The sequence below is a fragment of the Solimonas aquatica genome, from assembly GCF_900111015.1.
Classification (GTDB): Bacteria; Pseudomonadota; Gammaproteobacteria; order Nevskiales; family Nevskiaceae; genus Solimonas; species Solimonas aquatica.
The window spans coordinates 168,601-216,664 of record NZ_FOFS01000010.1 but is presented as its reverse complement, the minus strand read 5'-3'; the positions used below and the strand labels follow the sequence as shown (position 1 = coordinate 216,664).

The 48,064-nt window shown below is 66.0% G+C and carries 48 protein-coding genes and 1 tRNA gene (1 of these 49 cut by a window edge); 31 read left to right on the top strand and 18 right to left on the bottom strand.

Annotated features, from left to right (window positions below; translation table 11 throughout):
- The 3 genes from BMY12_RS20025 to BMY12_RS20515 form a co-directional block, all read right to left on the bottom strand.
- A partial coding sequence (locus tag BMY12_RS20025; RefSeq protein ID WP_143068958.1) for a transposase occupies positions 1-256 on the bottom strand: 256 nt, incomplete at its 3' end.
- Between the two features lie 190 nt (positions 257-446).
- Positions 447-755: a DUF8220 family protein gene (locus tag BMY12_RS13805; protein WP_093287317.1), complete on the bottom strand. Its 309-nt coding sequence runs from the start codon at positions 753-755 to the stop codon at positions 447-449.
- Positions 756-768: 13 nt separating this feature from the next.
- On the bottom strand, positions 769-1,053 hold the full coding sequence (locus tag BMY12_RS20515) for a hypothetical protein (protein WP_218140199.1): 285 nt from the start codon (positions 1,051-1,053) through the stop codon (positions 769-771).
- A gap of 596 nt (positions 1,054-1,649) precedes the next feature.
- Here BMY12_RS20515 and zwf point away from each other — a divergent pair.
- Positions 1,650-3,113 carry a glucose-6-phosphate dehydrogenase gene (gene zwf, locus BMY12_RS13795; protein ID WP_093287314.1) on the top strand — a complete coding sequence of 488 codons (1,464 nt, stop codon included), beginning with the start codon at positions 1,650-1,652 and terminating at the stop codon, positions 3,111-3,113.
- A 143-nt stretch (positions 3,114-3,256) separates the two neighbouring features.
- Here zwf and BMY12_RS13790 read toward each other — a convergent pair whose 3' ends face one another.
- Entirely contained in the window at positions 3,257-4,591 is a 1,335-nt protein-coding gene (locus BMY12_RS13790) for an MFS transporter (protein ID WP_093287311.1), read from the bottom strand.
- A gap of 161 nt (positions 4,592-4,752) precedes the next feature.
- On the opposite strand from BMY12_RS13790, the gene cyoA reads away from it, so the two are divergent.
- From cyoA to BMY12_RS13755, 7 genes are all read left to right on the top strand, one after another.
- Entirely contained in the window at positions 4,753-5,916 is a 1,164-nt protein-coding gene (gene cyoA / locus BMY12_RS13785; protein ID WP_093287309.1) for a ubiquinol oxidase subunit II, read from the top strand.
- A gap of 4 nt (positions 5,917-5,920) precedes the next feature.
- Positions 5,921-7,921: a cytochrome o ubiquinol oxidase subunit I gene (gene cyoB, locus BMY12_RS13780; protein WP_093287307.1), complete on the top strand. Its 2,001-nt coding sequence runs from the start codon at positions 5,921-5,923 to the stop codon at positions 7,919-7,921.
- A gap of 9 nt (positions 7,922-7,930) precedes the next feature.
- On the top strand, positions 7,931-8,554 hold the full coding sequence (cyoC, locus tag BMY12_RS13775; protein ID WP_093287304.1) for a cytochrome o ubiquinol oxidase subunit III: 624 nt from the start codon (positions 7,931-7,933) through the stop codon (positions 8,552-8,554).
- Positions 8,551-8,964: a cytochrome o ubiquinol oxidase subunit IV gene (gene cyoD, locus BMY12_RS13770; RefSeq protein WP_093287302.1), complete on the top strand. Its 414-nt coding sequence runs from the start codon at positions 8,551-8,553 to the stop codon at positions 8,962-8,964. Before cyoC ends, cyoD begins: the two co-directional genes overlap by 4 nt.
- Positions 8,961-9,665, top strand: coding sequence for an SURF1 family protein (locus BMY12_RS13765; protein ID WP_218140198.1), 705 nt, complete (start codon positions 8,961-8,963; stop codon positions 9,663-9,665). Before cyoD ends, BMY12_RS13765 begins: the two co-directional genes overlap by 4 nt.
- A 227-nt stretch (positions 9,666-9,892) precedes the next feature.
- Positions 9,893-11,236, top strand: coding sequence for an ATP-binding protein (locus BMY12_RS13760; protein ID WP_245732510.1), 1,344 nt, complete (start codon positions 9,893-9,895; stop codon positions 11,234-11,236).
- The gene (locus tag BMY12_RS13755; RefSeq protein WP_093287299.1) at positions 11,226-11,768 is read left to right on the top strand and encodes a response regulator transcription factor; all 543 of its coding nucleotides are present in this window, start codon (positions 11,226-11,228) and stop codon (positions 11,766-11,768) included. Before BMY12_RS13760 ends, BMY12_RS13755 begins: the two co-directional genes overlap by 11 nt.
- Before the next feature lie 31 nt (positions 11,769-11,799).
- On the opposite strand, the gene mgtE is transcribed toward BMY12_RS13755, so the two are convergent.
- The 10 genes from mgtE to BMY12_RS13705 all read right to left on the bottom strand — a co-directional run bounded on the left by mgtE (position 11,800) and on the right by BMY12_RS13705 (position 20,191).
- Positions 11,800-13,149, bottom strand: a complete 1,350-nt coding sequence (gene mgtE, locus BMY12_RS13750; RefSeq protein WP_093287297.1) for a magnesium transporter — start codon at positions 13,147-13,149, stop codon at positions 11,800-11,802.
- Positions 13,150-13,236: 87 nt separating this feature from the next.
- Positions 13,237-14,970, bottom strand: coding sequence for a phosphoenolpyruvate--protein phosphotransferase (gene ptsP / locus BMY12_RS13745; protein WP_093287294.1), 1,734 nt, complete (start codon positions 14,968-14,970; stop codon positions 13,237-13,239).
- A gap of 91 nt (positions 14,971-15,061) precedes the next feature.
- Entirely contained in the window at positions 15,062-15,328 is a 267-nt protein-coding gene (locus BMY12_RS13740) for an HPr family phosphocarrier protein (RefSeq protein WP_093287292.1), read from the bottom strand.
- Positions 15,329-15,347: 19 nt separating this feature from the next.
- Complete coding sequence (locus tag BMY12_RS13735) at positions 15,348-15,743, bottom strand: PTS sugar transporter subunit IIA (RefSeq protein ID WP_093287289.1); 396 nt, start codon at positions 15,741-15,743, stop codon at positions 15,348-15,350.
- Positions 15,740-16,612: an RNase adapter RapZ gene (gene rapZ, locus BMY12_RS13730; protein ID WP_093287288.1), complete on the bottom strand. Its 873-nt coding sequence runs from the start codon at positions 16,610-16,612 to the stop codon at positions 15,740-15,742. Before rapZ ends, BMY12_RS13735 begins: the two co-directional genes overlap by 4 nt.
- A 45-nt stretch (positions 16,613-16,657) precedes the next feature.
- Positions 16,658-17,221, bottom strand: coding sequence for a hypothetical protein (locus tag BMY12_RS13725; protein ID WP_093287285.1), 564 nt, complete (start codon positions 17,219-17,221; stop codon positions 16,658-16,660).
- 35 nt (positions 17,222-17,256) lie between these two features.
- Positions 17,257-17,715 (bottom strand): PTS sugar transporter subunit IIA, encoded by a 459-nt coding sequence (locus BMY12_RS13720; protein ID WP_093287283.1) that lies wholly within the window; start codon positions 17,713-17,715, stop codon positions 17,257-17,259.
- A 71-nt stretch (positions 17,716-17,786) separates the two neighbouring features.
- The gene (gene hpf, locus BMY12_RS13715; RefSeq protein WP_093287281.1) at positions 17,787-18,107 is read right to left on the bottom strand and encodes a ribosome hibernation-promoting factor, HPF/YfiA family; all 321 of its coding nucleotides are present in this window, start codon (positions 18,105-18,107) and stop codon (positions 17,787-17,789) included.
- Between the two features lie 71 nt (positions 18,108-18,178).
- A complete protein-coding gene (locus BMY12_RS13710; RefSeq protein ID WP_093287278.1) occupies positions 18,179-19,660 on the bottom strand; it encodes an RNA polymerase factor sigma-54 in 1,482 nt (493 codons plus the stop codon).
- Positions 19,661-19,705: 45 nt separating this feature from the next.
- Positions 19,706-20,191, bottom strand: coding sequence for a DUF4399 domain-containing protein (locus BMY12_RS13705; protein ID WP_093287275.1), 486 nt, complete (start codon positions 20,189-20,191; stop codon positions 19,706-19,708).
- A 273-nt stretch (positions 20,192-20,464) separates the two neighbouring features.
- Between BMY12_RS13705 and BMY12_RS13700 the strand changes: the two genes are divergently transcribed.
- From BMY12_RS13700 to BMY12_RS13655, 10 genes are all read left to right on the top strand, one after another.
- Positions 20,465-21,796 carry a DEAD/DEAH box helicase gene (locus tag BMY12_RS13700; protein ID WP_093287271.1) on the top strand — a complete coding sequence of 444 codons (1,332 nt, stop codon included), beginning with the start codon at positions 20,465-20,467 and terminating at the stop codon, positions 21,794-21,796.
- Positions 21,797-22,152: 356 nt separating this feature from the next.
- A complete protein-coding gene (gene mutL / locus BMY12_RS13695; protein ID WP_093287268.1) occupies positions 22,153-23,949 on the top strand; it encodes a DNA mismatch repair endonuclease MutL in 1,797 nt (598 codons plus the stop codon).
- A 250-nt stretch (positions 23,950-24,199) separates the two neighbouring features.
- Positions 24,200-25,129 (top strand): tRNA (adenosine(37)-N6)-dimethylallyltransferase MiaA, encoded by a 930-nt coding sequence (gene miaA, locus BMY12_RS13690; protein ID WP_093287266.1) that lies wholly within the window; start codon positions 24,200-24,202, stop codon positions 25,127-25,129.
- Between the two features lie 77 nt (positions 25,130-25,206).
- Entirely contained in the window at positions 25,207-25,464 is a 258-nt protein-coding gene (gene hfq / locus BMY12_RS13685; RefSeq protein ID WP_093287263.1) for an RNA chaperone Hfq, read from the top strand.
- 59 nt (positions 25,465-25,523) lie between these two features.
- Positions 25,524-26,834 carry a ribosome rescue GTPase HflX gene (hflX, locus tag BMY12_RS13680; protein WP_093287262.1) on the top strand — a complete coding sequence of 437 codons (1,311 nt, stop codon included), beginning with the start codon at positions 25,524-25,526 and terminating at the stop codon, positions 26,832-26,834.
- 204 nt (positions 26,835-27,038) lie between these two features.
- Complete coding sequence (hflK, locus tag BMY12_RS13675; protein ID WP_093287259.1) at positions 27,039-28,166, top strand: FtsH protease activity modulator HflK; 1,128 nt, start codon at positions 27,039-27,041, stop codon at positions 28,164-28,166.
- Positions 28,163-29,029 carry a protease modulator HflC gene (hflC, locus tag BMY12_RS13670; protein ID WP_093287256.1) on the top strand — a complete coding sequence of 289 codons (867 nt, stop codon included), beginning with the start codon at positions 28,163-28,165 and terminating at the stop codon, positions 29,027-29,029. Before hflK ends, hflC begins: the two co-directional genes overlap by 4 nt.
- The gene (locus BMY12_RS13665) at positions 29,026-29,217 is read left to right on the top strand and encodes a DUF2065 domain-containing protein (protein WP_245732508.1); all 192 of its coding nucleotides are present in this window, start codon (positions 29,026-29,028) and stop codon (positions 29,215-29,217) included. The genes hflC and BMY12_RS13665 overlap by 4 nt, the downstream gene beginning before the upstream one ends.
- Before the next feature lie 7 nt (positions 29,218-29,224).
- Positions 29,225-30,202: an ATP phosphoribosyltransferase regulatory subunit gene (locus tag BMY12_RS13660; RefSeq protein ID WP_093287254.1), complete on the top strand. Its 978-nt coding sequence runs from the start codon at positions 29,225-29,227 to the stop codon at positions 30,200-30,202.
- A gap of 29 nt (positions 30,203-30,231) precedes the next feature.
- On the top strand, positions 30,232-31,524 hold the full coding sequence (locus tag BMY12_RS13655) for an adenylosuccinate synthase (RefSeq protein WP_093287251.1): 1,293 nt from the start codon (positions 30,232-30,234) through the stop codon (positions 31,522-31,524).
- Between the two features lie 2 nt (positions 31,525-31,526).
- On the opposite strand, the gene BMY12_RS13650 is transcribed toward BMY12_RS13655, so the two are convergent.
- Positions 31,527-31,742, bottom strand: a complete 216-nt coding sequence (locus BMY12_RS13650) for a hypothetical protein (protein ID WP_093287248.1) — start codon at positions 31,740-31,742, stop codon at positions 31,527-31,529.
- 258 nt (positions 31,743-32,000) lie between these two features.
- Between BMY12_RS13650 and BMY12_RS13645 the strand changes: the two genes are divergently transcribed.
- Positions 32,001-32,654, top strand: coding sequence for a lysophospholipid acyltransferase family protein (locus BMY12_RS13645; RefSeq protein WP_177188997.1), 654 nt, complete (start codon positions 32,001-32,003; stop codon positions 32,652-32,654).
- Positions 32,655-32,748: 94 nt separating this feature from the next.
- On the opposite strand, the gene BMY12_RS13640 is transcribed toward BMY12_RS13645, so the two are convergent.
- A tRNA-Leu gene (locus tag BMY12_RS13640) sits at positions 32,749-32,833 on the bottom strand.
- 76 nt (positions 32,834-32,909) lie between these two features.
- Between BMY12_RS13640 and rnr the strand changes: the two genes are divergently transcribed.
- From rnr to radA, 9 genes are all read left to right on the top strand, one after another.
- The gene (gene rnr / locus BMY12_RS13635) at positions 32,910-35,267 is read left to right on the top strand and encodes a ribonuclease R (protein WP_177188996.1); all 2,358 of its coding nucleotides are present in this window, start codon (positions 32,910-32,912) and stop codon (positions 35,265-35,267) included.
- Entirely contained in the window at positions 35,264-35,959 is a 696-nt protein-coding gene (locus tag BMY12_RS13630) for a YiaD family glycine zipper/OmpA-like lipoprotein (RefSeq protein ID WP_093287243.1), read from the top strand. Before rnr ends, BMY12_RS13630 begins: the two co-directional genes overlap by 4 nt.
- A gap of 197 nt (positions 35,960-36,156) precedes the next feature.
- On the top strand, positions 36,157-36,912 hold the full coding sequence (rlmB, locus tag BMY12_RS13625) for a 23S rRNA (guanosine(2251)-2'-O)-methyltransferase RlmB (protein WP_218140196.1): 756 nt from the start codon (positions 36,157-36,159) through the stop codon (positions 36,910-36,912).
- Between the two features lie 139 nt (positions 36,913-37,051).
- Positions 37,052-37,456: a 30S ribosomal protein S6 gene (gene rpsF, locus BMY12_RS13620; RefSeq protein WP_093287238.1), complete on the top strand. Its 405-nt coding sequence runs from the start codon at positions 37,052-37,054 to the stop codon at positions 37,454-37,456.
- Positions 37,457-37,459: 3 nt separating this feature from the next.
- On the top strand, positions 37,460-37,690 hold the full coding sequence (gene rpsR / locus BMY12_RS13615) for a 30S ribosomal protein S18 (RefSeq protein ID WP_093287235.1): 231 nt from the start codon (positions 37,460-37,462) through the stop codon (positions 37,688-37,690).
- Between the two features lie 12 nt (positions 37,691-37,702).
- Complete coding sequence (rplI, locus tag BMY12_RS13610; RefSeq protein WP_093287233.1) at positions 37,703-38,161, top strand: 50S ribosomal protein L9; 459 nt, start codon at positions 37,703-37,705, stop codon at positions 38,159-38,161.
- Positions 38,162-38,285: 124 nt separating this feature from the next.
- Positions 38,286-39,662, top strand: coding sequence for a replicative DNA helicase (gene dnaB, locus BMY12_RS13605; protein ID WP_218140195.1), 1,377 nt, complete (start codon positions 38,286-38,288; stop codon positions 39,660-39,662).
- A complete protein-coding gene (gene alr, locus BMY12_RS13600; RefSeq protein ID WP_093287230.1) occupies positions 39,659-40,756 on the top strand; it encodes an alanine racemase in 1,098 nt (365 codons plus the stop codon). Before dnaB ends, alr begins: the two co-directional genes overlap by 4 nt.
- Before the next feature lie 5 nt (positions 40,757-40,761).
- On the top strand, positions 40,762-42,129 hold the full coding sequence (gene radA, locus BMY12_RS13595; RefSeq protein ID WP_093287227.1) for a DNA repair protein RadA: 1,368 nt from the start codon (positions 40,762-40,764) through the stop codon (positions 42,127-42,129).
- Here radA and BMY12_RS13590 read toward each other — a convergent pair whose 3' ends face one another.
- Positions 42,130-42,789, bottom strand: a complete 660-nt coding sequence (locus BMY12_RS13590) for an energy-coupling factor ABC transporter permease (RefSeq protein WP_093287225.1) — start codon at positions 42,787-42,789, stop codon at positions 42,130-42,132. It lies immediately after the preceding gene.
- A gap of 220 nt (positions 42,790-43,009) precedes the next feature.
- On the opposite strand from BMY12_RS13590, the gene BMY12_RS13585 reads away from it, so the two are divergent.
- Genes BMY12_RS13585 through BMY12_RS13575 form a run of 3 tightly spaced genes read left to right on the top strand, consistent with a single transcriptional unit; the run spans position 43,010 to position 48,059 of the window.
- On the top strand, positions 43,010-46,198 hold the full coding sequence (locus tag BMY12_RS13585) for an efflux RND transporter permease subunit (protein WP_093287222.1): 3,189 nt from the start codon (positions 43,010-43,012) through the stop codon (positions 46,196-46,198).
- A gap of 14 nt (positions 46,199-46,212) precedes the next feature.
- Positions 46,213-47,379 carry an efflux RND transporter periplasmic adaptor subunit gene (locus tag BMY12_RS13580; RefSeq protein ID WP_218140194.1) on the top strand — a complete coding sequence of 389 codons (1,167 nt, stop codon included), beginning with the start codon at positions 46,213-46,215 and terminating at the stop codon, positions 47,377-47,379.
- The gene (locus BMY12_RS13575) at positions 47,376-48,059 is read left to right on the top strand and encodes a GntR family transcriptional regulator (protein ID WP_093287215.1); all 684 of its coding nucleotides are present in this window, start codon (positions 47,376-47,378) and stop codon (positions 48,057-48,059) included. The genes BMY12_RS13580 and BMY12_RS13575 overlap by 4 nt, the downstream gene beginning before the upstream one ends.
- A gap of 4 nt (positions 48,060-48,063) precedes the next feature.
- On the opposite strand, the gene BMY12_RS13570 is transcribed toward BMY12_RS13575, so the two are convergent.
- Position 48,064 carries a 1-nt sliver of a ZIP family metal transporter gene (locus BMY12_RS13570; RefSeq protein ID WP_177188995.1) on the bottom strand. The gene runs 1,106 nt beyond the window's last position, so just 1 of its 1,107 coding nucleotides falls inside the window; its start codon lies off the right edge, out of view; only part of the stop codon is in view: it crosses the right edge, with 1 base visible at position 48,064.

The window sequence follows — 48,064 nt, the reverse complement described above, 5'->3', positions numbered from 1 at the left end:
TGAGCTGCTCATACGCCTTCTTCACACGGCGCAGCTCTTTGAGCTCGGCCGCAACGCCTTTGTCCACCGACACGCCCTTGGTCATGATCAATCCCTCTCGCGCTCGTTTGCGCCAAAGTGACAGCATGTACGGATGGATGCAAAGCGACTCGGCCACATCCTGTATCGCTACACCCGGCAGCTGGCTCAGGCGAACTGCCGTGGCTTTGAATTCATCGCTATATCGATACGTCGTTCTTGGACCAGGCTTGGGCATCTGAGGACTCCTGAATGGTTAGTTCAGGGTATCCACTAAGCCGAAGGAATCGTCCGCTCCGACCGCTTGATCGTGTTATTGGGGTTATAGGTTTCAGCGCTCGGCATTTTTCATTGACGCCCAACGCCAGGTTAACGCGCGGGCCGGCTTTATGGCCCGTCGCGTTGAACCGCTAGTTAGCGCCGCTCTCTCAACGAAGCCGGCCGCCATCAGGGTTGGTTGCTTCTTCATCTTTCCTTGTGGGGTAGTAAATCTTCTTCTCGTCCAATTCGTAGAAGAGCAGCCCGTGAATGCCTTGAGCTTCTCGCTTCGGTATGCGCCGCGTCCATATTAAGTTGAACGTAGCGTCCAATTGATTTGCGTCTCCACGCTCATAGACCTCATCGATGAACGCAACATCCTGGCCAGCCGGAAAAATGAGATTGAACTCTTCGTCCGTGGCAGAGAAGATGTCATACACGGCGTTCCGGGCACCGTCGAAGACTTGGATGTTTTTCATGAGCGCTAACGCCTTAATTAACCCGCGGGCTCGCCGAAGGCGAGGCCGTCGGGTTGAATGCCTTGTTGGGCCGCTGCGCCATATTTAAGAGCATAAATCTTGAATCTGCTGCGCAAGTTTCACGGCACCAAATGCCCCACGCACTACTGCCATAGTCGAAGAAGTAAAGCTTCAGCGACTTTCCGGACACCGATGTTGCGTCGAGCCTATAGCCGACAGGGATTGCCTCGTCTTTATCCAGCCCGGTGTGGAAGGCACCGTAGGCGCTTTCAAACTCTGCGCCGCTGACTTTGACCATGGCGATGCTTTTAAAGTACGACTTGTTTCCGACTTCCTCGGGCCTGTCTCGGACCATCTGAGAAGGCACAAATACCGGTGAGTATGAGCCTGGGTTAGACCAGACCCAGCCCTCCTTATTGGTGAGAATATGGCCATACGGCGTACACGCGATTTGCCCCCACGAGTTTAAGGGAGGTGGTAGCTCAACGACCGCCTCCGGTGGTGTACCTGCACAATCACCGACAGGGGCGGCCACACTGACTTGACTCACAGTCGCCGCGGCTAGTAACACGAACATTGAGATTGTGGTTTTCATTCTTTTAGGCCCAACTAGATTTAGATGGCCCTCAGCCTAGCCCCGCCTTCCGCCTAATTCAATTCAGCCTTGCACAGCTTCCCGCCGAAACAATGACTTGGTTCGCGGTCCGGCTTTTAGGGCGGACTAAAAAAGTCCGGATGGGTTTGCGTTGCCCATCGCTGCCCCCGCTGACCAGCCCCAATTCTCCGCCTCCCACCGCCTCCCACCGCCTCCCACCGCCTCCCGCACCCCTCGCCACTGGCCCCCGTCTTGCATCCCTGAAATCATCTGCCCCAAAGCAATTCAGGAGCGCGTTCATGGCCAAGGTTCCGCCCGGTGTCGGTCCGCGTCACCCGCAGGTGGTGGTCTTGTTCGGGGCGACGGGTGATCTGGCCAAGCGCAAGCTGCTGCCGGGCTTGTGCCATCTGGCCACCAGCGGCTTCATTCCGGACTGCCGCATCATCGGCGTGTCATTGGATGCGCTGGATGCCGATGGCTTCCGCCAGATCACGCGCCAGGCCCTGGATGCCTTCGGCAGTCGCAAGCTTTCCGACGCGGCCTGGAATGCCTTTGCAGCAACCCTCGACTATGTGCCGCTGTCCGCCGGGCCGGCGGCACTGAAGGCGGCGGTGACGAAAGCCGAGCAGTCTTTCGGCGCGGAAAGCCGGCGCCTGCATTATCTGAGCGTGCCGCCCAGCGCGGCGCTCTCCGCCGTGCGGCTGCTGGCGGATGCGGACCTGGTGCAGGACGCGCGCATCATCATGGAGAAGCCTTTCGGCACCGATCTGGCGTCGGCGCGCTCGCTCAATGCCAAGCTGCACGAGGTGTTCGATGAAAGCCGCATCTTTCGCATCGATCACTTCCTGGGCAAGGAGGCGGCGCAGAACATTCTGGCCTTCCGCTTCGCCAACGGTCTGTTCGAGCCGATCTGGAACCGCAATTTCATCGATCACGTGCAGATCGATGTGCCGGAGATGCTGAGCCTGGGGCAGCGCGCGGGCTTCTACGAGCAGACCGGCGCCTACCGCGACATGGTGGTGACGCATCTGTTCCAGATTCTCGCGTTCATGGCCATGGAGCCGCCCACGGCCCTGGAGCCGGGGCCGATCAGCGAGGAAAAGAACAAGGTGTTCCGCAGCATGCTGCCGCTGCATCCGGCGGACGTGGTGCGCGGTCAGTACGTGGGTTATCGCGAAGAACAGGGCGTGGCGCCGGAGTCGGAGACCGAAACCTTCATTGCCCTGAAGTGCTTCATCGACAACTGGCGCTGGGCGGGCGTGCCGTTCTTCCTGCGCACCGGCAAGCGCATGGCCGAGGGCCAGCGCATCATTTCCATCGCCTTTCGCGAGCCGCCCAAGAGCATGTTTCCGCCGGGTTCGGGCGTGGGCGCGCAGGGCCCGGACCATCTCACCTTCGATCTGGCCGATGCCTCGAAGATGTCGCTCTCCTTCTACGGCAAGCGGCCGGGCCCGGGCTTTCGCCTGGACAAGCTCAGCCTGCAGTTCGCGATGCACGACACCGGCCTGATGGGCGAGGTGCTGGAAGCCTACGAGCGTCTGATTCTCGACGCGATGCGCGGCGACCGCACGCTGTTCACCACTGCCGAGGGCATCGAGCGGCTGTGGGAGGTGTCGATGCCGCTGCTGGATTCACCGCCGCCGGTGCGCTTGTATCAACCGGAGTCCTGGGGGCCGAAGTCCATCCACCAGCTGATTGCGCCGCATGCCTGGCGTCTGCCCTTCGAGCGGGCGTGGCGGGATCCGAACAAGTTGGGGAGTTGAGCGGAGCCCCCCTCTCCCCTGACCCCTCTCCCGCGAGGGGAGAGGGGAAGAGAGCCGTTCGAGCTTGAAGCCTTCAATTCCCCATCCAGTCTAAAGCCCCTCTCCCCTCGCGGGAGAGGGCTTGGGGAGAGGGGGCTGTCACATCAATCCGGCGCGTTCGGGCCCGATTCGTCGTCGCGCATTTCCAGGCTGCGGTTGATGCCCAGCGCGGCCAGGGTGCCGATGGCGCCGGACGACAGGTACAGGCCCACATAGCCCATGCCCAGTTCGGCGGCCAGCAGCAGCGCGACCAGGGGCGCGAAGCCGGCGCCGAACAGCCAGCCCATGTCGGACACCAGAATCGCGCCGGTGTAGCGGTAGCGCGCTTCGAACGCGGAGTTCACCGCGCCGGCGGCCTGGGCGTGCGAGAAGCCCAGCAGCACGAAGCCCAGCAGGATGAACACATAACCGCCCAGCACATTGCCATTGAGCATCAGCGGCACGTTGCCGCTGAAGATGGCGATGAGAATGCCGCCGATGGCCAGGGTGGGGCGACGGCCGATGCGGTCGGCGATCTTGCCCGAGGCCATCATGCTCAGCACCGCCAGGCCCGCGCCGATCAGCTGCACGATCAGGATGCCGCTCAGCTCCTGGCGCGCGAACAGCGTGGCCCAGGACAGCGGGAAGATGGTGACCAGATGGAACAGCGCGTAGCTGGCCAGCGGCGCGAGGCTGCCAATCAGCACATTGGAGCCCTGTTCGCGCATCAGCTCGCGCAGCGGGCTGGGCTGCAGCTGACGGGTGCTGAGCAGCTCGGAGAACTCCGGCGTCATCACCAGACGCAGGCGCGAGAACAGCGCCACCACGTTGATGGCGAAGGCCACGTAGAAGGGATAGCGCCAGCCCCAGTCGAGGAAGTCGATCTCGCCCAGGCTCATGGTCAGCAGGGTGAACAGGCCGGCGGCCAGGGCAAAGCCCAGCGGCGCGCCCAGCTGCGGAATCATCGCGTACCAGCCACGCTTGGCGCGCGGCGCATTGAGCGCCAGCAGCGAGGGCAGGCCGTCCCAGCTGCCGGCCTGACCCAGACCCTGGCCGATGCGCAGCAGGGCCAGCAGCACGATGGCGGTCTCGCCCAGCTCGCCATAGCCCGGCAAAAAGGCGATGCCGGCAGTGCTGGTGCCCAGCAGGAACAGCGCCACGGTCAGCTTGGTGCCGCGGCCGTACCAGACGTGGATGTACTTGAACAGCAGCGAGCCGATGGGGCGCGCCACGAAGGCCAGCGAGAACAGCGCAAAGGAATACAGCGTGGCCTGCAGCGGCGCGGCGAAGGGGAAGAACAGCTTCGGGAACACCAGCACCGAGGCCAGGCCGAACACGAAGAAGTCGAAGAACTCCGAGACGCGGCCGATGATCACGCCGATGGCGATCTCGCCGGGCGCCACGCCGTGGTGGCGGGCCGGGGCGGCGGGGGGGGCGGTGGGGGAGCTGACGGTGGACATGTGCGACGCGGTCTCCGGCACAGGCAATAGCGGTTTTGGCAAGCGTACACCCTCGCACAAGCGCGCCGCCGCGGCGATAGGACAAAACGTCCAATCGCCGCCGGACGGCGAGCTGCTTACAGTCGCGGCCATTCTCAAAGCTGCCAGTGCTACGACCTTCCATGCCCGCCCGTTTTCTGCGCTTTCTGCCGCTGCTGCCCCTGCTGGGGCTGCTCAGCGGTTGCGACGCCATCGTGCTCAAACCCTTCGGCGAAATCGCCCAGCGTCAGGCCAATCTGGTGGTGGTCTCCACCATCCTGATGTTGCTGATCGTGCTGCCGGTGATGGCGCTCACGGTGATTTTTGCCTGGCGCTACCGCGCCTCGAACACCGAGGCCGAATACGATCCGGAGTGGAACCACTCCACCAGCCTGGAGCTGGTGATCTGGTCGGCGCCGCTGCTCATCATCATCGCCCTGGGCGCGATCACCTGGGTCACCACGCACACCCTGGACCCGTACCGGCCGCTGCAGCAGACCGTTGCCGCCGACGCCAGCAAGCCGCAGCCGGCGCCGCTGAAGGTGCAGGTGGTGGCCATGGACTGGAAGTGGCTGTTCATCTACCCGGACTACGGCATCGCCACGGTCAACCAGCTGGCGGCGCCGGTGGACCGGCCCATCGAGTTTTCCATCACCGCCACCTCGGTGATGAACTCGCTGTACATCCCGGCGCTGGCCGGCCAGATCTACGCCATGCCGGCGATGCTGACCAAGCTGCATGCGGTGATCAACACCGCCGGTGATTACGAAGGCTTCTCCGCCAATTACAGCGGCGCCGGCTTCTCCGACATGCGCTTCCGCTTCCTGGGCATGTCGGAACTGGATTTCGACAACTGGGTGAAGCGCGCGCGCAACAGCGGTGACGAACTCAGCCGCGAGGCCTATCGCGCCCTGGAGAAGCCCAGCCGTCGCGATCCGGTGCGTTACTACGCCAAGGTGGCGCCGCAGCTGTTCGACAAGGTGCTCAATCTCTGCGTCGATCCCAACAAGATGTGCATGCGCGACATGATGGCCATCGACGCGCGCGGCGGCCTGGGCCTGGCCGGCATCCACAACGTGGCGCGTCTGCGCTACGACGAGGAGCGCCGTCGCGATTACGTGATGTCGCTGTGCGCGAGCGAGCGTGGCCAGGCTGCTCTTGCCCCGCTCGCGGGCGAGGGCGCAGGGGAGAAGGCCGCGCGAAGCGCCGTGGAAGCCAGCCCAACCCGCGCGCAGCCGCAAGGCGAGACGCTCAGCTTCCTGACGGACACCAACACCCTGGCCGCTGCCGCCACGGTGACGAGATAAGACCATGCAAGAACGTTCCGACCTCATGAACCTGCTGTTCGGCCGCCTGAGCCTTGCGGCCATTCCCTACCACGAGCCGATTCTGCTCTGGACCTTCATCGGCACCGCGCTGGCCGGCCTGGGGGTGTTCGCCTGGGTGACCAAGCTGGGCAAGTGGGGCTATATCTGGCGTGAGTGGGTGTGCAGCATCGACCACAAGCGCATCGGCGTGATGTACATCATCCTGGGTCTGGTGATGATGCTGCGCGGCTTCGCCGACGCCATCATGATGCGCCTGCAGCAGGCCATGGCCTTCGGCGACAACCTCGGCTATCTGCCGCCGCATCACTACGACCAGATCTTCACCGCCCACGGCGTGATCATGATCTTCTTCGTGGCCATGCCGCTGGTGACGGGCCTGATGAACTACGTGGTGCCGCTGCAGATCGGCGCGCGCGACGTGGCCTTCCCCTTCCTCAACAACTTCAGCTACTGGATGACCGTGGCCGGCGCGATGCTGGTCATGCTCTCGCTGTTCGTCGGCGAGTTCGCCAAGACCGGCTGGCTGGCCTATCCGCCGCTCTCGGGCCTGGATTACAGCCCCGACGTGGGTGTGGACTACTACATCTGGGCGCTGCAGATCGCCGGTGTCGGAACCCTGCTCTCGGGCGTGAACCTGATCGTGACCATCGTCAAGATGCGCGCGCCGGGCATGACGCTGATGAAGATGCCGGTGTTCACCTGGACCGCGCTGTGCACCAACGTGCTGATCGTCGCCGCCTTCCCGGTGCTGACCGCGGTGCTGGTGCTGCTCTCGCTGGACCGCTACGTCGACACCAATTTCTTCACGAACGATCTCGGCGGCAACCCGATGATGTACGTGAACCTGATCTGGATCTGGGGCCACCCCGAGGTCTACATCCTGATCCTGCCGGTGTTCGGCGTGTTCTCCGAAGTGGTGGCCACCTTCAGCGGCAAGCGCCTGTTCGGCTACACCTCGATGGTCTACGCCACGGTGGTGATCACCATCCTGTCCTATCTGGTGTGGCTGCATCACTTCTTCACCATGGGCTCGGGCGCCAGCGTCAACAGCTTCTTCGGCATCACCACCATGATCATCTCGATCCCCACGGGCGCGAAGATGTTCAACTGGCTGTTCACCATGTATCGCGGCCGCATCCGTTTCGAGCTGCCCATGCTCTGGACCATCGGCTTCATGCTCACCTTCGTGATCGGTGGCATGACCGGCGTGCTGCTGGCGGTGCCGCCGGCCGACTTCGTGCTGCACAACTCGCTGTTCCTGATCGCGCACTTCCACAATGTGATCATCGGCGGCGTGGTGTTCGGCGTGTTCGCCGCCATCTCCTACTGGTTCCCCAAGGTCGCCGGCTTCAGGCTCAACGAGTTCTGGGGCAAGTGCTCGTTCTGGTTCTGGCTGGTGGGCTTCCTGCTCGCCTTCATGCCGCTTTACGTGCTGGGCCTGATGGGCGTGACGCGCCGCGTCAGCCACTTCGATGATCCCTCGCTGCAGATCTGGTTCGTGATTGCCGCCATCGGCGCCTTCCTGATCCTGCTCGGCATCCTCAGCTTCCTGATCCAGCTGGTGGTGAGCATCCGCGACCGCGAGTCGCTGCGTGATGTCTCGGGCGATCCCTGGAACGCGCGCACCCTGGAATGGTCCACGTCCTCGCCGCCGCCGGAATACAACTTCGCGTTCACGCCGGTGGTGCATGACCAGGACGCCTGGTGGGATATGAAGCAGCGCGGCTATGTGCGTCCGCAGAAGGGCTTCATCGACATCCACATGCCCAGCGGCACGGCGGCCGGTTTCACCCTGGCGTCGATCAGCGCGGTGTGCGGCTTCGCCCTGATCTGGCACATCTGGTGGCTGGGCGCGGCGGCGTTCTTCAGCCTGGTGCTGTCCGCGATCATCCACACCTTCAACTACAAGCGCGACTTCTACATCAAGTCCGAGCAGGTGCGCCGCGTGGAAGACGCGCGCACGCAGCAGCTCGCATCCGTCTGAGGCCCGACCATGAGCCATAGCACTGTCACCGCCCCGGGCGCCGCGCCGGAGTTTTATCTGAAGCACGAGCATCATGTCGAAAACGGCACGATGCTCGGCTTCTGGCTGTACCTGATGAGCGACTGCCTGGTGTTCGCCATGCTGTTCGCCATGTACGGCGTGCTGGGCGGCAGCTACGCCGCCGGCCCCTCGCCGAAGGATCTGTTCGAGCTGGACGTGGTGGCGGTCAACACCGCCATGCTGCTGTTCTCGTCCATCACCTACGGCTTTGCCATGCTGGAAATGGCGCGCGGCCGCAAGCAGGCAACCCTGATCTGGCTGGCCATCACCGGTCTGTTCGGCGCGGCCTTCGTCGGTCTGGAGCTCAAGGAGTTCGCGCACCTGATTCATGAGGGCGCCGGCCCGCAGCGCAGCGCCTTCCTGTCGTCCTTCTTCACCCTGGTCGGCACGCACGGTCTGCACGTGAGCTTCGGCATCATCTGGCTGATCACGCTGATGGTGCAGGTGGGCAAGCACGGCCTCACCGCCGCCAACTGCCGGCGCCTGAGCTGCCTGTCGCTGTTCTGGCACTTTCTGGACGTGGTCTGGATCGGCGTCTTCACCTACGTTTATCTGATGGGAATGCTGCGATGAGCGCCACGCACCATGAAGCCGGCCACGAGCCGCATGTCCACGGTCACGATCACGGCCACGAGCACGGCGAGGGCGGCGCGGCGCACGGCAGCCTGCGCAGCTATCTGATCGGTTTCGTGCTGTCGGTGATTCTCACCGCCATTCCGTTCTGGCTGGTGATGGGCGATGTGCTGGCCAATCACAAGGCCACCACGGCGATCATCCTGGCCCTGGGTGCGGTGCAGATCGTGGTGCACATGATCTACTTCCTGCACATGAACACCCATTCCGAGGGCGGCTGGAATATGCTGGCGCTGATCTTCACCAGCGTGCTGGTGGTGATCGCCCTGTCCGGATCGCTCTGGGTGATGTATCACATGAATACCAACATGATGCCGAGCAGCGCGCACGAGATGCGCGAGATGCCGTGACCTCGCCCGGGCGCCGGCGCGTGCTGGCGCTGGGTCTGCTGCTGCTCTGCGCCGCATTTCTGGCGCTGGGCAGCTGGCAGCTGCAAAGGCGGGCGTGGAAGCTGGACCTGATCGCACGCGTCGAGGCGCGCGTGCACGCCATGCCGACGCCGGTGCATGCGCAGGCGGATTGGGCGCGGCTCGATGCCCGGGCGGAGGAATACCGCCGCCTGCAGCTGTCCGGTGAGCTGCTGGCGCAGACCGTGTTCACCCAGGCCGTCACCGAGCGCGGCCCGGGTTTCTGGGTGCTCAGCCCGCTGCGCCTGTCCGATGGCAGCGTGGTGCTGATCAATCGCGGTTATGTCGATGCCGCGCACCGCGAGTTCCTGGCCGGGCAGGGGTTTTCGCAATACGTGGTCACCGGCCTGCTGCGCCGCAGTGAGCCGGGCGGCGGGTTTTTGCGCGACAACGATCCGGCCGCCGGCCGCTGGCATTCGCGCGACGTCGCCGCCATCAGCTCCGCCCTGAAGCTGGACGCCGCGCACACCGCGCCGTTCTTCGTCGATGCCGAGGCCATGCCCACGCAGGACTGGCCGGTGGGCGGACTCACCGTGATCCGCTTCCACAACAGTCATCTGGTCTACGCGCTCACCTGGTTTGGCCTGGCCGGCCTGTCCCTGCTGGGGCTGTGGCTGCTCTACCGCGAGCCTGAGCGGCGCTGAAGTGGCGCGGCGCCCGGCGTTGATTGAAGGAATCACGCCGAGGCGCAAAAGGGCGCTATGGCGCCGCTCCTTGCCATTCACCCGCGAGCGGGAATCACAGATGCCGCCACTGCTGAGCTTTGTGCGCCTCCGCGTCCTTTGCGTCTTGGCGTGATTGCTTCCCCCGCAGCACCCCCAAGCCCGCCACCACGCTGCAAGCCGCCGACGCTGCCGCTAGCATGGCGGCCATGGCAATCGCATCCTCCCTACGTGGCGCGGCGCGGCGCAGCGCCCTGATCCGGCTGGCGCTGGACAGCGTCGGCCGGCAGAACATGATCCAGATGGTGCAGCTGCGCTGGATCGCGGTGATCGGGCAGATCCTGACCATCGTCTACGTGGTGCAGATGTACGAGGTGCGGCTGCCTCTGGTGCAGATGGCCAATGTCATCTCCATCCTGATCTGCCTGAACCTGTTCAGCCTGTTTTTCCCGCAGCGCAATGCCACGGTCTACCGCTGGCAGATTTTCTTCGGCCTCTGCGGCGACGTGGCGGTGCTGACCGCGCTGCTGTACTGCAGCGGCGGCGCCACCAATCCCTTCGTGTTCCTGTACCTGCTGCAGGTGACGCTGGCGGCGATGCTGCTGGACGGCTGGCTGACCTGGATGATCGTCGGCCTGACCACGGTCTGCTTCACGGCGCTGACCAAGTATTACCAGCCCCTGCAGCTGCCGGAGCACAGCCGCTACACGCTGTTCGAGCTGCACATCCTGGGCATGCTGGTCTGCTTTGCGCTCAACGCCGGCCTGCTGGTGATTTTCGTCAACCGCATCACCTCGATCCTGCGCGGCCGCGAGGAGCGCCTGGCCGAGCTGCGCCAGCGCGAGGTGGAAGAGGATCTGATCGTGCGCATGGGCCTTCTGGCCTCGGGTGCCGCGCACGAGCTGGGCACGCCGCTGGCGACACTCTCGGTGATTCTCGGCGACTGGCGGCGCATGCCGGAGTTTCGCGACCGGCCCGAGCTGCTGGAAGAGATCGGCGACATGGAGGAGCAGGTGCGGCGCTGCAAGACCATCGTCACCGGCATTCTGCTCTCCGCCGGCGAGGCGCGCGGTGAGTCGCTGGGCATCACCACGCCGCAGCGCTTCATGGATGAACTGGTGGCGGAGTGGCGCGCCAAGCGGCATGTGCCGACCCTGGACTACGACTTCGATCAGGACGCGGAGCTGCCTGCCGACCTGAGCATCGTCTCCGACTCGGCGCTCAAGCAGGTGATCTGCAATGTGCTGGACAATGCCCTGGAGGCTTCGCCGCAGTGGCTGGCCTTCGAGGTGCGCTGCACGGCACAGACCCTGAGCATGCAGGTGCGCGATTTCGGGCGGGGCTTCGCGCCGGAGATTCTGGCGCAGCTGGGCAAGCCCTATCAGTCCACCAAGGGCAAGCCCGGCGGCGGTCTAGGTCTGTTCCTGGTGGTCAATGTGATCCGCAAGCTGGGCGGCAGCGTCACGGCGGAGAACCTCATCGGCGGCGGCGCGCTGGTGAGCATGAGCCTGCCGCTGGCCTCGCTGGCGATTGGAGGGTCGCATGAGTCCTGACACCCCGAGGCAGCTGCTGATCGTGGAGGACGATGCGGCGTTTGCGCGCACCCTCAAGCGCTCCTTCGAGCGTCGCGATTACCAGGTGCTGATGGCCGACAAGCTGGAGGATGTGCAGGCCCTGCTGCGCGAACATCAGCCGAGGTACGCGGTGGTGGATCTGAAGCTGGGCAGCGAGTCGGGTCTGGCGGTGGTGCAGGCGCTCGCGCAGCACGATCCGCAGATGCTGATCGTGGTGCTCACCGGCTTTGCCAGCATCGCCACCGCTGTGGAGGCGATCAAGCTGGGCGCCTGCAACTATCTGGTCAAGCCGTCCAACACCGACGATATCGAAGCCGCATTCACGCGCGAGCCGGGCGATGTGGAGACGCCGGTGGCAGCGCGGCCGACCTCGATCAAGACCCTGGAATGGGAGCGCATCCACGAGACGCTGGCGGAAACCGGCTTCAACATCTCGGAAACCGCGCGGCGCCTGGGCATGCACCGGCGCACGCTGGCGCGAAAACTCGGCAAGCGCTGGGTGCCGGAGTAGCGCGCGGCTGAACAGGCGCGCTGGCGCCGCGTCAAAGCAGTATCAGCGTGCCCAGCGCCAGCAGGCTGAAGAAGCCGCAGACATCCGTGAAGGTGGTGAGAATCACGCTGCCGGCCAGCGCCGGATCGATGCCCATGCGCTTGAGCGTGAGCGGCACGAAGATGCCGGCCAGCGCCGCGATGGTCTGATTGATGACGATGGCCAGGCCCACCACCAGCGCCAGCGGCCAGCTCTTGAACCACAGCAGCGCCACCGCGCCCACCACCAGCGCCCAGAGCAGGCCGTTGATCGCGGCCACCAGCAGTTCCTTGCGCAGCAGAAAGCGCGTGTTGCCGGAGCCGATCTGGCCCAGGGCCAGGCCACGGATCATCAGGGTCAGGGTCTGCGAGCCGCCGATGCCGCCCATGCTCGCGACGATGGGCATCAGCACCGCCAGTGCCACCACCTGGCTGATGGTGCCCTGGAACAGATCCACCACCGAAGAGGCCAGAAACGCGGTGAGCAGATTGATGCCCAGCCAGATCGCGCGGCGGCGCGTGGCGCCGCGCACCGGCGCGAAGATGTCCTCGTCCTCGGTCAGACCCGCCAGCGACATCAGCTTGCGTTCCGCATCCTTGCGGATCACATCCAGCACATCGTCCACGGTGATGCGGCCCAGCAGCAGGCCCTGCTCGTCGATGACGGCGGCGGACAGCAGGTCCGCGTCTTCGAAGTGCTGCGCCACGCGCTCGGCCGCCAGGGTCGCGGGCAGGGCGGTGCGTTCCTCATCCATCACGGCGCTGACCAGGGTCTCGGCGTCGCGGGTCAGCACCCGCTCCAGGGTCAGCACCCCGCGATAGTGGCCCTGGCGATCGACCACGAACAAGGCATCGGTGTGCGGCGGCAGCTCGCCGCGCAGGCGCAGATAACGCTGCACCACATCGAGCGTGACGTCGCCGCGCACCGTGACCGCGTCGGTGTTCATCAGGCCGCCGGCGCTGTCGGCCTCGTAGGCCAGCACCCGCTCCAGGCGCGCGCGGTCCTGGGTGTCCAGGGCCTTGACCACCTGCTGCGTCACCGACTCCGGCAGATGCTCGATGAGATCGGCCAGATCATCGATGTCCAGATCGCCGGCGGCGGCCACCAGCTCCTTCACATCCATCTCGCGCATCAGGCCGGCGCGCACTTCCTCGCCCAGGTGCAGCAGCACCTCGCCCTCGTCGTCGCGCTCCACCATGTTCCAGACCAGGCGGCGATGCCGGGGCGGCAGGGATTCGAGCAGCGAGGCGAGTTCGGCGGGATTGAGTGCGTGCAGGGCGCGACGCACGGACAGCAGGCGGCCGCCGGTCAGCCGCTCGCGCAGCCGCTCGACCGCGTCGCTATTGCCTGCGCGTTCCGCCATGAGCGTTGATCATCGGTAGATGGCGCGAGCTTAGCTCGCGCGCATGCGTCTGTGCTGGATTTTTTTCCGGCGGTCGCCGGGTGCCGCTCAATGGCCGCCGAGGGCGTTGATGCGTTCGCGCATTTCCTGTAGGTCCTGGCTTTGCATCAGGCTCGCCACTTCCTTGCGCAGCGCGCCGACGTCGGACTCGATGATGATCTGCTTGATCTCCAGCAGCGCTTCCGGATGCATGGAGAATTCGCGCAGGCCCAGGCCCAGCAGCAGGCGCGTGTACTTGGGGTCGGCGGCCATTTCGCCGCACATCGCCACTTCGATGCCGGCGGCATTGCCGGCCTCGATGGTGCGGCTGATCAGCTGCAGCACCGCCGGGTGCAGGGGGTCATAGAGATAGTTCACCTCGTCGTCGACGCGGTCGATGGCGAGCGTGTACTGGATGAGGTCGTTGGTGCCGATGGAAAAGAAGCGCGCCTGGCGCGCCAGCCAGGGCGCGGCCAGCGCCGCCGCCGGCACCTCGATCATGGCGCCCACCGGCACTTCGCCCGACAGCTGCTTGCCTTCGGCGATCAGCTCCAGGCGCGCGGCATCGATCACCGCGCAGGCCTGGCGGAATTCCTGCACGCTGGAGATCATCGGCAGCATGATCTGCGCACGGCCCAGGCTGGAGGCGCGCAGCAGCGCGCGGATCTGCACGCGGAACAGATCGGGTTCCTTCAGGCACAGGCGGATGGCGCGCAGCCCCAGCGCCGGATTGTTCGGCGTCGGTCCCTGCGAGCGTCCGGAGTCCACCTGCTTGTCGGCGCCCAGATCGAGCGTGCGGATGGTGATCGGTCCGGCCACCGCCTGCACGATGCGTGCATAGGCCTCGTACTGCTCCTCTTCGCTGGGCAGATCCTTGCGGTTCATGTACAGGAATTCGGTGCGGTACAGGCCCACGCCTTCGGCGCCGTTTTCCTGCGCGACCTTGGCATCCTCGGGCAGCTCGATATTGGCGAGCAGGCGCAGATGCAGGCCGTCGCGCGAAATCGCCTCGCGGCCTTTCAGGCGGATCAGATTGGCGCGGTACTGCGCCTGCGCGCGCTGCTTGGCGCGATAGAAGTCCAGGGCCAGCGCATCGGGATCGGCCAGCACATGGCCGGCCTCGCCGTCGAGCACCACGGTCTCGCCGTCGCGCAGCAGGCGGCGCGCGTCGCGCAGGCCCACCACGGCGGGAATGCCCAGGGAACGCGCCAGGATCGCGGTGTGCGAAAGCGGGCCGCCGTACTCGGTGACGAAGGCGCTGACGTGCTGTTGGGAGAGCAGGATGATGTCGGCCGGCGTGATGTCGTCGGCCACCACCAGGAAGGGTTCGGTCTGTCCGCTGCGCTGCGGCAGCTGGCGCTCGGACTTGAGCAGCACGCGCAGGATGCGGCCGCAGACATGGCTGACATCGTCGCGGCGGGTGCGCAGATAAGGGTCTTCCATCTGCTCGAACACCGCGATCAGCGCGTCGCGGGTCTTGCGCAGCGCCGCCTCGGCGTTGATGCGCTGGTTGCGGATGGTCTGCACGGTGCCGTCGGTGATCGAGCGGTCATCGAGCATCAGGATGTGGGTGTCGATGAAGGCGGCGATGTCGCTGGGCGTGCCGGCGGGAATCTGCGCGCGCACCTCGCGCAGCTGCTGGCGGGCGATGCCATGCGCGGCGGCAAAGCGCATCACCTCGGCGTCGACTTCCCCGGCGGCCAGCGCGCGCTCCGGAATCTCCAGATCGCCCGCCTGCAGCTTCTGCACGCGTGCAATGGCAATGCCGCGCGAGACGCCGATGCCGGTCAGCCAGAGGCTCATGCCGGGCAGTGCTCCGCGCGGCTTGAGGCCGGAGAGGTGCCGACCGGCGCGCGCCGTCGCTGGCCCTGTCGCCGGTCTTGCATCGGAGGCCTCACGCTTCTTCTCCAAACCGATCCGCCACCAAGGCTTCCAGCTCGTCCAGGGCCTCTGCGGCGTCGGGGCCTTCGGCGATCAGGGTGAGTTCGGTGCCCTTGGCGGCGGCCAGCATCATCACGCCCATGATCGACTTGCCGCTGACTTCGCGGCTGTCCTTGCGCACCCGCACATCGGCCTCGAATTTGGACGCCAGCGTCACCAGCCGCGCGGCGGCGCGCGCGTGCAGGCCGAGCATGTTGACGATGAGCACCTTGCGTTCCACGGGTTCAGGCTCCTGTGCTTCAGGACGTTGGGGGACAGAGGATGATGCCGCGCGCGCCGCCTTCCACGGCGCTTCTGGCCATGTCCTCCAGGGACAGTCGCGGATAATTGAAGATGCGCACCAGCATCGGCAGATTGACGCCGGCGATCACCAGTACGCGCTGTGCCACGGCCAGCTTGTTGGCGATATTGCTGGGCGTGGAGCCGAAGGCATCGGTGAGTATCAGCACGCCGTCACCGGAATCCAGGCGCTCGATCATCTTGCGGCCCTGATTGATCAGCACCTCATGGGCCTGCACGCGCCGCACTTCCAGCACATCGGTGGCCAGCGGCAGCTGATCCATCATGTCGGTGAGCGTGTCGAGCAGGTGATGCCCGAGCTTGCCATGCGTGACCAGCAGTACGCCGATGCTCATGACTGGCCCGCCTCGCCGGCCCAGAGCTCGCGATGGCGCACCGCCAGATGCGCGATGCGGCCACGGAAGGCTTCGCCCAGACGTTCCACCAGATACACGCTGCGATGCTGGCCGCCGGTGCAGCCCAGGGCCACGGTCAGGTATACGCGGTCCTGCTTCTCATACTCGGGCAGCCAGCGCAGCAGGAAGTCATGGATGTCCTGATACAGATGGCCGGTGATCGCATGCTGCTCCAGCCAGGCGGCCACCGGCGCGTCGCAGCCGCTGAGCTGGCGCAGCTCGTTCTGCCAGTGCGGATTGGGCAGGCAGCGCACGTCGAACACGAAGTCGGCGTCTTCGGGGATGCCGTGCTTGAAGCCGAAGGACATCAGCAGCACCGAGAGCTTGCCGCCGCCGGGCACCTGCGCCTGGATCTCTTCGCGCAGGGCGTGCAGGTTCTTCAGCGAGGTGTCGATGGTGGCGTCGGCGACATTGGCGATGGGCGCCAGCAGCGCGCGCTCGTTGCGGATCGCCTCGGCCAGACCCAGCTCGCCCTGTGCCAGCGGATGGCGGCGGCGCGTCTCCGAGTAACGCTGCAGCAGCACCGAGTCGTCGGCGCGCAGGAAGATCACGCGGATTTCCACGCCCTGTACGCGCAGTGATTCCAGATAGCGGGGAAAGCGCGCGATCTCCTGCGGGCTTTCGCGTGCGTCGATGCCGATGGCGAGACGTTCATAGCGGCCGTCGCTGCGCTTGAGCGCGCGGCGGATGAAGGGGCCGACCATGTGCAGCGGCAGGTTGTCGATGCAGTAATAGCCGATGTCCTCGTACTGCTTGAGCGCCACGGTCTTGCCGGCGCCCGACAGGCCACTGACGAAGACCAGCTTCATGGCGGCGCTGCGGTATCTGGGCGGGAGGGATCGGCCGTCACGACTTCAAGTCTGTTTCGAGGTTCTGCTGCCCTTGAGGATTTCCTGCTGCTGGCGCTGGATCAGATCGTCGTCGGCGCGGTAGCCCTGCTGACGCAGGCGCAGGTCGCGGCAGGCGGCTTCCACCAGCACGGCGAGATTATGCCCGAGGCGGATCGGAATGGAGATTTCCGGCAGGTGAAAGCCCTGCAGTTCCACGCTGCCGCGACGACCGCCGAGACGTTCCTGGCCATCGTCGCGCAGCAGCTGCGGTGCTTCCAGGCGCAGCAGCAGCTCCAGCTCGCAGCGTGCGGCGATGCTGTGTGGTCCGTAGAGACGGCGGATGTTGAGGATGCCCAGGCTGCGTGCTTCGAGAAAACCGCGCAGCAGGCGTGGTGCGAAGGCGATCAGGCGACCTCGATGCCGGCGCAGCTCCACCGCGTCGTCGGCCACCAGCTGGTGGCCGCGGGTCACCAGTTCCAGGGCCAGCTCGCTTTTGCCGACGCCGCTGGCGCCCGTGAGCAGTACGCCCACGCCCATCACGCGCAGCAGCACGCCGTGCACGGTGCTCTGCGCGGCGGCGCTGGGCATGGCGGCAAGGCCGGGCGGTGGCGGCCGGCGTGATGTCAGGCCGGGTTGTAGTCGGCGATCAGCTGATAGAGCGCCTGGCTGTCGCTGGCGGCGCGTGCCTTCTTGCAGAACACTTCGTCGGAGAACATCTCGGCGATGGCGGCCAGATGCTTGAGGTGTGCTTCGGTGGCGCCGTGCGGCACCAGCAGACCGAAAATCAGATCGACGGGATGGCCGTCGTGCGCGTCGTAATCGAGCGGATGCTTGAGGCGCATGATCGCGCCGATGCTGTTCTCCACGCCGGCGATGCGACCGTGCGGAATGGCCACGCCGTGACCCAGACCGGTGCTGCCGAGCTTCTCGCGCGCACTCAGGCTGGTCAGCACATCGCTGGGCGACAGATTGCTTGCGCCCTTGGCCAGCAGCTGTGCCAGCTCTTCCAGCGCCTTCTTCTTGCTGGTGAAGCTCGGTCCGCTGCTGACGCGATCCGCTGACAGGATTTCGGCGATTTTCATTTTGTAGGGGGTCCTCAAGGGCCAAAAAAAAGCCCGGCCTGCAAGAGCCGGGCCTTGACCGCTCATTTTACTCAAAGCGCCATACGCTTGTGCGCTTCCTTCTGGTGGTGATCACGCAGCTTTTCCTTGTGACGGCGTGTCTGCTGATCGAGCTTGTCGGTCATCACATCGATGGCCGCGTACATATCGGCTTCGCTGGCCACGGCGTGCAGGTTGGCGCCGCTGGCGTGGATGGTGGCTTCGGCCTTCTGGGTGAGCTTTTCGACGGTGAGGATGACTTCGGCTGATATCAGGTGATCAAAATGCCGTTCCAGGCGCTTGAGCTTGGCCATGACGTACTCGCGCAGCGGCGGTGTGACATCGACATGGTGACCAGAGATATTCAGGTTCATCGACTCGCTCCTTACTTGCATACAACGGGTACTACTTGGTTGGCCGTCGTCGCACCCATCTCAGGCGTGCGTCACGTCGGCGGTTTGCGCTCGTGCGAGGGCGGGATGCCCAGGCCTTCGCGATACTTGGCTACGGTACGTCTAGCAACCTGTATGCCCTCCTTGAGCAGCAGCTCCGACAAGGTGGCGTCGGACAGCGGACGAACGGCGTCTTCGGCCGAGATCATGCGTTTGATCATGGCCTGGATGGCGGTTGCGGAGCAGACGCCGCCGCCCGTGGTCTGGACGTGGCTGGAAAAGAAGAACTTGAGCTCGAACAGCCCACGTGGCGTGAGCATGTACTTGTTGGCTGTGGCGCGTGAAACGGTCGATTCATGGATGCCCAGCTGCTCGGCGATATCGCGCAATACCATAGGGCGCATCGCTTCGGGCCCATAATCCAGGAAAGCGCGCTGTTCTTCAACTATCGACTGCGCCACCCGCAAAAGAGTTTCATTGCGCGCTTCCAGACTGTTCAAAAAGTAACGCGCCTCCTGCAGGTGCTGCTTGAGCACCAGCTGGTCGCGCGAGCTGTCGGCGCGGCGGATCATGCCCTGATAGTGCTGGTTCAGGCGCAGGCGCGGGGTGTGTTCCGGGTTCAGGCTCACCACCCAGCGGCCGTTCTTCTTGGCCACGAACACATCCGGTGTCACGTAATCCGGCTCATGGGCCTGGAAGGGGCGGCCCGGATGCGGCTGCAGGGTGCGGATCAGGGCCAGCGCCAGTTCGATTTCCGCCATCGGCAGGCCGGTGGCGCGGACCATGGCGGCGGGGTCGCGGCGCGCCAGCAGTACCATGTGCTGCTTGATCAGGCGCATGGCGGTGCCGATGCCCGGCGTGCGCGAGGACATCAGTTCCAGCTGCAGGCTCAAGCACTCGCCCAGGTCACGGGCGCCGACGCCGGTGGGGTCGAAGTCCTGCACCTTGGCCAGCACCGCTTCCACGGTTTCCAGGCTCACGCCGAACTGGCGCTGCAGCAGGGCGCTGAGCTCCGCCCAGTTCTCGATGTAGCCGTCTTCGTTGATGGAGTCGATCAGGTGCTCGGCGATGTCGATCTCGTCGCCGGCGAAATCGGCGACGCGTGCCTGCTCCAGCAGATGCTCGTGCAGGCTGACACGGCCGTGCAGATTGGCTTCGAGGAAATCGTGCAGCTCGTCGTCGTCACTGTTGCGTGGGCCGCTGGGCGGCTCGTCGAAGACATCGCTCCAGTTGGCGTCCACCGGCATTTCATCCGGAATCTCGCGGCTGTTGTCCAGCTCCAGGCTCTTGGGATCGCCGCCGGATTCGCTGGCGGCCATCGCGGTCTCCGCCGCTTCTGCGGTTTCGGCGCTGGCCACCTCCGCTTCCACGGGTTCCACGCCGTCCTCGCGTTCCAGCAGGATGTTGGATTCCAGGGCCTGTTCGATTTCCTGTTGCAGATCGAGGCTGGACAACTGCAGCAGGCGGATCGCCTGCTGCAACGCGGGCGTCATGGTCAGGGATTGACCCAGACGCAGGCCGAGTGTGGATTTCATCTTGTCTGCTTATGGGAAGACGGGGGGATGTGAACCGGGCCGGGCTTACTTGACAGTGAGGGTGATCTGCTCCGACACCACCGCCGGATTGAAGGGCTGGTGCTTCCAGTCGGCGAACATCAGCTGCAGCGTGTGCTTGCCCGGCTTGAGGTCCAGCAAGGCTTCGGTCTGACCGCCGCCGAAATGCTTGATCTGGTCGGTGGCGGGCAGCGGCAGGGTGGCGTCGTAGGTTGGCTGGTCGATCAAGAGATGGTGATGACCGGTGTTTTCCTTCTGCACGCCGGCCGGCGCAACGCCCGCGCCGGACAGGCCGAACACCACTTTCACCGGGCTGCTCACCGTGGCGCCATTGGCGGGCGCAATCAGATAGACCTTGGCATTGACCGGGGCGGCCGTCGGCAGATTGAGTTTTTCGGCGGCCTTCTGAGTGGCGGTCTGCTTGGCCGTCTCCTTGAGGTCCTTGAACATGTCGGCCGCGACAGGCGTGGCCACGGCAGCGAGGAGCAGGGTCAGCGGGAGCAGTCGTTTCATTTCGGGTCTCGCTTATTGGGCTGGCATCTGTTATGAGGCGGCACGCGATTTGCGTGTCGTCAGGTGCAAGATTAGGTCAAACCGCGACACATCGCTATACTGCACAGCACGCGTGACACCGTATTCCGGTTGACGGTGGTCAAGTCGCGTTACAGCGCACTTCAGGTTTTGCCCGACAGGACAGAGCCGTGGCGTTTACTCATTATCCAATTCATGCGTCCTGAACCGGCCCGGCGCGAAAGCGTTCGGCACAGGCGTTCAGGAGTTTTTGCAATGTCATCCGAGCTTCCCACTTTCGAGGCCCTGCGCCTCGCGCCCGCCCTGCTGCGCGCCCTGAGCGACGAGGGCTATCAGACGCCCACGCCGATTCAGGCGCGCGCCATCCCCGAAATTCTCGCCGGGCATGATCTGCTGGCCGCCGCGCAGACCGGCACCGGCAAGACCGCCGCCTTCACCCTGCCGATCCTGCAGCGCCTGCAGGAAAAGCCCCTGAAGTCCGCCGCCAGGCAGCCGCGCGTGCTGGTGCTGGTGCCCACACGCGAACTGGCGGCGCAGGTGCTGGAGTCCGTGCGTACCTACGGCAAGCATCTGCAGGCTTTGCGCACCGTGCTGGTGTTCGGCGGCGTGGGCATCAATCCGCAGATCGAGGCCCTGGCCCGCGGTGCCGAGATCGTGGTGGCCACGCCGGGGCGTCTGCTCGACCACGCCGGACAGAAGACCATCGACCTGTCCAGGATCGAGGTGCTGGTGCTGGACGAGGCCGACCGCATGCTCGACATGGGTTTCATCCACGACATCCGCCGCGTCATCAAGCTGCTGCCGGGCAAGCGCCAGAACCTGTTGTTCTCGGCCACCTTCTCGCCGGACATCCGCAAGCTCGCCGAAGGTCTGCTGCACGAGCCGGTGACCATCGACATCGCGCCGCGCAACTCCGCCGCCGAGACCGTGCAGCAGCGCGTGCTGTTCGTCGACCAGTCGCGCAAGGCCGAGCTGCTGATTCATCTGGCCAAGGGTTATAACTGGCAGCAGACCCTGGTGTTCACGCGCACCAAGCACGGCGCCAACCGTCTGGTGGAAAAGCTGGAGAAGGCCGGCATCCGCGCCGCCGCCCTGCATGGCAACAAGAGCCAGAACGCGCGCACCCGCGCACTGGCGGAATTCAAGGACGGCACGCTACGCATGCTGGTGGCCACCGACATCGCCGCGCGCGGTCTGGACATCGAGCAGCTGCCGCAGGTGGTGAACTTCGAACTGCCGAACGTGCCGGAAGACTATGTGCATCGCATCGGCCGCACCGGTCGCGCCGGGCAGGCCGGCGAGGCCTTCTCCCTGGTCAGCCGTGATGAACGGGATGATCTGCGCGGCATCGAGAAATTGCTGCGGCGGCAGCTGCAGAGCTTTGAGGTGGCCGGCTTCGAGCCCGGCGCGGCCTCGTCGACCCCATCGGAAGATCAGGACATGAGCCAGAACCGCAAATCACCCCGACAGCAGCCGCAGAAGCGCTATGGCCCGCAGGGTCGTGGTGGCGCGCACGGCCACGGCGGCGGCAACAAGCCGCAGAAGTCGGCCGAGCATCGCGCCGGCAAGTCGCGGAAAGTGCATTGAGCTGAGCCTCGCCTGGGGCGAACGCCCGGCCATGGATGGCCGGGCCGGGGTTGGATCGAGGTTCAAGGTCGCGCCATGGACGGCTTCAGGCACGCTGCGCTCGACGACTTCGCCGGCGTGTGCAGGCGCCTCGCTAGAATACGGCGATGATCCGCATTCTCCCCGACGTTCTGGTCAATCAGATTGCCGCCGGGTGAGTCCCTGGCGAAGCAAGGCTTCGCCAGGGGGCGAACGCCCGGCCATGGATGGCCGGGCCGGGGTTGGATCGAGGTTCAAGGTCGCGCCATGGACGGCTTCAGGCACGCTGCGCTCGACGACTTCGCCGGCGTGTGCAGGCGCCTCGCTAGAATACGGCGATGATCCGCATTCTCCCCGACGTTCTGGTCAATCAGATTGCCGCCGGCGAAGTCGTCGAGCGCCCCGCCGCCGTGGTCAAGGAACTGGTCGAGAACAGTCTCGACGCCGGCGCGCGCAGCATCGAGATCGAGGTGGAGCAGGGTGGCAGCGCGCTGATCCGCATCCGCGACGACGGCCGTGGCATCAGCCGCGATGAGCTGCCGCTGGCGCTGACCCGCCACGCCACCAGCAAGATCGCTGAACTCGATGATCTGGAGCGCGTCGCCACGCTGGGCTTTCGGGGCGAGGCACTGCCGAGCATTCTTTCGGTCTCGCGTCTGAAACTGGTCTCGCGCAGTGCCGAGGCCGCGCATGCCTGGGAGATCGGCGGCGCCGGCGATGTGGAAGGCGCGGCGCGTCCGGCCGCGCATCCGCAGGGCACCAGCATCGAGGTGCGCGATCTGTTCTTCAACACGCCAGCACGGCGCAAGTTCTTGAAGTCGGAAGCCACCGAGTTCCGCCAGATTCAGCAGGCGGTGTCGCGGCTGGCGCTGTCGCGCTTCGACGTCGGCTGGGCACTGCGCCACAACAAGCGGCGGGTCTATGAATTCGTCCCCGCGGCCGGGGAGGAAGGGCGTCTGGCGCGCCTGCGCGAGATCTGCGGCGAGGAGTTTCTCGCGCAGTCGGTGGCGATGGACGAGTCGCGCCTGGGCATGCGCCTGCACGGCTGGGTGGGGCTGCCATCCTTCGCGCGCACGCAGGCCGATCTGCAGTATCTCTACGTCAACGGCCGTCTGGTGCGCGACCGCCTGATGGGTTTCGCCCTGCGCCGCGCATTTGCCGATGTCATGCATTCCACGCATTACCCGGCCTATGTGCTGTATCTGGAAATCGATCCGGCGGCGGTGGATGTCAACGTGCATCCGCAGAAAACCGAGGTGCGCTTTCGCGATGCCACGCGCGTGCATGATCTGCTGTTCGCCGCCGTGCACCAGCTGCTGCGACGCCTGCGGCCCGAGCCCGAGCACCATCATCAGGTGCGTCTGCACAGTGAGTCCGCAGCACCGGCGGCGGTGCCTGGATTCAGCGCGCCAGGCACGGTGCCGCGGCCCATTCCCGCCGCCGCAGCGCTGCGCCTGGATCTGCGCGAGCCGGCCCCGCGCTACGAGCCTGCGCCTGCCTTCGACGCGCAGCCGGCGGAGCCGGCCGCCGTGCCGGCCACGGATCGCCCCCTGGGCACCGCGCTGGCGCAGGTGCTGGGCATTTACATCCTGGCGCAGAACGAACAGGGCCTGGTGCTGATCGACGCGCATGCCGGCCATGAGCGCGTGGTCTATGAACGGCTCAAGCGCCAGCTTGCCGAGGGCGCGGTACCGGCGCAGCGCCTGCTGGTGCCGGAGGCTCTGAATCTGCACGAAGACGAGGCCGATGCGCTCGAGGCGCGCCGCGAGGAACTGTTGCGCTACGGTTTCGAGCTGGATCGCAGCGGTCCGGGCAGCGTGCTGATCCGCGCCCTGCCGCCGCTGCTGGCGCGCAGCGATGTCGCCACCCTGCTGCGCGAACTGGTGGCCGACGAGGCGCAGCGCGACAGCATCAGCCACTTCGGTGAGGCCCTGGATGCCCAGCAGCGCATCCTCGCCGATGTCGCCTGCAAGGCCGCGATCAAGGCCAACCGTCGCCTGAGCCTGCCGGAGATGGACGCCTTGCTGCGCGACATGGAAGCCACCGAGCTTTCCAATCAATGCAACCACGGCCGTCCGACCTGGGTACAGATCACGCTCGCCGAACTGGATCGATTGTTTCTGAGAGGGCGCTGAAGCGCTACTTGTGCGAGCGAAGCTCGCACGCGCTTCAGCGCGCCCGGCCATGGAGCGTTTGGCCCGAGGGCCGGCATGACTCAATGTCATGCCGGCTTGAGCCGAACGCGGGCCGGGGTTCAATCGGGATCGGCAGTCGCGCCATGGATGGCGTCACCGGGTTTGTGCGAGCGAAGCTCGCACGCGCTTGAAGCGCGCCCGGCCGCCCGCATTGATTTAGGCTGTACGGCCTACTGCCATCATCGCGTTTATGAATCCAAGCGCTCCCATCATCCTGCTGATGGGCCCCACCGCCTCCGGCAAGAGTGAGCTGGCGCTGGCGCTGGCCGGGCAGCTGGACATGGAAATCATCTCGGTGGATTCGGCCCTGGTGTATCGCGGCATGGACATCGGCAGTGCCAAGCCGGATGCCGCGATGCGCGCGCGGGTGCCGCACCATCTGCTCGACATCCTCGACCCCAGCGAGCCGTATTCGGCGGCGCGCTTTGCCGAGGACGCGCTGCGCCTGATCGGCGAGATCCGGGCGCGCGGGCGTGAGCCGCTGCTGGTGGGTGGCACCATGCTGTATTTCCGGGCGCTGACGCAGGGGCTGAGCGATCTGCCCTCGGCCGATCCCGAGCTGCGCGCGCGCCTGGAGCGCGAGGCGCGCGAACTCGGGCGCTCGGTGCTGCATGCGCGACTGGCCGAGCTGGACCCGGTCATCGCCGCGCGTCTGCATCCCAACGACCAGCAGCGCGTGCAGCGCGCGCTGGAAATCATCGAGCTGAGCGGGCAGGCGGCCAGTCAGCGGCAGGGACGCGCGATACCCTCGGCGTATCGCTGGTGCAAGCTGGCACTCAATCCCCCGCAGCGCCGTGAGCTGCATCATCGTATCGAGCAGCGTTTTGCGGTGATGATGGCGCAAGGTTTGCTCGAAGAAGTGCAGGCTCTGTACCGGCGCGGTGATCTGCATCCGGAACTGCCGTCGATTCGCGCGGTCGGATATCGCCAGCTCTGGGAGTATCTGGCCGGGCACTGCAGCCTGGATGCGGCGGTGGCGCAAGGGATTGCCGCCACCCGTCAGCTCGCCAAGCGGCAGCTCACCTGGCTGCGTCGGGAGCCGGATCTGCAGTGGCTGGATCCGGGTCAGCCGCAGCTGTTCGAACGGGCGCTTGCGGCCTACCGAGCGGCGGGCGGCTAGCTGCCCGCGCCGTGCTACACTCGGTACACAACTCACATCCAGGCCACGTAAGCCCGGATGAACATAAGGAAATTACGATGTCGAAAGGTCATACGCTACAAGAACCGTTTCTGAACGCGCTGCGCAAAGAGCGCATCCCGGTTTCCATTTACCTGGTCAACGGCATCAAGCTGCAGGGCCAGATCGAGTCCTTTGACTCCTTTGTCGTGCTGTTGCGTAACAGCGTCAGCCAGATGGTCTACAAGCACGCCATTTCCACCGTGGTGCCGGCGCGCGCGGTACGCGTCTACGATGCCGAGAACGAAGGTGAGGGCTCGGAGCCTGGCGCCGCTTGAAGGCTGTATCCGTCTCATGCAGGCCGGCGACGTCGGGTCGCCGGCTCTGACCTCCCCGCATGTTTGAACGTCCCAAGGCGGGCCAGCGCGCGCTGCTGGTCCACCTCGAATTTCCGCTTGCGGATTTCGAGTCCGACCGCCAGGAATTCATCGAGCTGGCGCGTTCGGCCGGCGCCGAGGTGATCGAAGTCATCGGCGGCAGCCGGCGTGAGCCTGATCCCGGCCTGTTCGTCGGCTCCGGCAAGGCGCAGGAGATTGCCGACGCCGTGGCTGCGAGCCAGGCCGAACTGGTGATCTTCAATCACGCGCTCTCGCCCAGCCAGGAGCGCAATCTCGAAAAGATCTTCAAGGCCCGCGTGCTCGACCGCTCGGGCCTGATTCTCGACATCTTCGCCACCCGCGCCCGTTCCCACGAGGGCAAGCTGCAGGTGGAGCTGGCGCAGTTGCAGCATATCGCCACGCGCCTGGTGCGCGGCTGGACGCATCTGGAACGTCAGCGCGGCGGTGGTATCGGCCTGCGCGGCCCTGGCGAAACCCAGCTGGAAATGGACCGCCGCCTGATCCGCGAGCGCATCAGCACCCTCAAGCGTCATCTGGAGGCGGTGCGCGGCCGTCGCGCGCAGAGCCGCGCCGCACGCGCACGCAACGAGGTGCCGACGGTGTCGCTGGTGGGCTACACCAATGCCGGCAAGTCCACGCTGTTCAACGCGCTCACCGGCGATCTCACCTTTGCATCGAGCCAGCTGTTCGCAACACTGGACACCACCGTGCGCCGCCTGCAGCTGCCGGCCGGTGACACCGTGCTGCTGGCCGACACCGTGGGTTTCATCCGCGATCTGCCGCATGACCTGATCGCGGCCTTCCGCGCCACGCTGGAAGAGGCGCGCGAGGCGCGCCTGCTGCTGCATGTGGTGGATGCCGCCGATCCCGAGCGCATGAGCCGCATCCAGCAGGTGGAGGAGGTGCTGCGCGAGATCGGCGCCGAGGAAGTGCCGAGCCTGCAGGTGTTCAACAAGATCGATCTGCGGCCCGACGAGGCGCCCCGCATCGAGCGCGACGAACTCGGCCGCCCGCAGCGGGTCTATGTGTCGGCGCGCAGCGGTGCCGGACTGGAGTTGCTGCGCGAGGCGATCGTCGAATGCATCGCGCCGGAGCTGGCCGAGCAGGAGCTGGTGCTGCCGCCGGGCGCCGGGCGCCTGCGGGCGCAGTTGTTCGGGCATCACGCAGTACGCGCCGAGAGCGTGGACGAGCAGGGCAATTTTCACCTGCGCGTGGCCATGCCTTACGAGCGTCTGCGCGGACTGTGCGAGGCGGCCGGCGTCAGCCTGCCGCTGCCGCCGCGCGAGCCCTGGGAGCTGTCCGCCGGATGAGGGACCGCTTGCGGGTGCCGGCGATGACAGCATGGCCGTCAGGCTCTAAACTGCGCAGCCCCGTTGGTGGGCCGCAGGGCAGTGCCTGCGGCGGTTCGGGGCCCGCCGCCCCGCTTGAGGGGCGTTTCCATGTTTGCCGCAGGCTGTCTTGTCACGATTGCCAGGAAACGCGGTAAATCGAAAAATGAATGATGGAGTCTAGACATGGCGTGGAATGAGCCGGGGCCCGGCCGCGATCCTTGGAATCAAGGCCCCAAGCGCGGTGACCGCAGTCCCTCGGCGCAGGTGGAGGACATTCTCAAGCGCCTCAAGGACCGCTTCGGCGGCAGCGGCGGTACGCCGCCGCCGGGTGGCAGCCTCAACGGCAGCGTGGCCGGTCTGGTGCTCGGCCTGTTCGCGGTGCTGTGGCTGGCTTCCGGTTTTTATGTGGTGGACGAGCAGGAGCAGGCGGTGGTGCTGCGCTTCGGCCAGCACGTCGACACCACGCGTCCGGGCCTGCACTGGCATCTGCCCTGGCCGATCGACACCGCCGAGGTGGTCAATGTCACCGGCGTGCGCTCGGTGCGCGAGCAGGCCACCATGCTGACCCGCGACGAAAACATCGTGGACGTGGAGCTGTCGGTGCAGTACCGCGTCTCCAAGGTGGACGATTACGTGTTCCAGGTCGCCGATCCGGACATCACGCTCAAGCAGGCCACCAAGGCCTCAGTGCGCGAGGTGGTGGGGCAGAGCACCATGGATTTCATTCTCACCGACGGCCGTGAAGAAGTGGCGGACGAAACCAAGCGCCTGCTGCAGGAGCGTCTCGACGCTTACAAGAGCGGCCTGGTGGTGACGGAAGTGAACCTGCAGCAGGCGCAGCCGCCGGAGCCGGTGCAGGCGGCTTTCGCCGACGCGATCAAGGCGCGCGAGGATCAGCAGCGCGTCAAGAACGAGGCCGAGGCCTACGCCAACGACCGCCTGCCCAAGGCGCGCGGCGCCGCCGCGCGACAGATCGCCGAAGCCACGGGCTATCGCGATCAGGTGGTGGCCAAGGCCGAAGGCGATGCCGCCCGCTTCGACAAGCTGGTGGGTGAGTACAAGAAGTCGCCCAAGGTCACCCGCGAGCGTCTGTATCTGGACATGATGCAGAGCGTGCTGGGTGGTTCCAGCAAGGTGCTGATCGACAGCGACAAGAACGGCTCGATGCTGTACCTGCCCATCGATCAGCTGCTGCGCAACGCACGCGGCGGCGAGCTGCAGCAGGACTACGTCGGCACGCCGAATCTTTCGCATGGCGGCAGCGGATCGTCCGCCGATACTGATCGTTCGCGCGACCGGAGCCGCCGATGAAAAACACCACCATGATGACGGTTGCGGTGGCCCTGCTGCTGGCCTGGACGCTGGTCAATTCGGTGTTCGTGGTCGATCAGCGTCAGCGCGCCCTGCTGTTCCAGTTCGGCGAGCTGCGCGGCCAGAACTACGAGCCGGGCCTGCATCTGAAGCTGCCTTTCTTCCAGGCGGTGCGCACCTTCGATGGCCGCGTGCTGACGCTGGACAACCAGACCGAAAACTTCCTCACCGTCGAAAAGAAGAACGTCGAGGTGGACTACTACGTGAAGTGGCAGATCGCCGATCCGGCGGTCTACTACCGCTCCACGCGCGGCCAGGAGCTGGTGGCCATGGATCGTCTGGCCAGCATCGTCAACCGCGCGCTGCGTGACGAGTTCGGCTCGCGCACCATCCAGCAGGCGGTGTCCGATGAGCGCAATGCGATCATGACCGACCTGCGCGGCAGCGTGGAGTCCAAGCTCAAGGATCTGGGCATCAACATCATCGACGTGCGTCTGAAGTCGATCAATCTGCCGCAGGCGGCCAGCGACTCGGTTTACGACCGCATGCGCTCGGAGCGCGCGCGCGTCGCCACCGATCTGCGTGCGCGCGGCGCCGAAGAGGCCGAGAAGATCCGCGCCACCGCCGATCAGCAGGCGCAGATCCTGCTCGCCGATGCCTACAAGCAGGCCGAGCAGCTCAAGGGCGAGGGCGATGCCAAGGCGGCGGCGATCTACGCCAAGTCCTTCGGCCAGGATCCGGAGTTCTACAGCTTCTATCGCTCGCTGACCGTCTACAAGGACAGCCTGGGCGGCCAGGGCGACGTGATGGTGCTGCATCCCGACAGCCCCTTCTTCAAGTACTTCAAGAATTCCGGGTCGTGAACGCGGTTGCGGGCGAGTTCCTGCGGGCGGTGGCCCTGGTCATGGTGATCGAGGGCCTGCTGCCGTTCCTGGCGCCGGCGCGCTGGCGGCAGCTGCTGTTCACGATTGCGCAAATGGAAAGCCGTAGTCTGCGCACGATCGGGCTGTTCAGCATGCTGATCGGCGTCGCCATACTGCAGTTGGTGTAAGCAAGCAATGAAAAAATGGATGTTGCCTGCCGGCGTTGAAGAAGCCCTGCCGCCGGTGTCCTGGCAGCTGGAAGACCTGCGCCGCAAGCTGCTGGACTATTACCGCAAGAGCGCCTACGAGCTGGTGTTCCCGCCGCTGCTGGAACATCTGGACGCGCTGCTCACCGGCACCGCGCAGGATCTGGAACAGCAGATCTTCAAGCTCACCGATCCGGCCAGCGGCCGGCTGCTGGGGCTGCGTGCCGACATGACGCCGCAGGCTGCGCGCATCGCCGCGCGTCATTACCCGGCCGAGGCCATCGTGCGCCTCTGCTATCTGGGCACGGTGCTGCGCTCGCAGGCCGATGATCTGGGCGGGCCGCGCTCGCCGCGGCAGGTGGGCTGCGAAATCTTTGGTGAACCGGGCATCGCTGCCGACCTCGAAGTGCTGCGCGTGATGCTCAAGACGCTCAAGCTCGCCGGCGTGCGCGGCGTGCATCTGGATCTGGGGCATGTCGGCATCTACCGCGCGCAGGTGGCCAGCCTGGGCCTGGACGGCGAGGACGAAGCCGCGCTGTTCGACATCGTACAGCGCAAGTCGCATCCCGATCTCCACGAGTTCGCCGCAGCGCGTGGCCTCAAGCCCCGCGTGACGCGCGCTGTGGGCGAGCTGATGGATCTGCACGGCGAACCCAAGGCGGTGCTGGCGCGTGCGCGCGAGGTGCTGGGCGCCAACAAGACCATCCGCGGCGCGCTCGACACACTGGCGCAGACCGTCGGCGAGCTGTCACGCGAGATGCCCAAGCTGCCGATCCACCTCGATCTGTCGGAGCTGCGCGGCTATCGCTACCAGACCGGCATGGTGTTCGCCGCCTTCGTCGCCGGCCACGGCCGCGAGATCGCGCGCGGCGGGCGTTATGACGGCGTCGGCGCGGAGTTCGGCGCGCCGCGTCCGGCCACGGGCTTCTCCGCCGACCTCAATGAACTGCTGCGGCTTGCCGCGTAAGCATCAGGAATTTTTCAGGGAACGTAGTCATGGCTAAGACCGTAGTGGTGATCGGTGCGCAATGGGGCGATGAGGGCAAGGGCAAGGTCGTGGACCTGCTCACCGACCGCGTGCAGGCGGTGGTGCGCTTCCAGGGCGGCCACAATGCCGGCCACACCCTGGTCATCAACGGTGTGAAGACCGCGCTGAACCTGATTCCCTCCGGCATCATGCGGCCGGGCGTGGCCTGCCTGATCGGCAATGGCGTGGTGCTCTCGGTGCCGGACCTGATCCGCGAGATCGAGAAGGTGGAGGCCACCGGCGCTTCGGTGCGGGATCGTCTGCGCATCTCCGAGGCCACGCCGCTGGTGCTGCCGGTGCATGTGAAGCTCGATCAGGCGCGGGAGCGTGCCCGCGGCGAGAACAAGATCGGCACCACCGGCAAGGGCATCGGCCCGGCTTACGAGGACAAGGTGGCACGGCGCGCGGTGCGCGTCGGTGACCTGTTCTCGCGCGAGCTGCTGGCCGCCAAGCTCGGCGAGCTGCTCGGCTATCACAACTTCGTGCTGCAGAATTATTTTAAGGAAGAGCCGGTCGATTTCCAGAAGCTGCTCGATGAGCTGCTCGGCTATGCCGAGGTGCTGCGGCCGATGGTGGCGGACGTCACCGAGCTGCTGCGCCAGCATCTGAAGCGCGGCGACCGCGTGCTGTTCGAAGGCGCGCAGGGCGCACTGCTGGACGTGGACCACGGCACCTATCCCTACGTCACCTCGTCCAACACCACCGCCGGCGGCGCCGCCACCGGCACCGGCGTGGGCCCGCGTGAACTCGATTATGTGCTGGGCATCGTCAAGGCTTATGCCACGCGCGTCGGCTCCGGGCCGTTCCCCACGGAGCTGGACAACGACATCGGCCAGCACATCCGCGACAAGGGCGCCGAGTACGGCACCGTCACCAAGCGTCCGCGCCGCTGCGGCTGGTTCGACGCGGTGGCCGCGCGCCGTTCGATCTTCAACAACAGCGTCACCGGCCTGTGCGTGACCAAGCTCGACGTGCTCGACGAGCTGGACGTGATCCGCATCTGCACCGGTTACCGGGTCAATGGCCAGGAAGTGGAAGTGCCGCCGATCGGCGCCGAAGGCTTTGCTGCGGTGGAGCCGATCTACGAGGAAATGCCGGGCTGGCAGTGCAACACCTACGGCGTGACCCATTACGAGGATCTGCCCGAGGCCGCGCGCCGTTATCTCAAGCGCCTGGAAGAAGTCACCGGGACCAAGGTGGCGATCATCTCCACCGGCCCGGACCGCGAGCACACCATGGTGCTGGAGAATCCCTTCGACTGAGGCTAGCGCCGGCGCGCCGGCGGAACCGCAGGCAGGGGCAGCGCCACCGCCGTGCTGAGGATCAGGTCCTTGGCATCGAAGGTCTGCGTGTACTTGGCCGGCCCGCGCGTCCAGCTGCAACGGATACGGCCGCTTTCCTTGTCCACCGCCGTGATCTTCATGCGCAGGCCGCCGGCCTGCTGCATGACGACGTTGCCAACCTTGAACGACGCTTCCATCACAACTCTCCGTGAGTGTGCGGCAGTCTGCGGCACAGCAGTGCACGGTGCGCGCAGGTCGCCGTAAAAGCAAATCCGCGACGGCCTTGTGGCGCGCCGGAATGCGTGTGCAATGTCCCGGCGCAATGTCCTGGCCTGCAAAAAGCCTGTAAGCTGCCCACTGCAGTGGCTGGCAACTCAATGCAGACTCTGTTTCCTCCCGCGTCCGCCGCAGCGCGCCTGGAGCCTGCCGCGGAATGTCCGAAGAGCACTGCTGTCATGCCGGGAAAAATGTTGCTGCTGCGCGTCGCCTATCTGCTGGTGCGCGTCCTGGCTTCCAGTTACCGCTTCCGTTCTTGCCGCGCGGGCCAGCAGCTCGCCAGTCTGCCGGCGCAGGGTTATGTGCTGGCGATCTGGCATCAGAACCTGTTCGGCGGCATTCTCGCCCAGACGGGCGTGCCGCACTGCGTGATGATCTCGCGTTCCAGTGATGGCGCCGGCGTGGCTTATATCTGCGAGCGGCTGGGGCATCGCGTGCTGCGCGGCAGTTCGCGACGCGGCGAGCGTGACAAGGGCGGCAAGCAGGCCAAGGACGAGATGATCGAGGTGCTCAAGACCGGTCTGCCGGGCGCGATCACCGTCGATGGACCCTGCGGCCCGGCGCATGAGGTCAAGCCCGGCATCATCGAAATGGCGCGTCTGTCGCGACGGCCCATCGTCCCTTATCTGACCCTGCCCAGACGCTACTGGTCGTTTCCCAGCTGGGATGCCTTCCGTCTGCCCAAGCCCTTCACGCGCGTGGATGTCTGTTACGGCGCGCCGATCGACATTCCGGCCGACACCTCGTTTGCGCAATTTGCGCATTACCAGCAGCAACTCACCGAGGCGCTGCTGCGGCTGGAGTCCACGGCGCTGGCGGCGCGGGACGCCTGAGCAGGCGGCATTGCGCGGCAAAGATGGCGGACAACAAAAAACCCCGCGAACGGGGTTTTCTGTTTCGTCCAAGTCTTTATACAAGACTGTACAATGGTGCCGAGAAGAGGACTCGAACCTCCACGGTGTTACCCGCCAGTACCTGAAACTGGTGCGTCTACCAATTCCGCCATCTCGGCTTGATCGTTTTGATCCGACCGCGCTTGCGGTCGTCGTCAAGGGCGCGCATTGTGGCGACGCCAATTACCTTTGTCAATGAAAAGAAAACAAACCCAAAACTCTCCTCGTACCCCGGCCCATAAGAAGGGCGGCAAGTCAGCGTCGGACAGCCAAGACTGGCAACATCACGACGCCGAGTACGCGCAGGAACAGCAGCGTTACGAAGACCCCATCCCCAGCCGCAAGCTGATACTCGACACCCTCGCCGGCGAGGAGGGGCCGCTCACCGTTGATGAGTTGATCGGCCGCTTTGCGCTGGCCAAGCTCAGCCAGCAGGAGGCCCTGGCCAAGCGCCTGGGCGCGATGGTGCGCGACGGCCAGCTGGCCCAGAACCGGCGCGGCGCCTTTGGGCCCGTGACGCAGATGAATCTGGTCGCCGGCAGTGTGCAGGCGCACCGCGACGGCTTCGGCTTTCTGATTCCCGATGCCGGTGGCCCGGACGTGTTCCTGCCGGCGCGGCAGATGCGCGCGCTGATGAATGGCGACCGCGTGCTGGTGCGCGTGGTCGGCCGCGACTTCAAGGGCCGCCCGGAAGGCGTGGTGGCCGAGGTCATCGAGCGCGTCAGCCGCAGCGTGGTCGGCCGCCTGCATGTCGAGCGCGGCATCTCCTATGTGATTCCCGACAACCCGCGCGTGCAGCAGGACCTGCTGATTCCGCCGGAAGAGCTGGGCGGCGCGCGCCATGGCCATATGGTGGTGGCGGAAATCGTGCAGCCGCCGGGCAATCGCACCTTGCCGGTGGGCAAGGTCACCGAGATTCTCGGCGAGCATCTGGCGCCGGGCATGGAGATCGAGGCGGCGATTCGCGCGCACAGCCTGCCCAATGAATGGCCCGAGAGCGTGGAACGCGAGGCCGCTGCGATTCCCGACACCGTGCAGGCGACGCAGATCGCCGGTCGCGTCGATCTGCGCGAGCTGCCGCTGGTGACCATCGACGGCGCCGATGCCCGCGACTTCGACGATGCCGTGCACGCCCGTCGTGAGAAGAAGAACGGCTGGACGCTGTGGGTGGCCATCGCCGATGTCTCGGCCTATGTGCGTCCCGACACGCCGCTGGACAAGGAAGCCTCGAAGCGCGGCAACTCGGTGTACTTCCCGCAGCGCGTGATCCCGATGCTGCCGGAGAAGCTCTCCAACGGCCTGTGCTCGCTCAACCCGAATGTGGACCGCCTGTGCATGGTCTGCGAGATGCGGGTGAGCGCTGATGGTGAAGTCGCCAAGTCCAAGTTCTACGAAGCGGTGATGCGCTCGCAGGCGCGGCTGATCTACGAAGATGTCGCCGCCATGCTCGATCAGCCGCAGGGCGAGCTGGCCAGAAGCCGTGCGCCGCTGTTGCCGCATCTGCAGACGCTCAACGAAGTGTTCGAGGCCTTGTTCGCGGCGCGCAGCCGGCGCGGCGCCATCGATTTCGAATCCACCGAAACCCGTATCGTGTTTTCCGGCGAGCGCAAGATCGATCGCATCGTGCCGGTCACGCGCAATCGCGCGCATCGGCTGATCGAGGAATGCATGATCGCGGCCTTTGTCGAGGCCGCCGAGCTCACCGAGAAGGCCAAGCTGCCGACGCTGTATCGCGTGCATCAGGACCCGGATGCCAACAAGGTGGCGGTGCTGCGCGAGTTCCTGGCGCTGCGCGGCCTGTCCCTGGGCGGCGCCGACAAGCCCAGCGCCATGGATTTCGCCAAGGTGCTGGCGGCGGCCAAGGACCGGCCCGACCAGGGCCTGATCCAGACCATCCTGCTGCGCAGCCTGATGCAGGCGCGTTACAGCCCGGCCAACAGCGGCCACTTCGGTCTGGCGCTCACGCATTACGCGCACTTCACCTCGCCGATCCGCCGTTATCCCGACCTGCTGCTGCATCGCGCGCTCAAGCACGCGATCATCCGGCGCGGTCTGCTGCGCACCAAGGCCAAGGCCAAGGACTTCGCCTACAACGGCGAGCAGATGGAAGCGCTGGGCACGCATTGCTCGATGACCGAGCGGCGCGCCGACGAGGCCACGCGCGAGGTGGTGACCTGGCTCAAGTGCGAGTTCATGCGCCATCGCGTCGGCGAGGAGTTCGACGGCACCATCAGCAGCGTCGCGCCCTTCGGCCTGTTCGTGGAGCTCGACGGCCTGTACGTGGACGGTCTGGTGCATGTCTCCACGCTCAAAAACGATTACTATGAATTCGACGACCGGGCGTATCGTCTGGTCGGCAGCCGCAGCGGCGGTGCTTTCGGTTTGGGTGACAAGCTCCGGGTGCGTTTAGTCCGCGTTAATCTCGACGAACGCAAAATCGATCTGGAACTGCTCAAGCAGATCTCGCGCGGCACGCAGCTGCGCTCGGAAGCCATGAAGCAGCGCGGCAAGACTTTCGGCAAGCCTTCAAAACCATCCAGGAAAAAATCATGAAGTTGATCCGTCCTCTCATCGTGTCGGTGAGTATCGCGGCCCTGAGCGCCTGTGCCACCGATGATCCCAATGCCCGCGCCAAGACCGGCGCCGTGATTGGTGCCATCGCCGGCGGCGTGCTGGGTCATCAGGTCAGCGGCGCGCGCGGCGCGCCCATCGTCGGTGCCATCATCGGCGGTCTGGCGGGCGGCACGGTCGGCAACTACATGGACAAGCAGCAGGCCGAGCTGAATCAGCAGCTGGCCGAAGAGCAGCGCAACAACGAGCTGCAGATCACGCGCCTGTCCGATGGTTCGCTGAAGGTGGGTATCGCCGCCGACGTCAGCTTTGATCTGGGCAGCGCCCAGCTCAAGCCGGCGGCGCTGGATACCTACGGCAAGATTGCCGCCATCCTGAAGAATTACGACCAGACCGTGATTCATGTGGTGGGTCACACCGACACCAGCGGCAGTGATGAGTACAACCTGACGCTGTCGCAGAATCGTGCTGCCTCGGTGGCCAGCTACATGGCGAGCCAGGGCGTGCCCACGCAGCGCATGCGCACCGAAGGTCGCGGTGAACGCGAACCCCTGGTCCGCACCGGCGACAACGTCAAGGAGCCGCGCAACCGTCGCGTCGACATCGTGATCAAGCCGGTGGTGCAGGGCAACGAGCAGCAGGCCTGGGCGCCGCCGCCTTATCTGGGCGGGTGAGGAAGATGGCGACCGAAGGTCGCCATCTTCCGAACGCCCGGCCATGGATGGCCGGGCAGGGCGATCCGGTAGCAACTGCTGTTGCGCCAGGCATGGCGTGCCTGAGCCTGAAAATTCAGTGGCAAAGAAAGCCCCCGCTCGCGGGGGCTTCTTTTTTTGCGGACAATGCGCGCCACTCACAACGGAAGTTTGCAGCCTTGGCCAAGTCCACTCTGATCGGCGGTTTTCACGCCGTGCTCGCGGCGCTGGAAGATGCGCACGACAAGCCTTTTGAAATCCTGGTCGCCGACACGCGCAAGGACGAGCGCGTGCGTCGCGTGCAGGCCCTGGCCCAGCAGCACCAGGTGCGCCTGCGCGTGGTGCCGCGTTCGGAGCTGGACCTGAAGGCCCCGGAGCTGCGCCATCAGGGCGTGCTGGCCTATGTGCCGGAGAAAGCCTTCGACGCCGAGGATGCGCTGTATCGCCCCGCCGAGCCGCAGCGCCTGCTGCTGGCCCTGGACGGCATCCAGGACCCGCACAATCTCGGTGCCTGTCTGCGCACTGCCGAGGCGGTGGGCGTGGACGCGGTGATTCTCCCCAAGGACCGCAGCGCCAGCCTCACCGCCGTGGCGCGCAAGTCCGCCGCCGGCAGCGCCGAGCGCGTGCCGCTGATTGCGGTGACCAATCTGGTGCGCAGCCTGGAGCGGCTCAAGGAGCTGGGTTACTGGGTGACCGGGCTGGCCGGCGAGGCCAAGGAGTCGCTGTATGAGGTCGATCTCACCGGGCCCACGGTGCTGGTGGTGGGCGCCGAGGGCGAGGGCATGCGCCGGCTCACCCGCGAGACCTGCGACCGCCTGGTGAAGATTCCCATGCGCGGCAAGACCGAGAGCCTGAACGTCTCGGTGGCCACCGCCGTGTGCCTGTACGAGGCCTTCCGCCAGCGCGAGAAGCCACCGGCCAGGCGTGGCAAGTGAAGCTTGTTATTGCAACAAGCACCTGATTCCCCTAAGATTCGCGCCCCCGTCGCCATCCCGGTGACGGCTTTTCTTGCTCCACGGTCTCCTCCGAGCCCGGGAGCCACGCGAAAAAATCGCGTGTCCACAAGGAGATACGATGCGTCACTACGAAATCGTGGTCATGGTGCATCCGGACCAGAGTGAACAGGTTCCGGCCATGACCGAGCGTTACAAGAACATGGTCCAGTCCGGCGGCGGCAAGGTTCACCGCCTGGAAGACTGGGGCCGCCGTCAGCTGGCTTATCCCATCGCCAAGGCGCACAAGGCGCACTACGTGCTGATGAACGTCGAGATCAGCGACGCGATTCTGGCCGAGCTGGAAAACGCCTTCCGCTTCAACGACGCGGTGATCCGCAAGCTGGTGATCCGTACCGAAGGCCCGGTCACCGAGCAGTCGCCGCTGTTCAAGGTGCCGGACGAAGAGAAGAAGCCCGGTGAATTCCGTTCGCGCGGCAACGACGCTGACGCGACGGCCGAGGAAACCACCGAGGAAGGAGCCTAAGTCATGGCACAGCAGTTCTACCGTCGCAAGAAGTCCTGCAAGTTCAGCTCGGACAAGGCCCCCAAGATCGACTACAAGGATCTGGCCATGCTCAAGGGCTACATCGGCGAAAACGGCAAGATCGTGCCCGCCCGCATCACCGGCACCCGCACGCGCTATCAGCGCGAGCTGGCCCTGGCGATCAAGCGCGCGCGCTTCCTGGCCTTGCTGCCGTACACCGACAAGCACGTGTAAGGGAGCCAAGTCATGGATGTCATTCTCCTGGAAAAGATCAAGAAGCTGGGCGACCTGGGCGACACCGTCAAGGTCAAGCCGGGCTTCGGCCGCAACTTCCTGCTGCCGCAGGGCAAGGCCCTGGCCGCCACCGATGCCAACCGCAAGGTCTTCGAGGCGCGCAAGGCCGAGCTGGTGAAGAAGGCCAACGAAAGCATCAACGCCGCCAAGATCCGCGCCGAAGCGCTGGCCGGCAAGACGCTGACCATCAAGGCCCTGGCTGCCGAAGAAGGCAAGCTCTACGGTTCGGTCGGTCCTGCCGAAATCGTCGAGGCCGCCGAGGCTGCCGGCCTGTCGCTGCGCAAGAGCGAAATCGACATGGTCACCGGCCCGATCCGCGCCATCGGCAGCTACACCGTGGCGGTGCGTCTGCACACCGAGGTGGAGACCAGCCTGACCGTGGTCGTCGAGGAAGAGCGGACCAAGGCCTGAACCCCGCGCCAAGGCTTCTCGTCCCGCAAACGGCCCGCCTCGTGCGGGCCGTTTTGTTTTTACAAGTCTTCCGCCCCATCCGGCAAGGCGCGACAATCTCCAACCGGTATTGCTGAGTCTGACGATGAGCACGCCCTTGAAAATCCAGCAGCAGCCCAAGGCGCCGCCGTACTCGCTCGAAGCCGAGCAGGCGGTGCTGGGCGGACTGATGCTGGAGAACCGCTGGTGGGACGATCTGGCCGACAAGCTCGGCGCCGATGATTTCTACCGCGAAGACCATCGCCTGATCTTCACCGCGATCGCCGAACTCTCCAGCGCGCACAAGCCCTGCGACTTCATCACGCTCTCCGAGTTTCTCAAGGCGCGCGGCCAGCTGGAGGAAGCCGGCGGCCTGGCTTATCTGGGCATGCTGGCCAATGACACGCCCAGCGCCGCCAATGTCATGGCCTATGCCGAGATCGTGCGCGAGCGCGCGGTGCTGCGCGCGCTGGTGGGCGTGGGCGGCGACATCGCCGAGCTGGGCTATCGGCCCGAGGGCCGCGAATACGCCGAGCTGCTGGATCTGGCCGAGCAGCGCGTGTTCAAGCTGCGCGAGCGCGCCGAGCGCGTGCAGAACGAATACCTGGCGATGCCGCAGCTGGTGGATGCGGTGGAACGCAAGATCGACTTCCTGCGCCAGAACAAGGGCCAGCTCGCCGGCCTGTCCACCGGCTTCAACGAGCTGGACCGTCTTACCACCGGCCTGCATCCGGGCGATCTGGTGATCGTGGCCGGGCGACCGGCGATGGGCAAGACCAGCTTCTCGCTGAACATCGCCGAGCACGCCGTGCTCTACGAAAAGAAGCCGGCGCTGGTGTTCTCCATGGAAATGCCGGCCGAGCAGCTGGCCATGCGTATGATGGCCTCGTTCGCGCGCATTCCCATGCAGAAGCTCAAGACCGGCGAACTGGATGATCGCGACATGGATCGCATGGTCTCGGCCAGCGGCCTGCTGCGCGAGGCGCCGCTGTTCATCGACGAGACCGGCGCGATGTCGCCGCTGGACGTGCGCGCGCGGGCGCGGCGTGTGAAGGCGCGCCATGGCCTGGGCCTGATCGTGGTGGACTACATCCAGCTGATGCAGGTGCCGGGCACCAAGGACAACCGCACCAATGAGATCGCCGAGATCTCGCGCTCGCTCAAGGCCCTGGCCAAGGAGCTGGAGCTGCCGGTGATCGGCCTGTCGCAGCTCAACCGTGGCGTGGAGCAGCGCGACAACAAGCGTCCGCGCATGTCGGACCTGCGTGAATCCGGCGGTATCGAGCAGGACGCCGATCTCGTGATCTTCATCTACCGCGACGAGGTCTACAACAAGGAAAGCCCGGACAAGGGCACGGCGGAGATCATCATCGCCAAGCAGCGTAACGGCCCGCTGGGCACCGCCAAGACCGCGTTCCTGGGCGAGTTCACGCGCTTTGACAATCTCGCCTACGGCGAGCCGGGTTACGGATACGAGGCATGATCCCACGCGTGACCGCGACGGTGGATCTGTCCGCCGTGCAACACAATCTGCAGGTGGTGCGCACACTCGCGCCGCGCTCGCGGGTGATGGCGGCCGTGAAGGCCGCCGCCTACGGTCACGGCGCGGTGCCGGTGGCGCGCGCCCTGGAAGCCGCCGGCGTGGACGCGCTGGCGGTGGCTTGTCTGGAAGAGGCCATGGAGCTGCGTCAGGCGCATGTGCAGGCGCCGATCGCGCTGCTGGAAGGCGTGATCTCCAGCGAGGAAGCGGCGCTGGCGGTGTACGAGCGTCTGCAGGTGGTGGTGCACGATCACTGGCAGCTGGCGCTGCTCGATGAGCTGCCGGAAAGCTCGCGCCTGTCGCTGTGGTTCAAGCTCGACAGCGGCATGCATCGCCTGGGCTTTCCCCTGTCCGATGTGCCGCAGCTGCAGCGCGTGCTGCGCGAGCGTCCCAACTGGAAGCTCTGCGGCTGGCTCACGCATCTGGCCTGCGCCGACGAGCCGGGCAGCGATTTCACCGCGCAGCAGATCGGCGCGTTCGATGCCGCGCTGCAGGGCGTGCCCGGCGCGCGGTCCATCGGCAACTCGGCCGGCCTGATCGCCTGGCCGCAGGCGCGCGCCGACTGGGTGCGGCCGGGCCTGGCGCTGTATGGCTGCTCGCCGCTGCCGGACCGCTCGGCGCAAAGCCTGGGCCTCAGACCCGCGATGAAGCTGGAGAGCCGGCTGATCGCGGTGCGCTGGTTCGAGGCCGGCGAGAGCATCGGGTATGGCCGCCGCTATCGCTGCCCGGCGCGCATGCCCATCGGCGTGGTGGCCGTGGGGTATGCCGACGGCATCCACCGCGCCTTCGCCGATGGCACGCCGGTGCTGGTGCAGGGGCAGCGCGTGCCCTTTGCCGGTCGCGTATCCATGGACATGATCACGCTCGATCTGCGCGCGGTGCCGCAGGCCCAGGTTGGCGACACCGTGCAGCTCTGGGGGCCGGGCCTGCCGGCCGAGGAAGTGGCGGCACATGCCGACACCATCGCCTATGAGTTGTTCTGCGGCCTGACCCAGCGCGTGCACTTCCGGCATCTGCACGCCGCGGGCGAGGACTGAACTTCATGGCCAAGGCCAAGACCCAGTATGTCTGCAGCGAGTGCGGCGCCAGCAGCCCGAAGTGGGTGGGGCAGTGTCCGGACTGCGGCGCCTGGAATTCCCTGAGCGAGACCACGGCGATGAGCATCCGCCCGGCGCGTGGCGGCGGCATGAGCGGCACGGCGGGCCTGACCGGCAATCGCGTGCTGCGCCTGGACGAGGTGCAGCTGCAGGACGAGCCGCGCGCCGCCACCGGCATGACCGAGATCGACCGGGTGCTGGGCGGCGGCATCGTGCCCGGCGCGGTGGTGCTGATCGGCGGTGATCCGGGCATCGGCAAGTCCACGCTGCTGCTGCAGATGCTGGCGCAGGTGCAGAACCATCTGCCCACGCTGTACGTGACCGGCGAGGAATCCTTGAGCCAGGTGCATCTGCGCGCGCGCCGCCTGGGGCTGCCGCGCCTGGATCTGCCGGTGCTGGCGGAAACCGGTGTGGAGCCGATTCTCGCGCAGCTGGAAGCGCTCAAGCCCGGCCTGGTGGTGATCGACTCCATCCAGACCCTCTACACCGACAGCCTGGACTCGGCGCCGGGCTCGGTCTCCCAGCTGCGCGAGTGCGCGGCGCAGCTGGTGCGCTACGCCAAGTCGCGGCAGGTGGCGGTGATGCTGGTGGGGCACGTCACCAAGGAAGGCGCCATCGCCGGCCCGCGCGTGCTGGAGCACATGGTCGACACCGTGCTGTATTTCGAGCAGGACCCCGGCTCGCGTTTCCGTCTGATCCGCGCGGTGAAGAATCGCTTCGGTGCGGTCAACGAGCTGGGCGTGTTCGCGATGACCGACGCCGGCCTCAAGGAAGTGAGCAATCCTTCCGCGCTGTTTCTCTCGCGTCATGGCGCGCCGGTGCCGGGCAGCGTGGTGACGGTCACGCGCCAGGGCAGCCGGCCGCTGCTGGTGGAAGTGCAGGCCCTGGTCGATCAGTCGCTGATCGGCAATCCGCGCCGCGTGAGCCTGGGTCTGGAAGGCAATCGCCTCAACATGCTGATCGCCGTGCTGCATCGCCACGGCGGCATCTCGCTGGCCGATCAGGATGTGTTCGTCAACGTGGTCGGCGGCATGCGCATCCAGGAGACCGCCGCCGATCTGCCGCTGCTGCTGGCGGCGCTGTCCAGCCTGCGCAACCGGCCGCTGCCGGAGGACTGCATCGCCTTCGGCGAAGTGGGTCTGGCCGGCGAGGTGCGCCCGGTGGCGGCGGGCGAGGAGCGCCTGATCGAAGCCGCCAAGCACGGCTTCAAGCGCGCCATCGTACCGGAGGCCAACAAGCCGCGTCGTGGCGCCAAGCTGGACATCGAGGTGCACGCGGTGTCGCGCCTGCAGGAAGCGCTGGACCTGTTCTGATCAGCGTCCGCGCAGATACCAGGCGTCGCTGAAGGTGGACACCCAGCGCGGTTTCCACACCACCATCAGGCTCATCGCCATGCCGGTGAGCAGGGCCTCGCTCCAGGCCAGCAGCACGAAGGCCGGCAGATACTGGCTGAGCAGGTAATGACTGCTGCGGCCGTTGAGCGCCAGGCAGATCAACCCCGCCAGGCCCACGGACAACATCGACAGCGCGGCACTGGCGAAGGCGTTGAGATACACATAGACGAAGAAGTTCGGCGGCAGGAAGCGCTGCGCCAGACGGTGCGAGGCCCAGGACACCGCCACCGGCAGCACGCCCATCAGCAGCAGATTCGGCAGGAAGGCCGACAGCTGATGATCGAACACCGAGAAGCCACCGACGATCAGGCTCAGCGCCAGCAAGGCGAAGGTGGGGCGGAACATCAGGGTCAGCGCGGTGGCGCCGATCAGATGCAGGCGCAGATTCGGCCCCAGGCCCGCGCGTACCAGCCACAGTGCCAGCACCGCGGCACTGGCGCCCAGAAAGATGTTGAAGTTCTCGGCATTCAGCAGCAGACGCCAGGGCGCGCGTTGCGCCAGCAGCCAGAGACCGCCGAGCGTCAGCAGCCAGAGTGCCGAAAGCAGAGGGAAGGGCAGTGGCGGGCAGAGCAGATGCATGGTGTCCGTGCGGATGAAAACCAGTGCCGCCGCAAAGCGGCTCGATCAGCTTCGCGCAGCCGCGATGACGGCGCAAGCCCGGCCGCGTGCTGCGCCGCTGCTGGGCACTTTCACCTATTGGTCGAAGATTATCGATAATCCATAATCGGCGCCCGCTTGCCGCCCTTCTGCGCTGGCGCCGGCGCCCTGGTTTTTGCGGAACCTCATTCCGGAGCCTGTCATGTGGATCGTCCGAATCGCCCTGCAGCGGCCTTACACGTTCATCGTGCTGGCCCTGCTGATCGTGCTGCTGGGCGTGTTCACGATTCTGCGCACCGCCACCGACATCTTCCCCAACATCAACATCCCGGTGGTGGCCACCATCTGGCGCTACGGCGGCCTGCCGCCGGAGGACATGGCCAACCGCCTCGTGCTGTTTTCCGAGCGCGTCGCGCAGACCGTGGTCAACGACATCGAGCACACCGAGTCGCAGTCGCTCAACGGCACCGCCGTGGTGAAGTATTTCTTCCAGCCGGGCGTGAATCTGCCGCTGTCGTACTCCCAGATCGCGGCCGTGGCACAGACCCAGCTGGCCGCCTCGCCGCCGGGCACCACGCCGCCCTTCGTGCTGGCGTATAGCGCCTCCAGCGTGCCGATCATCCAGCTGGCGCTGTCCAGCGACACGCTGTCCGAATCCAAGATGTTCGATCTGGGCAACAACATCATCCGCACCGCGCTGGCCACCGTGGCCGGCGCCTCGCTGCCGTTTCCCTACGGCGGCCGGCAGCGTCAGGTGCAGGTGGATCTCGATCCGCAGGCCCTGCGCGCGCACAGGCTCTCGGCCTCCGACATCACCGCCGCCATCGGCGCCCAGAACCTGATTCTGCCCTCGGGCTCGCAAAAGATCGGCAGCCTGGAATATTTCATCAAGCTCAACGCCAGCCCGAATGCGATCGCGGAGCTCAACAACCTGCCGATCCGCAGCGAGAACGGCAAGCTGCTTTATATCCGCGACGTCGCCTATGTGCACGACGGCGCCTCGCCGCAGACCAATATCGTGCGCCTCAATGGTCATCGTGCGGTGCTGATGTCGGTGCTCAAGACCGGCAGCGCTTCCACGCTGGACATCGTCAACAGCATCAAGCAGCGCCTGCCGCAGATCCGCGCCGCGCTGCCGCCGGAGCTGAAGATCGACGCGCTGGGCGATCAGTCGATCTTCGTGCGCGCCGCCGTCTCCGGTGTGCTGCGCGAGGCGGTGATTGCCGCGGCGCTCACCGGCCTGATGATTCTGCTGTTCCTCGGCAGCTGGCGCAGCACGCTGATCATCACCATCTCCATCCCGCTGTCGATTCTGGCCTCCATCATCTGCCTGTCCATGCTCGGCGAGACCATCAACATCATGACTCTCGGGGGTCTGGCGCTGGCGGTCGGCATCCTGGTGGACGATGCCACGGTCACCATCGAGAACATCAACTGGCATCTGGAGCAGGGCAAGGACGTGCCGACCGCGATCATGGACGGTGCGCGGCAGATCGCACTGCCGGCCCTGGTCTCGACGCTGGCGATCTGCATCGTGTTCGTGCCGATGTTCCTGCTCGCCGGCATCTCCAAGTATCTGTTCGTGCCGCTGGCCGAGGCCGTGGTGTTCGCGATGCTGGCCTCTTATCTGCTATCGCGTACCCTGGTGCCGACGCTGGCGCAGTACTGGCTCAAGGCCCACGATCCGCAGCGGCGCGCCGCCGGCAGCGCGGGCCTGATCGGCCTGCGGCGCAGCCTGGGCCGTTTCCAGGCCGGCTTCGAGGCGCGCTTCGGCCAGCTGCGCGAGCGTTATCACGCCCTGCTCAGGCGCACGCTGCAGGCCGGGCCGCGCTTCGTGCTGCTGTTCCTGCTGTGTGTCAGCGCCACCGCGCTGCTGGCTTTTCCCTTCGGCCGCTTGCTGCCGGGTCTGGGACAGGACTTCTTCCCCAGCGTCGATGCCGGGCAGATCAAGCTGCATCTGCGCGCGCGCAGCGGCATCCGCATCGAAGAGACCGCGGCCCTGTGCGATGAGGTCGAGGCGCGCGTGCGCGCCCTGATTCCGGCGCAGGAGCTGGACAGCGTGGTCGACAACATCGGCCTGCCTTACAGCGGCATCAATCTCTCCTACAGCACCTCGGCGCCGGTGGGGCCCGGCGATGCCGACATCCTCATCTCCCTGCGCGAGCGGCATCGTCCCACCGCTGAATATCTGGCCTTGTTGCGCGAACAGCTGCCGCGCGATTTTCCCGGTGTGAGCTTTGCGCTGCTGCCGGCCGACATCGTCAGCCAGATTCTCAACTTCGGCCTGCCCAGTGCCATCGACATCCAGATCAGCGGCTTCAAGCAGGCGGAGAACCGCGCCTACGCGCAGCTGTTGCTGGAAAAGATGCGCGGCATTCCGGGGGCCGTGGATCTGCGCATCCAGCAGAGCAACGACTACCCGCAGATCAATGTCGATGTCGATCGCAGCAAGGCCGAGCAGCTCGGCCTCACGCAGCAGAACGTCGCCAGCAATCTGCTGGTGTCGCTGGCCGGCAGCTACCAGACCTCGCCCGCGTTCTGGGTCGATCCCAAGAGCGGTACGCAGTATTCGGTGGTGTCGCAGACGCCGCAGTACCGCCTGGACTCGCTCAATGAACTGGCCACCACGCCGCTGACCGTCAACAACGGCGCCACGCAGCAGCAGATCCTCGCCAACGTCGCGGGCTTCCGGCGCAGCATGGGGCCCGCGGTGGTCAGTCACTACAACGCCACGCCCGCCATCGACATCTATGGCGCGGTGCAGGGCGCGGATCTGGGTTTCGTCGCCGCGCAGATCCGCAAGCTGCTCAAGGAGCAGGAGGCGCAGCTGCCCAAGGGTTCGCAGATCGCCTTGCGCGGTCAGGTGCAGACCATGCAGCAGTCCTTCAACGGCCTGCTGCTGGGACTGGCCGGCGCGGTGGTGCTGGTGTATCTGCTGATCGTGGTCAATTTCCAGTCCTGGCTGGACCCGCTGATCATCATCAGCGCGCTGCCGGCGGCGCTGGCCGGCATCGTCTGGATGCTGTTCTTCACGCACACCACGGTCAGCGTGCCGGCGCTCACCGGCGCGATCATGTGCATGGGCGTGGCCACCGCCAACAGCGTGCTGGTGGTGAGCTTCGCGCGTGAACGGCTCGATGCCGGCGACAGCGCCTTCACCGCGGCACTGGAAGCGGGCTTCACGCGTTTCCGGCCGGTGCTGATGACGGCGCTGGCCATGATCATCGGCATGGTGCCCATGGCCCTGGGCCTGGGCGACGGCGGCGAGCAGAACGCGCCGCTGGGCCGTGCCGTGATCGGTGGCCTGCTGTTCGCCACCGTCGCCACCCTGCTGTTCGTTCCCTGCGTGTTCACGCTCGTGCACGGCCGCGCGGCCGGCGTGCGGGCCTGAGGAGTCGTCGAGCCATGTCGCAAATGCAAAATCCCGAAGAGCCGCGCGTCTGGAAGCGGCACGGCGGCAAGCTGTTGCTGCTGGTGCTGGCGATTCTGGTGGTCTGGGGCGTGAGTGAGCGCGTGCTGACCCGCGCGGCGCTGGCGCGCAGCACCGAGGAGGCCGCGCTGCCCGATGTGGTGCTGGTGCATGCCTCGCGCGGCCAGGGTGGCGAAGATGTGGTGCTGCCGGCGGAGCTGCGGGCCTACAACGAGGCCAGCATCTATGCGCGCACCAGCGGTTATCTGCGTGCCTGGCATACCGACATCGGCACGGCGGTGAAGAAGGGTCAGCTGCTGGCGGAAATCGATACGCCGGAGATCGACCAGCAGCTGGCGCAGGCGCAGGCCGACCTGGCCAGCGCGCAGGCCAACGAGGAACTGGCGCGCAGCACCAGCGAACGCTGGCAGCAGCTCCTGCAAGCGGATTCGGTCTCGCATCAGGAGGCCGAGCAGAAGGCCGGCGACGCCGCCGCCAAGCGTGCGGCGCTGGCTTCGGCCAAGGCCAATCTCGCGCGGCTGCGCGATCTGGAATCCTTCAAGCGCGTGCTGGCACCCTTCGACGGCGTGGTGGTGGCGCGCAACACCGACATCGGCGCGCTGATCAACGCCGGCCAGAACAGCGGTGCCGAGCTGTTCCGCATCGCCGATACGCACGCGCTGCGCGTCTACGTGCAGCTGCCGCAGCCCTATGCCGCACTGGCACAGCCGGGCGTGCCGGCGCAGCTGCGTTTCAGCGAGCGTCCCGGCCAGAGCTTCGAGGCGCGCCTGGTGCGCAGTGCCGGCGCCTTCGATCCGCAGACACGCAGCCTGCAGGCCGAGCTGGAGCTGGACAACAGCCGCTATCACCTGCTGCCCGGTGCCTATGGCGAGGCGCACTTCAAGCTGCCGGAAGGCAGAACCGGCAGTCTGCGACTGCCGGCCAACACGGTGCTGTTCCGCAGCGAGGGTCTGCAGGTGGCGGTGGTGGACGCGCAGCAGCGCGTGCATCTGCGCAGCATTCATCAGGGCCGCGATTTCGGCGGCGAGATCGAAGTGCTGGACGGCATCCGCGAAAGCGATCAGGTGGTGCTCAATCCGCCCGACTCGCTGCGAGACGGCGCGCGCGTGCGGCCCGTCGCCACGGCCAAGGCCGCCTCGTGAAGAGCAAGGCGGCGACGCCGGCGCCCGCAGGCGTGCCGCGCCGCTGCATGCGCGAGCACATCCGCAGCGAGATCGTCGCGCGCATTCTCGACGGGCGCTTGCAGCCCGGTGCGCATCTGCGTGAGCTGGCGCTGGCGGCCGAGTTCGAGGTCAGTCAGGCGCCGGTACGCGAGGCGCTGCGCGAACTCGAAGCGCTGGGGCTGCTGGAATCGCGCCCCTACTGCGGCACGCGGGTGCGCGGCATCGACCTGGAAGAGCTGCGCGAGGCATATGAGCTGCGCCTGGCGCTGGAAGAGTCGGCCTTGCGTCTGGCGGTGCCCTGCGCGCCCGAGGATCTGCAGCTTCTGGAGCAGGCCCTGCGCCGCATGCAGGAGGCCGAACGCCGCGACGACACCGAAGCCCTGATGCAGGCCGCGCTGGATTTTCACCGCCAGCTGATTGTGATGTCGCGCAACCGGCTTTACCTGCGCGCCTGGGAACACATGGCCTGGGATGTGCGCGCCCGCATCGCGGTGCAGCGCATCGGCCTGATGGGCTGTTTCGTGAGCCAGCGCAAGCGTCTGATCGCCGCGCTGCGCGAAGGCGATGGTGAACGCGCGGCAGAACCGCTACGCGAGATTTTCGGGCGCTTGCTGGAGCGGCTGGCCAAACTCCGCAGCCAGCAGCAGGGCCCGCACTGAGCGCT

Excerpts from the sequence above, each read along its gene's own strand:
- BMY12_RS13590 (WP_093287225.1), bottom strand. The coding sequence starts at position 42,789 with ATGCATCTGCTCTGCCCGCCACTGCCCTTCCCTCTGCTTTCGGCACTC.
- miaA (WP_093287266.1), top strand. The coding sequence starts at position 24,200 with ATGAATCCAAGCGCTCCCATCATCCTGCTGATGGGCCCCACCGCCTCC.
- cyoB (WP_093287307.1), top strand. The coding sequence starts at position 5,921 with ATGCAAGAACGTTCCGACCTCATGAACCTGCTGTTCGGCCGCCTGAGC.
- hfq (WP_093287263.1), top strand. The coding sequence starts at position 25,207 with ATGTCGAAAGGTCATACGCTACAAGAACCGTTTCTGAACGCGCTGCGC.
- cyoD (WP_093287302.1), top strand. The coding sequence starts at position 8,551 with ATGAGCGCCACGCACCATGAAGCCGGCCACGAGCCGCATGTCCACGGT.
- hflX (WP_093287262.1), top strand. The coding sequence starts at position 25,524 with ATGTTTGAACGTCCCAAGGCGGGCCAGCGCGCGCTGCTGGTCCACCTC.
- rpsR (WP_093287235.1), top strand. The coding sequence starts at position 37,460 with ATGGCACAGCAGTTCTACCGTCGCAAGAAGTCCTGCAAGTTCAGCTCG.
- hpf (WP_093287281.1), bottom strand. The coding sequence starts at position 18,107 with ATGAACCTGAATATCTCTGGTCACCATGTCGATGTCACACCGCCGCTG.
- cyoA (WP_093287309.1), top strand. The coding sequence starts at position 4,753 with ATGCCCGCCCGTTTTCTGCGCTTTCTGCCGCTGCTGCCCCTGCTGGGG.
- BMY12_RS13655 (WP_093287251.1), top strand. The coding sequence starts at position 30,232 with ATGGCTAAGACCGTAGTGGTGATCGGTGCGCAATGGGGCGATGAGGGC.
- BMY12_RS13710 (WP_093287278.1), bottom strand. The coding sequence starts at position 19,660 with ATGAAATCCACACTCGGCCTGCGTCTGGGTCAATCCCTGACCATGACG.
- ptsP (WP_093287294.1), bottom strand. The coding sequence starts at position 14,970 with ATGAGCCTCTGGCTGACCGGCATCGGCGTCTCGCGCGGCATTGCCATT.
- rapZ (WP_093287288.1), bottom strand. The coding sequence starts at position 16,612 with ATGAAGCTGGTCTTCGTCAGTGGCCTGTCGGGCGCCGGCAAGACCGTG.
- alr (WP_093287230.1), top strand. The coding sequence starts at position 39,659 with ATGATCCCACGCGTGACCGCGACGGTGGATCTGTCCGCCGTGCAACAC.
- BMY12_RS13650 (WP_093287248.1), bottom strand. The coding sequence starts at position 31,742 with ATGGAAGCGTCGTTCAAGGTTGGCAACGTCGTCATGCAGCAGGCCGGC.
- BMY12_RS13755 (WP_093287299.1), top strand. The coding sequence starts at position 11,226 with ATGAGTCCTGACACCCCGAGGCAGCTGCTGATCGTGGAGGACGATGCG.
- rnr (WP_177188996.1), top strand. The coding sequence starts at position 32,910 with ATGAAAAGAAAACAAACCCAAAACTCTCCTCGTACCCCGGCCCATAAG.
- BMY12_RS13660 (WP_093287254.1), top strand. The coding sequence starts at position 29,225 with ATGAAAAAATGGATGTTGCCTGCCGGCGTTGAAGAAGCCCTGCCGCCG.
- BMY12_RS13580 (WP_218140194.1), top strand. The coding sequence starts at position 46,213 with ATGTCGCAAATGCAAAATCCCGAAGAGCCGCGCGTCTGGAAGCGGCAC.
- zwf (WP_093287314.1), top strand. The coding sequence starts at position 1,650 with ATGGCCAAGGTTCCGCCCGGTGTCGGTCCGCGTCACCCGCAGGTGGTG.
- BMY12_RS13585 (WP_093287222.1), top strand. The coding sequence starts at position 43,010 with ATGTGGATCGTCCGAATCGCCCTGCAGCGGCCTTACACGTTCATCGTG.
- BMY12_RS13790 (WP_093287311.1), bottom strand. The coding sequence starts at position 4,591 with ATGTCCACCGTCAGCTCCCCCACCGCCCCCCCCGCCGCCCCGGCCCGC.
- BMY12_RS13705 (WP_093287275.1), bottom strand. The coding sequence starts at position 20,191 with ATGAAACGACTGCTCCCGCTGACCCTGCTCCTCGCTGCCGTGGCCACG.
- rplI (WP_093287233.1), top strand. The coding sequence starts at position 37,703 with ATGGATGTCATTCTCCTGGAAAAGATCAAGAAGCTGGGCGACCTGGGC.
- hflK (WP_093287259.1), top strand. The coding sequence starts at position 27,039 with ATGGCGTGGAATGAGCCGGGGCCCGGCCGCGATCCTTGGAATCAAGGC.
- BMY12_RS13725 (WP_093287285.1), bottom strand. The coding sequence starts at position 17,221 with ATGCCCAGCGCCGCCGCGCAGAGCACCGTGCACGGCGTGCTGCTGCGC.
- dnaB (WP_218140195.1), top strand. The coding sequence starts at position 38,286 with ATGAGCACGCCCTTGAAAATCCAGCAGCAGCCCAAGGCGCCGCCGTAC.
- rpsF (WP_093287238.1), top strand. The coding sequence starts at position 37,052 with ATGCGTCACTACGAAATCGTGGTCATGGTGCATCCGGACCAGAGTGAA.
- BMY12_RS13630 (WP_093287243.1), top strand. The coding sequence starts at position 35,264 with ATGAAGTTGATCCGTCCTCTCATCGTGTCGGTGAGTATCGCGGCCCTG.
- BMY12_RS13645 (WP_177188997.1), top strand. The coding sequence starts at position 32,001 with ATGCCGGGAAAAATGTTGCTGCTGCGCGTCGCCTATCTGCTGGTGCGC.
- cyoC (WP_093287304.1), top strand. The coding sequence starts at position 7,931 with ATGAGCCATAGCACTGTCACCGCCCCGGGCGCCGCGCCGGAGTTTTAT.
- BMY12_RS13720 (WP_093287283.1), bottom strand. The coding sequence starts at position 17,715 with ATGAAAATCGCCGAAATCCTGTCAGCGGATCGCGTCAGCAGCGGACCG.
- BMY12_RS13700 (WP_093287271.1), top strand. The coding sequence starts at position 20,465 with ATGTCATCCGAGCTTCCCACTTTCGAGGCCCTGCGCCTCGCGCCCGCC.
- BMY12_RS13805 (WP_093287317.1), bottom strand. The coding sequence starts at position 755 with ATGAAAAACATCCAAGTCTTCGACGGTGCCCGGAACGCCGTGTATGAC.
- BMY12_RS13760 (WP_245732510.1), top strand. The coding sequence starts at position 9,893 with ATGGCAATCGCATCCTCCCTACGTGGCGCGGCGCGGCGCAGCGCCCTG.
- BMY12_RS20515 (WP_218140199.1), bottom strand. The coding sequence starts at position 1,053 with ATGGTCAAAGTCAGCGGCGCAGAGTTTGAAAGCGCCTACGGTGCCTTC.
- mutL (WP_093287268.1), top strand. The coding sequence starts at position 22,153 with ATGATCCGCATTCTCCCCGACGTTCTGGTCAATCAGATTGCCGCCGGC.
- radA (WP_093287227.1), top strand. The coding sequence starts at position 40,762 with ATGGCCAAGGCCAAGACCCAGTATGTCTGCAGCGAGTGCGGCGCCAGC.
- mgtE (WP_093287297.1), bottom strand. The coding sequence starts at position 13,149 with ATGGCGGAACGCGCAGGCAATAGCGACGCGGTCGAGCGGCTGCGCGAG.
- BMY12_RS13735 (WP_093287289.1), bottom strand. The coding sequence starts at position 15,743 with ATGAGCATCGGCGTACTGCTGGTCACGCATGGCAAGCTCGGGCATCAC.
- hflC (WP_093287256.1), top strand. The coding sequence starts at position 28,163 with ATGAAAAACACCACCATGATGACGGTTGCGGTGGCCCTGCTGCTGGCC.